This is a genomic window from Micromonospora acroterricola, from assembly GCF_003172955.1.
GTDB lineage: Bacteria > Actinomycetota > Actinomycetes > Mycobacteriales > Micromonosporaceae > Micromonospora > Micromonospora acroterricola.
Genome location: NZ_QGKR01000208.1, coordinates 1 through 55,506, shown reverse-complemented (window position 1 = coordinate 55,506; position 55,506 = coordinate 1). Strand labels below are relative to the sequence as shown.

At 72.6% G+C, this 55,506-nt stretch carries 58 protein-coding genes and 1 pseudogene; 42 read left to right on the top strand and 17 right to left on the bottom strand.

Annotated features, from left to right (window positions below; genetic code table 11):
* Positions 1-87: 87 nt before the first annotated feature.
* From DKT68_RS17295 to DKT68_RS17270, 6 genes are all read left to right on the top strand, one after another.
* A complete protein-coding gene (locus DKT68_RS17295; RefSeq protein ID WP_109818443.1) occupies positions 88-3,144 on the top strand; it encodes an Rne/Rng family ribonuclease in 3,057 nt (1,018 codons plus the stop codon).
* Between the two features lie 116 nt (positions 3,145-3,260).
* On the top strand, positions 3,261-3,767 hold the full coding sequence (locus DKT68_RS17290; protein ID WP_109818442.1) for a hypothetical protein: 507 nt from the start codon (positions 3,261-3,263) through the stop codon (positions 3,765-3,767).
* Positions 3,768-3,933: 166 nt separating this feature from the next.
* Entirely contained in the window at positions 3,934-4,248 is a 315-nt protein-coding gene (rplU, locus tag DKT68_RS17285) for a 50S ribosomal protein L21 (protein ID WP_074313742.1), read from the top strand.
* Positions 4,249-4,259: 11 nt separating this feature from the next.
* Positions 4,260-4,514: a 50S ribosomal protein L27 gene (gene rpmA / locus DKT68_RS17280; RefSeq protein WP_109818441.1), complete on the top strand. Its 255-nt coding sequence runs from the start codon at positions 4,260-4,262 to the stop codon at positions 4,512-4,514.
* A gap of 92 nt (positions 4,515-4,606) precedes the next feature.
* Positions 4,607-6,079, top strand: coding sequence for a GTPase ObgE (obgE, locus tag DKT68_RS17275; RefSeq protein ID WP_109818440.1), 1,473 nt, complete (start codon positions 4,607-4,609; stop codon positions 6,077-6,079).
* 70 nt (positions 6,080-6,149) lie between these two features.
* On the top strand, positions 6,150-6,599 hold the full coding sequence (locus tag DKT68_RS17270; protein WP_109818451.1) for a GNAT family N-acetyltransferase: 450 nt from the start codon (positions 6,150-6,152) through the stop codon (positions 6,597-6,599).
* A gap of 27 nt (positions 6,600-6,626) precedes the next feature.
* Here the strand turns inward: DKT68_RS17270 and DKT68_RS17265 are convergent, their stop codons facing one another.
* Positions 6,627-7,286, bottom strand: a complete 660-nt coding sequence (locus tag DKT68_RS17265) for a DUF6766 family protein (protein ID WP_109818439.1) — start codon at positions 7,284-7,286, stop codon at positions 6,627-6,629.
* Positions 7,287-7,362: 76 nt separating this feature from the next.
* Complete coding sequence (locus DKT68_RS17260; protein ID WP_109818438.1) at positions 7,363-7,854, bottom strand: DUF4383 domain-containing protein; 492 nt, start codon at positions 7,852-7,854, stop codon at positions 7,363-7,365.
* A gap of 230 nt (positions 7,855-8,084) precedes the next feature.
* Here DKT68_RS17260 and DKT68_RS17255 point away from each other — a divergent pair, with 230 nt between their 5' ends.
* Genes DKT68_RS17255 through DKT68_RS17245 form a run of 3 tightly spaced genes read left to right on the top strand, consistent with a single transcriptional unit; the run spans position 8,085 to position 9,998 of the window.
* Positions 8,085-8,852: a hypothetical protein gene (locus DKT68_RS17255; protein WP_109818437.1), complete on the top strand. Its 768-nt coding sequence runs from the start codon at positions 8,085-8,087 to the stop codon at positions 8,850-8,852.
* A 31-nt stretch (positions 8,853-8,883) separates the two neighbouring features.
* A complete protein-coding gene (locus DKT68_RS17250; protein ID WP_109818436.1) occupies positions 8,884-9,351 on the top strand; it encodes a phage holin family protein in 468 nt (155 codons plus the stop codon).
* On the top strand, positions 9,348-9,998 hold the full coding sequence (locus tag DKT68_RS17245; RefSeq protein ID WP_109818435.1) for a DUF3618 domain-containing protein: 651 nt from the start codon (positions 9,348-9,350) through the stop codon (positions 9,996-9,998). The genes DKT68_RS17250 and DKT68_RS17245 overlap by 4 nt, the downstream gene beginning before the upstream one ends.
* Before the next feature lie 88 nt (positions 9,999-10,086).
* Here the strand turns inward: DKT68_RS17245 and DKT68_RS17240 are convergent, their stop codons facing one another.
* The gene (locus DKT68_RS17240) at positions 10,087-11,181 is read right to left on the bottom strand and encodes a glycosyltransferase (RefSeq protein ID WP_236646936.1); all 1,095 of its coding nucleotides are present in this window, start codon (positions 11,179-11,181) and stop codon (positions 10,087-10,089) included.
* Between the two features lie 227 nt (positions 11,182-11,408).
* On the opposite strand from DKT68_RS17240, the gene DKT68_RS17235 reads away from it, so the two are divergent.
* Positions 11,409-12,047 carry an SRPBCC family protein gene (locus DKT68_RS17235; protein WP_109818434.1) on the top strand — a complete coding sequence of 213 codons (639 nt, stop codon included), beginning with the start codon at positions 11,409-11,411 and terminating at the stop codon, positions 12,045-12,047.
* Complete coding sequence (locus DKT68_RS17230; RefSeq protein WP_109818433.1) at positions 12,044-13,213, top strand: zinc-dependent alcohol dehydrogenase; 1,170 nt, start codon at positions 12,044-12,046, stop codon at positions 13,211-13,213. Before DKT68_RS17235 ends, DKT68_RS17230 begins: the two co-directional genes overlap by 4 nt.
* An 82-nt stretch (positions 13,214-13,295) precedes the next feature.
* Here DKT68_RS17230 and DKT68_RS17225 read toward each other — a convergent pair whose 3' ends face one another.
* On the bottom strand, positions 13,296-14,543 hold the full coding sequence (locus DKT68_RS17225) for a cytochrome P450 (protein WP_109818432.1): 1,248 nt from the start codon (positions 14,541-14,543) through the stop codon (positions 13,296-13,298).
* A gap of 240 nt (positions 14,544-14,783) precedes the next feature.
* Between DKT68_RS17225 and DKT68_RS17220 the strand changes: the two genes are divergently transcribed.
* Positions 14,784-15,185: a hypothetical protein gene (locus tag DKT68_RS17220; protein WP_109818449.1), complete on the top strand. Its 402-nt coding sequence runs from the start codon at positions 14,784-14,786 to the stop codon at positions 15,183-15,185.
* Between the two features lie 87 nt (positions 15,186-15,272).
* Here DKT68_RS17220 and DKT68_RS17215 read toward each other — a convergent pair whose 3' ends face one another.
* Positions 15,273-15,491 carry a DUF397 domain-containing protein gene (locus tag DKT68_RS17215; RefSeq protein WP_030491749.1) on the bottom strand — a complete coding sequence of 73 codons (219 nt, stop codon included), beginning with the start codon at positions 15,489-15,491 and terminating at the stop codon, positions 15,273-15,275.
* 69 nt (positions 15,492-15,560) lie between these two features.
* Here DKT68_RS17215 and pepN point away from each other — a divergent pair, with 69 nt between their 5' ends.
* The gene (gene pepN, locus DKT68_RS17210) at positions 15,561-18,077 is read left to right on the top strand and encodes an aminopeptidase N (RefSeq protein WP_109818431.1); all 2,517 of its coding nucleotides are present in this window, start codon (positions 15,561-15,563) and stop codon (positions 18,075-18,077) included.
* 47 nt (positions 18,078-18,124) lie between these two features.
* Here pepN and DKT68_RS17205 read toward each other — a convergent pair whose 3' ends face one another.
* A complete protein-coding gene (locus tag DKT68_RS17205; RefSeq protein ID WP_109818430.1) occupies positions 18,125-19,339 on the bottom strand; it encodes an FAD-dependent monooxygenase in 1,215 nt (404 codons plus the stop codon).
* Between the two features lie 157 nt (positions 19,340-19,496).
* On the bottom strand, positions 19,497-20,159 hold the full coding sequence (locus tag DKT68_RS17200; protein ID WP_109818429.1) for a PadR family transcriptional regulator: 663 nt from the start codon (positions 20,157-20,159) through the stop codon (positions 19,497-19,499).
* A gap of 198 nt (positions 20,160-20,357) precedes the next feature.
* Here DKT68_RS17200 and nadD point away from each other — a divergent pair, with 198 nt between their 5' ends.
* From nadD to DKT68_RS17175, 5 genes are all read left to right on the top strand, one after another.
* Positions 20,358-20,954: a nicotinate-nucleotide adenylyltransferase gene (nadD, locus tag DKT68_RS17195; RefSeq protein WP_109818448.1), complete on the top strand. Its 597-nt coding sequence runs from the start codon at positions 20,358-20,360 to the stop codon at positions 20,952-20,954.
* A gap of 110 nt (positions 20,955-21,064) precedes the next feature.
* Positions 21,065-21,472 carry a ribosome silencing factor gene (rsfS, locus tag DKT68_RS17190; RefSeq protein ID WP_109818428.1) on the top strand — a complete coding sequence of 136 codons (408 nt, stop codon included), beginning with the start codon at positions 21,065-21,067 and terminating at the stop codon, positions 21,470-21,472.
* Positions 21,469-22,098 carry a histidine phosphatase family protein gene (locus DKT68_RS17185; protein WP_109818427.1) on the top strand — a complete coding sequence of 210 codons (630 nt, stop codon included), beginning with the start codon at positions 21,469-21,471 and terminating at the stop codon, positions 22,096-22,098. The genes rsfS and DKT68_RS17185 overlap by 4 nt, the downstream gene beginning before the upstream one ends.
* 86 nt (positions 22,099-22,184) lie before the next feature.
* A complete protein-coding gene (locus DKT68_RS17180) occupies positions 22,185-23,039 on the top strand; it encodes a DegV family protein (RefSeq protein WP_109818447.1) in 855 nt (284 codons plus the stop codon).
* A gap of 3 nt (positions 23,040-23,042) precedes the next feature.
* Complete coding sequence (locus DKT68_RS17175; RefSeq protein ID WP_109818426.1) at positions 23,043-23,816, top strand: SDR family NAD(P)-dependent oxidoreductase; 774 nt, start codon at positions 23,043-23,045, stop codon at positions 23,814-23,816.
* Positions 23,817-23,857: 41 nt separating this feature from the next.
* On the opposite strand, the gene DKT68_RS17170 is transcribed toward DKT68_RS17175, so the two are convergent.
* Both DKT68_RS17170 and DKT68_RS17165 read right to left on the bottom strand, forming a co-directional pair.
* Positions 23,858-24,103, bottom strand: a complete 246-nt coding sequence (locus tag DKT68_RS17170) for a flavin reductase (RefSeq protein ID WP_109818425.1) — start codon at positions 24,101-24,103, stop codon at positions 23,858-23,860.
* Positions 24,100-24,384 (bottom strand): hypothetical protein, encoded by a 285-nt coding sequence (locus DKT68_RS17165; RefSeq protein WP_109818424.1) that lies wholly within the window; start codon positions 24,382-24,384, stop codon positions 24,100-24,102. Before DKT68_RS17165 ends, DKT68_RS17170 begins: the two co-directional genes overlap by 4 nt.
* A 372-nt stretch (positions 24,385-24,756) precedes the next feature.
* Here DKT68_RS17165 and DKT68_RS17160 point away from each other — a divergent pair, with 372 nt between their 5' ends.
* Together DKT68_RS17160 and DKT68_RS17155 are read left to right on the top strand one after the other, a co-directional pair.
* Positions 24,757-25,506, top strand: a complete 750-nt coding sequence (locus tag DKT68_RS17160; RefSeq protein ID WP_109818446.1) for a DUF5753 domain-containing protein — start codon at positions 24,757-24,759, stop codon at positions 25,504-25,506.
* The gene (locus DKT68_RS17155; protein WP_109818445.1) at positions 25,503-25,697 is read left to right on the top strand and encodes a DUF397 domain-containing protein; all 195 of its coding nucleotides are present in this window, start codon (positions 25,503-25,505) and stop codon (positions 25,695-25,697) included. The genes DKT68_RS17160 and DKT68_RS17155 overlap by 4 nt, the downstream gene beginning before the upstream one ends.
* A 197-nt stretch (positions 25,698-25,894) precedes the next feature.
* Here DKT68_RS17155 and DKT68_RS17150 read toward each other — a convergent pair whose 3' ends face one another.
* Positions 25,895-27,025, bottom strand: coding sequence for an erythromycin esterase family protein (locus DKT68_RS17150; RefSeq protein ID WP_109818423.1), 1,131 nt, complete (start codon positions 27,023-27,025; stop codon positions 25,895-25,897).
* 245 nt (positions 27,026-27,270) lie between these two features.
* Between DKT68_RS17150 and DKT68_RS17145 the strand changes: the two genes are divergently transcribed.
* The 4 genes from DKT68_RS17145 to DKT68_RS17130 all read left to right on the top strand — a co-directional run bounded on the left by DKT68_RS17145 (position 27,271) and on the right by DKT68_RS17130 (position 32,069).
* A complete protein-coding gene (locus DKT68_RS17145; RefSeq protein ID WP_109818422.1) occupies positions 27,271-28,092 on the top strand; it encodes a ComEA family DNA-binding protein in 822 nt (273 codons plus the stop codon).
* The gene (locus DKT68_RS17140; protein WP_109818421.1) at positions 28,089-30,488 is read left to right on the top strand and encodes a ComEC/Rec2 family competence protein; all 2,400 of its coding nucleotides are present in this window, start codon (positions 28,089-28,091) and stop codon (positions 30,486-30,488) included. The genes DKT68_RS17145 and DKT68_RS17140 overlap by 4 nt, the downstream gene beginning before the upstream one ends.
* Positions 30,489-30,669: 181 nt before the next feature.
* Complete coding sequence (gene holA, locus DKT68_RS17135; protein WP_109818420.1) at positions 30,670-31,650, top strand: DNA polymerase III subunit delta; 981 nt, start codon at positions 30,670-30,672, stop codon at positions 31,648-31,650.
* Positions 31,647-32,069, top strand: coding sequence for a hypothetical protein (locus DKT68_RS17130; RefSeq protein ID WP_109818419.1), 423 nt, complete (start codon positions 31,647-31,649; stop codon positions 32,067-32,069). Before holA ends, DKT68_RS17130 begins: the two co-directional genes overlap by 4 nt.
* A 100-nt stretch (positions 32,070-32,169) precedes the next feature.
* Here the strand turns inward: DKT68_RS17130 and rpsT are convergent, their stop codons facing one another.
* Positions 32,170-32,436, bottom strand: a complete 267-nt coding sequence (gene rpsT, locus DKT68_RS17125) for a 30S ribosomal protein S20 (RefSeq protein WP_109818418.1) — start codon at positions 32,434-32,436, stop codon at positions 32,170-32,172.
* A 182-nt stretch (positions 32,437-32,618) separates the two neighbouring features.
* Positions 32,619-33,785 carry a phosphotransferase family protein gene (locus DKT68_RS17120; RefSeq protein ID WP_407940754.1) on the bottom strand — a complete coding sequence of 389 codons (1,167 nt, stop codon included), beginning with the start codon at positions 33,783-33,785 and terminating at the stop codon, positions 32,619-32,621.
* Between DKT68_RS17120 and DKT68_RS17115 the strand changes: the two genes are divergently transcribed.
* The 8 genes from DKT68_RS17115 to DKT68_RS17080 all read left to right on the top strand — a co-directional run bounded on the left by DKT68_RS17115 (position 33,667) and on the right by DKT68_RS17080 (position 41,513).
* On the top strand, positions 33,667-34,203 hold the full coding sequence (locus tag DKT68_RS17115) for a DUF4240 domain-containing protein (protein ID WP_109818416.1): 537 nt from the start codon (positions 33,667-33,669) through the stop codon (positions 34,201-34,203). The two genes, DKT68_RS17120 and DKT68_RS17115, sit on opposite strands and share 119 nt — an antisense overlap.
* Before the next feature lie 150 nt (positions 34,204-34,353).
* Positions 34,354-36,231 (top strand): translation elongation factor 4, encoded by a 1,878-nt coding sequence (gene lepA / locus DKT68_RS17110; RefSeq protein ID WP_109818415.1) that lies wholly within the window; start codon positions 34,354-34,356, stop codon positions 36,229-36,231.
* Between the two features lie 373 nt (positions 36,232-36,604).
* Positions 36,605-36,889 carry a GlsB/YeaQ/YmgE family stress response membrane protein gene (locus tag DKT68_RS17105; RefSeq protein WP_109818414.1) on the top strand — a complete coding sequence of 95 codons (285 nt, stop codon included), beginning with the start codon at positions 36,605-36,607 and terminating at the stop codon, positions 36,887-36,889.
* Between the two features lie 305 nt (positions 36,890-37,194).
* On the top strand, positions 37,195-37,479 hold the full coding sequence (locus tag DKT68_RS17100) for a GlsB/YeaQ/YmgE family stress response membrane protein (protein ID WP_109818413.1): 285 nt from the start codon (positions 37,195-37,197) through the stop codon (positions 37,477-37,479).
* Positions 37,480-37,712: 233 nt separating this feature from the next.
* Complete coding sequence (locus DKT68_RS17095; RefSeq protein ID WP_109818412.1) at positions 37,713-38,999, top strand: sugar ABC transporter substrate-binding protein; 1,287 nt, start codon at positions 37,713-37,715, stop codon at positions 38,997-38,999.
* On the top strand, positions 38,996-39,982 hold the full coding sequence (locus DKT68_RS17090) for a carbohydrate ABC transporter permease (protein WP_109818411.1): 987 nt from the start codon (positions 38,996-38,998) through the stop codon (positions 39,980-39,982). Before DKT68_RS17095 ends, DKT68_RS17090 begins: the two co-directional genes overlap by 4 nt.
* On the top strand, positions 39,979-40,809 hold the full coding sequence (locus DKT68_RS17085; protein ID WP_109818410.1) for a carbohydrate ABC transporter permease: 831 nt from the start codon (positions 39,979-39,981) through the stop codon (positions 40,807-40,809). The genes DKT68_RS17090 and DKT68_RS17085 overlap by 4 nt, the downstream gene beginning before the upstream one ends.
* Positions 40,810-40,871: 62 nt before the next feature.
* Entirely contained in the window at positions 40,872-41,513 is a 642-nt protein-coding gene (locus DKT68_RS17080; RefSeq protein ID WP_236646934.1) for an MOSC domain-containing protein, read from the top strand.
* A gap of 139 nt (positions 41,514-41,652) precedes the next feature.
* Here DKT68_RS17080 and DKT68_RS17075 read toward each other — a convergent pair whose 3' ends face one another.
* Positions 41,653-42,555: a phytanoyl-CoA dioxygenase family protein gene (locus tag DKT68_RS17075; RefSeq protein ID WP_109818408.1), complete on the bottom strand. Its 903-nt coding sequence runs from the start codon at positions 42,553-42,555 to the stop codon at positions 41,653-41,655.
* Positions 42,556-42,778: 223 nt separating this feature from the next.
* Positions 42,779-43,639, bottom strand: coding sequence for a hypothetical protein (locus DKT68_RS17070; RefSeq protein WP_109818407.1), 861 nt, complete (start codon positions 43,637-43,639; stop codon positions 42,779-42,781).
* Between the two features lie 407 nt (positions 43,640-44,046).
* Between DKT68_RS17070 and DKT68_RS17065 the strand changes: the two genes are divergently transcribed.
* Positions 44,047-44,811, top strand: coding sequence for an SDR family NAD(P)-dependent oxidoreductase (locus DKT68_RS17065; RefSeq protein ID WP_109818406.1), 765 nt, complete (start codon positions 44,047-44,049; stop codon positions 44,809-44,811).
* Between the two features lie 37 nt (positions 44,812-44,848).
* Here DKT68_RS17065 and DKT68_RS17060 read toward each other — a convergent pair whose 3' ends face one another.
* Entirely contained in the window at positions 44,849-45,637 is a 789-nt protein-coding gene (locus tag DKT68_RS17060; RefSeq protein WP_109818444.1) for an enoyl-CoA hydratase-related protein, read from the bottom strand.
* 19 nt (positions 45,638-45,656) lie between these two features.
* Here DKT68_RS17060 and hemW point away from each other — a divergent pair.
* Positions 45,657-46,610, top strand: a pseudogene (hemW, locus tag DKT68_RS17055) (radical SAM family heme chaperone HemW); the annotation flags it as partial.
* Positions 46,611-46,740: 130 nt separating this feature from the next.
* Here the strand turns inward: hemW and DKT68_RS17050 are convergent.
* On the bottom strand, positions 46,741-47,394 hold the full coding sequence (locus DKT68_RS17050; protein WP_109818405.1) for a DUF4870 domain-containing protein: 654 nt from the start codon (positions 47,392-47,394) through the stop codon (positions 46,741-46,743).
* A 197-nt stretch (positions 47,395-47,591) separates the two neighbouring features.
* Between DKT68_RS17050 and hrcA the strand changes: the two genes are divergently transcribed.
* The 3 genes from hrcA to DKT68_RS17035 all read left to right on the top strand — a co-directional run bounded on the left by hrcA (position 47,592) and on the right by DKT68_RS17035 (position 50,591).
* Positions 47,592-48,614, top strand: coding sequence for a heat-inducible transcriptional repressor HrcA (hrcA, locus tag DKT68_RS17045; protein ID WP_109818404.1), 1,023 nt, complete (start codon positions 47,592-47,594; stop codon positions 48,612-48,614).
* 73 nt (positions 48,615-48,687) lie between these two features.
* Entirely contained in the window at positions 48,688-49,833 is a 1,146-nt protein-coding gene (gene dnaJ, locus DKT68_RS17040; RefSeq protein ID WP_199723260.1) for a molecular chaperone DnaJ, read from the top strand.
* A gap of 23 nt (positions 49,834-49,856) precedes the next feature.
* A complete protein-coding gene (locus DKT68_RS17035) occupies positions 49,857-50,591 on the top strand; it encodes a 16S rRNA (uracil(1498)-N(3))-methyltransferase (RefSeq protein ID WP_109818402.1) in 735 nt (244 codons plus the stop codon).
* Between the two features lie 122 nt (positions 50,592-50,713).
* On the opposite strand, the gene DKT68_RS17030 is transcribed toward DKT68_RS17035, so the two are convergent.
* A complete protein-coding gene (locus DKT68_RS17030; protein ID WP_109818401.1) occupies positions 50,714-51,475 on the bottom strand; it encodes an SDR family NAD(P)-dependent oxidoreductase in 762 nt (253 codons plus the stop codon).
* A gap of 93 nt (positions 51,476-51,568) precedes the next feature.
* Here DKT68_RS17030 and DKT68_RS17025 point away from each other — a divergent pair, with 93 nt between their 5' ends.
* The 5 genes from DKT68_RS17025 to DKT68_RS17005 all read left to right on the top strand — a co-directional run.
* On the top strand, positions 51,569-51,928 hold the full coding sequence (locus DKT68_RS17025; RefSeq protein ID WP_109818400.1) for a histidine triad nucleotide-binding protein: 360 nt from the start codon (positions 51,569-51,571) through the stop codon (positions 51,926-51,928).
* Complete coding sequence (locus tag DKT68_RS17020; protein WP_109818399.1) at positions 51,925-53,322, top strand: serine hydrolase domain-containing protein; 1,398 nt, start codon at positions 51,925-51,927, stop codon at positions 53,320-53,322. Before DKT68_RS17025 ends, DKT68_RS17020 begins: the two co-directional genes overlap by 4 nt.
* Before the next feature lie 131 nt (positions 53,323-53,453).
* On the top strand, positions 53,454-54,509 hold the full coding sequence (locus tag DKT68_RS17015) for a PhoH family protein (protein WP_109818398.1): 1,056 nt from the start codon (positions 53,454-53,456) through the stop codon (positions 54,507-54,509).
* A gap of 15 nt (positions 54,510-54,524) precedes the next feature.
* Positions 54,525-54,998: an rRNA maturation RNase YbeY gene (gene ybeY, locus DKT68_RS17010; protein WP_109818397.1), complete on the top strand. Its 474-nt coding sequence runs from the start codon at positions 54,525-54,527 to the stop codon at positions 54,996-54,998.
* Positions 54,974-55,506 (top strand): CNNM domain-containing protein (locus DKT68_RS17005; protein WP_407940755.1); only part of this gene is annotated, 533 nt, incomplete at its 3' end. The genes ybeY and DKT68_RS17005, both read left to right, overlap by 25 nt.

Here is a 55,506-nt window from a genome sequence, read left to right as displayed (position 1 = left end):
CACGCGCGCCCGGCGGAAACACTTTTGCGGCGACCCTGCGTGGCAGCGCTCACCCGCGCCCGGGGCAGCCAGAACTGGAGAACGTCCATGCTCGAGAACGAGCCCGAGGGCGGCGAACGGACCGGTTCACAGCCGGCCGGCGACACCGCTGACCAGAGCACCACCGCCGACGGCGCCGCCGTCGCGGGTCCCCACGCTGCCGGGTCCGCCCCGCTGGAACCGGCCGGTGCGGAGAGCAGCGAACCCCCTTTGCCAGCGCGGCGTACCCGGGCGACCCGACGTCGGGCCGCCCCGGCCACCGCGGCGGAGCAGACCGACGCGCCGGTCGAGGCGTCCACCGGCGGGGCCGGCACCGGCGAGTCGCCGCAGGCCGAGGTCTTCGCGCCGATCTCCGGCGACCTGGACACCCCACCGAAGACCACCCGGCGCCGCCGCAAGGCCACTCCCGTGGAGAAGCCCGCCGAGGAGCCGCTGGTCGCGGCCTCCGCCGAGGAGACCTCTCCCGAGGTGGTTCCCCCGGTCAAGGTGACCCGGACCAGGCGCAAGAAGGCCACCCCGGCCGCCGTCGAGGAGCCGCCGGCCGTCGAGGAGCCCACCGCCGTGGAGGAGCCGGCCGCCGAGACGCCGGCGGAGTCCGACCTGCGCGAGGCGGAGGCCGAGCTCAACGAGGCGGAAACCGCCCCGAGCGAGACCGCCGACGAGACGTCCCGGACCGGTGGCGCACAGGACCGCTCCGGCGATGTTCCGCTGGGCGTGGCCGTGGCCGCGGTGACGAACGAGCCGATCGAGCCCGTCGAGGTCATCGAGCCGGAGCAGCCGCGGACCCGCCGCCGGCGCGCGGCGCTCTCCGCGCCCACCGTGCTGTTCATGGCGCCGCAGCCGGACGCCGTGCCGGTGACCCGGCCGGCGGAGCCCGCTCCGGTCGCCGAGGAGCCGGCCGTGGAGGAGGCCGCCGAGCCCTCCCGCCGGCGGCGGCGCGGTCGCCGCGACGCCGAGCCGGCGGAGCCGGTCGAGGCGATCGAGGCCGAGGAGGAGCCGACCGACGAGGCCGACGAGGCCGCCGAGGCGGATGAGGACGACGAGGACAGCGCCGCCGCGCGGCGCCGCCGCCGGCGTGGTCGCCGCGGCCGGGGCCGGGGCAAGGGCGGTGCCGACGACGCCGAGGACGATGAGTCCGAGGAGGCGGCGCAGGCCGAGGAGGAAGAGACCGCCGAGGCCGAGGGCGACGAGGACGAGGAGTCCGAGGCTGGGGACGGGCTGACCCGTCGCCGCCGGCGTCGTCGCCGTCGGGGCGCCGGCGACACGGAGGGTGCCGCCGACGACGGCGTGCCGACCGTGGTCAAGATCCGCGAGCCGCGCCGGACCGTCGACGAGGTGCAGGGCGTGTCCGGCTCGACCCGGCTGGAGGCCAAGCGCCAGCGCCGCCGGGACGGCCGGGAGCAGCGGCGTACCCGCCCGCCGATCCTGAGCGAGTCGGAGTTCCTGGCCCGCCGGGAGGCGGTCGACCGGGTGATGGCGGTCCGCCAGCGCGGTGACCGCACCCAGATCGCCGTCCTGGAGGACGGCGTGCTGGTCGAGCACTACGTCACCCGCAACTCCTCCGGCACCATGGCCGGCAACGTGTACCTCGGCAAGGTGCAGAACGTGCTGCCCAGCATGGAGGCGGCGTTCGTGGACGTCGGCCGGGGCCGCAACGCGGTGCTGTACGCCGGCGAGGTCAACTGGGACACCTCCGGCCTGGAGGGGCGTGCCCGCTCGATCGAGCAGGCGCTGCGCTCCGGGGACTCGGTGCTGGTCCAGGTCACCAAGGACCCGATCGGGCACAAGGGCGCCCGGCTGACCAGCCACGTCGCGCTCTCCGGCCGGCACCTGGTCTACGTGCCCAACGGCAACGCCTCCGGGATCAGCCGGAAGCTGCCGGACACCGAGCGCAAGCGGCTCCGCGACGTGCTGAAGAAGCTGGTGCCGGACGGCGCGGGCGTGATCGTCCGGACGGCCGCCGAGGGCGCCAGCGAGGACGAGCTGGCCCGTGACGTCAAGCGGCTCCAGTCCCAGTGGGAGGACATCCAGGCCAAGGCGGCCGAGGGTGGCGCCCCGGTGCTGCTCTACGAGGAGCCCGACCTGGTCATCCGGGTCGTCCGGGACCTCTTCAACGAGGACTTCCGCGAGCTGGTGATCGAGGGCGAGCAGTCGTACGACATCGTCGAGTCGTACCTGTCGCACGTCTCCCCGGACCTGGTCGACCGGGTGCGCCGGCACGTCGGCACGAGTGACGTCTTCGCCGAGTACCGGATCGACGAGCAGATCATCAAGGGCCTGGACCGGAAGGTCTTCCTGCCCTCCGGCGGCTCGCTGGTGATCGACCGCACCGAGGCCATGACGGTCGTCGACGTCAACACCGGCAAGTACACCGGCTCCGGGGGCAACCTGGAGGAGACGGTCACCCGCAACAACCTGGAAGCGGCGGAGGAGATCGTCCGCCAGCTCCGGCTGCGGGACATCGGCGGCATCGTGGTGATCGACTTCATCGACATGGTGCTGGAGTCCAACCGTGAGCTGGTACTGCGCCGGCTCACCGAGTGCCTGGGCCGCGACCGCACCAAGCACCAGGTCACCGAGATCACCTCGCTCGGTCTGGTGCAGATGACCCGTAAGCGGATCGGCGCGGGCCTGCTGGAGGCGTTCAGCGAGACCTGCGAGTGCTGCAAGGGTCGGGGCGTCATCATGCACACCGAGCCGGTGCCGGAGAAGCCGCGCGCCAACGGGGCGGGGGAGAAGGTCAAGGCGGTCGCCTCGTCGGTCGCCGCCGCCCCGGCCGCCGAGCAGGGCACCGCGTCCTCCCGCCGCCGGGCGCGCAAGAGCGCGTCGGCGGAGAAGGCGGTGGTCGAGGTCGTCGACACCGACACCAGCGCCGAACCGGACGCCGACTACGTGGACACCATGGGGTACGACCTGTCCCGCTACGAGTCGGAGAGCGCCGCCGCTCCGGCGGTCTCCGACAGCCAGCAGGGCGAGTCGGCCCGGCTGGCCGCGGCCGACGACCCGGACGCGCTCGCCGACGGCGACGCCGACGAGGAGAGCGCCGAGGGCACCGGCCGTCGCCGCTCCCGCCGGGGCGGCGCCCGTCGACGGACCCGCCCCTGACGCTCTGACCGGCGCGGTGTTTGACGAGGTCCCTTTCCCGGCAATGTGACGGGGGAGGGGCCTCGCTGGTCCGGCCAACCCGGTCCATGATCGGCCACCCTGGTCAGGAGAAGAAGATGCGCCGTCTGCTCGCCGTCGCCGTGCTGGTCACCGTGCTCTCCGCCGGCTGCTCCACCGACCGGCCCGCTGACGAGGGGCCGGCCGGAGCGACCACCGGGGGCGCCGGCCCGACGGCCGGCACCGGGGGCGCCCCGGTCGGGTCGACCGGCACACCGGGTGGTGGGACGGCGGGCGGCGACACCTCGCAGGTCTGTGCCGCCGCGCAGGAGGCCGGGGCCACCGCCGTCCAGACGTACGTGGCGGAGCTGGGCCGGATGGTCGCGGCGGTCGGCGCGGGAGACAGCGTGACGGCCGAGGCGGCCCGCCAGCGGGCCGAGGCCGCGTTGACCGGCTGGCGGACGGCGCTGCGGGAGCAGTCGTCCCGGGCCACCGATCCGCAGCTCAAGACGCTGCTCACCGACATCGGCACGGAGGTCGCCGGGCTCGGCGCCGACGTCGAGTCGATCGACGAGACCGAGCTCGACCGGCTCCAGCAGCGCCTCGACCAGCTCTGCCCGCGCTGACCAGGGCGGGCCGGTTTGGGGTCCGGGCCAGCAATGGCGTACTCTTGCCTGCGGCGCACCTTTGGTGTGCCGAGTTCCCGTGTGCCCGCGCCGCCGTGCACTGCTACCCGGCGAGCCGCCGCGGGGACGACCGCCAGCAGCCTCAACGACAGGGAGTCCGCCTCCGATGTACGCGATCGTCAAGACCGGCGGCAAGCAGTACAAGGTCGCCGAGGGCGACGTGATCGAGGTCGAGAAGCTCACCGGTGCTCCCGGTGACGCGGTGAAGCTCACCGCGGTGCTCCTCGTCGACGGTGACGACCTGGTGACCGACGCGGCGAAGCTTGCCGAGGTCGCGGTGTCCGGCGAGATTGCCGCGCACACCAAGGGCCCGAAGATCAAGATCCACAAGTTCAAGAACAAGACCGGCTACCACAAGCGCCAGGGTCACCGCCAGCCGCTGACCCAGGTCAAGGTGACCGGCATCTCCAGCGGGAAGTAGGTCGTCCTCCAATGGCTCACAAAAAGGGTGCGTCCAGCTCGCGTAACGGTCGTGACTCCGCGGCCCAGCGACTCGGCGTGAAGCGCTTCGGTGGTCAGGTCGTCAGCGCCGGTGAGATCCTCATCCGGCAGCGTGGCACCAAGTTCCACCCCGGTGACCTGGTCGGCCGTGGCGGCGACGACACGCTGTTCGCGCTGTCCGCCGGTTCGGTTCTGTTCGGCACCAAGCGCGGTCGCAAGACCGTCAGCATCGTTCCGCAGCAGTAGCTCTCAGGCTTTGCGGGCCGCGGACCTCCGGGTCCCGGCCCGCTTCGCTTTTTCGCAGTGCGGGGTCCGACCTCGCTGGAAGGATTGACGCCGTGGCGACGTTCGTTGACCGGGTCGTTCTGCACCTGCAGGCCGGCGATGGCGGGCACGGTTGTGCCTCGATCCACCGCGAGAAGTTCAAGCCCTTCGGCGGGCCCGACGGCGGCAACGGCGGGCACGGCGGCAGCGTGTCCCTGGTGGTCGACCCGCAGGTGACCACGCTGCTCGACTTCCACTTCCGCCCGCACGTCAAGGCCGACAACGGCAAGGGTGGCGCGGGGTCGAACCGGGACGGGGCCAACGGCCAGGACCTGGTGCTCAAGGTGCCCAACGGCACCGTGGTGCAGACCCTCGACGGCACTGTGCTGGCCGACATGGTCGGCGCCGGCACCACCTACGAGGTGGCGCGCGGCGGGCGGGGCGGGCGCGGCAACGCCTCGCTGGCCAACGCGAAGCGCAAGGCGCCCGGCTTCGCCGAGCTGGGCGAGCCCGGCGACCAGCTGGACGTGGTGCTGGAGTTCAAGAGCGTCGCCGACGTGGGCCTGGTGGGCTTCCCGTCGGCCGGCAAGTCGTCGCTGATCTCGGTGATCTCCGCCGCCAAGCCGAAGATCGCCGACTACCCGTTCACCACCCTGGTGCCCAACCTCGGCGTGGTCCGGGTGGACAACCACACGTTCACCGTCGCCGACGTGCCGGGCCTGATCCCCGGCGCGGCCACCGGCAAGGGGCTGGGCCTGGAGTTCCTGCGGCACATCGAGCGGTGCGCGGTGCTGGTGCACGTCATCGACTCGGCGACCCTGGAGCCCGGCCGCGATCCGGTCGCCGACATCGAGACCATCGAGGCCGAGCTGAACCAGTACGGCGGGCTGGCCGACCGGCCGCGGCTCGTGGCCGTGAACAAGGTCGACGTGCCGGACGGTCGCGACCTCGCCGAGATCGTGCGCCCCGACCTCGAGGAGCGCGGCTACCGGGTGTTCGAGGTCTCGGCGGCCACTCGGGAGGGGCTCAAGGAGCTCACCTACGCGATGGCGGAGCTGGTCGACGCGGCGCGCAAGGCAGCGCCGCCGGCCGAGCCGACCCGGATCGTGATCCGGCCGATGGCCGTGGACGACGCCGGCTTCACCATCACGGCCGAGACGGACGGCTCGTTCACCGTCCGGGGCGTCCGGCCGGAGCGGTGGGTCAAGCAGACCAACTTCGACAACGACGAGGCGGTCGGCTACCTGGCCGACCGGCTGGCCCGGCTCGGGGTGGAGGACAAGCTGGCCAAGGCCGGCGCGCAGCCCGGTGACCTGGTCCGGATCGGTGAGCGCGAGTTCGACTGGCAGCCGACGCTCTACGCCGGTGTGGAGTACACGCCCGGCAACCGGGGCACCGACGTCCGGCTGGAGGAGAAGTCGAACCGGGCGTCCGCGGCGGAGCGGCTCGCCGCCCGCAAGGCCCGCCGGGTGCGCTCGGCCGACGAGGTGGGCGCGGACGCGTCCGACGACATCGACGACATCGACGACGAGGACGACGCCGAATAGCCCGGTGCGCTCCGTGATCGGGTTGATTGCCGGAAACCTCCGCGAAATCCACGCCGCCTAGCGTGGGGTGATGCTGATCGAGTCCCGGCCCGCCATCGATCCGGAGATCGCCGCCCTGGTCACCGCGCAGCAGCGTGAGCTGCGCGAGGCCGATGGTGGGTTGGATGGGCAGGTCTTCGTCCCTCATGACGACGTTCGCTACCTGGCGGTGGTGGTGAACGGCCGGGCGGTCGCCTGCGGCGGGCTCCAGTCGATCGACGCCGCCACCGGCGAAATCAAGCGGATGTACGTCCGGCCGGCGTACCGGGGACGGGGCGTCGCCCGTCAACTGCTCGCCGCGCTCGAGGAGCTGGCGTTCCGGCAGGGGCACTCGATGGTGTGCCTGGAGACCGGCACCTACCTGCCGGCCGCGATCGGGCTGTACACCTCGTGCGGCTACGACCGGATCCCGGTCTACGGCGAGTACGTCGACAACCCGTACAGCGTCTGTTTCGCCAAGCGGCTCCCGGTCGCGGCCTGACGGCCGGGCGCGCCGTGGCGCCGGCGCTCAGGCGCCGGTCTCGGCGTGCGCGACGGTGACCGGCTTCGACTCCGGTGAGGCGTGCTGGCGCAGGACGATGCTCAGCACGACCAGCACGCCGACCGCCAGGAACTCGCTCTGCCAGTTCTGCATGGACTGGAACCAGAAGTCGCTGGTGCCGAGGAAGTCCCACACCCCGATCGGGGGCGCCCCACTCTGCAACGCCTGCTCCTGGTTGTACGCGGCGGTGCCGCCGAGCAGATGGCCGACGAACGAGCCGGCAAAGATCAGCAGCAACGCGATGGAGAGGCTGTTGCGGTAGATCACCAGCGGAAGCCCGCCGGCTCGCGCCGGCCAGGGGGACTGCGGGGTGGCCCGGCGCGCGTCGTCCTCTGGACGGTCGGTCTGGTCCAGCGGCTTCGACTCGGCCGAACCCTTCTGCACCAGGTAGGCGGTGAGCAGCACGTACCCGCCCATCTGGAGGAACTCCGACTCCCAGTTCTCGAAGACCGCCTCGGCGAAGTGCCCGCTGGTCAGGTAGGCCGGCCAGCTCAGCGGCGCCGCGCCGAACTCGGCCAGCTCCTCGTTGTGCGTCTGCCAGCCGAAGACGCTCTGCAACACCAGGAAGACCAGGAACGCGCCGAGCATGGCGGCGGTGAGCGCGTTGTCGCGGAGCCAACGGGGCATGACGTACCTCCTTCGCGAATCACCCAGTACCCCCGCCGGGGTGACCGCCAAACCGCCAGACCGCCGTAGGGCCAGGTCAGGGTCGGTCGAGGGGGGTGTCGAGGCGCCCGCCGGTGCCCACCCGGTTCGAGAGCAGCAGCCCGAGCGCGAGCATCCCGAACCCGAGCGCGAGGTGCAGCCAGTTGTCGGCGTTGTTCAGCGGGAGGATGTTCGCCCCGTGGTTCTCGCCGATGGCTTCGACGGCCAGGCCGTACAGCCAGAGCGCGAGGTAGAGCGCGCCGCCGCCGGCCAGGAACAGCCGCGCGCCGGCGATGCTGCGGGCCAGCACCAGGCCGACCAGCCCGAACAGCAGGTGCACCGCGTTGTGCAGGATCGACACCTGGAACAGCCCGAGCAGCCTGGCCTCCGAGTGGTGCCCGGCGAAGGCCAGCTTTCCGTAGTCGGTGGTGATGCCGGGGATGTAGCCGAGGATGCCGATCAGCAGGAACGTCCCGGCCACGGCCAACGCGGCCAGCTGGACCCCGGGTCGGGAACCGGAGGCTCGGCCACCTCGCGCGCCTCGTGCCATCGCTGCCCCCTCCGTGGATCTGTCAGCCCCGCGAACCTCACTGTCCGCAGCGGCGACGTGACGCAGCCCGACGATCCTCCATTTTGAAGTCGATCCGCCGGCCGCGCAGAGAAATGCGCGAAGAGGTATGGAAGCCGGAACTGAGGGTAGGGATTTGTTCGGCGGCCGCGGTATCGCTGCCCCAAACCCCCCAGCACAACCGCGACGACTTTCCGAGCGGAAGGGAAATCATGACTTACGATCTGTCACCCACGTCTTCCACGTACGGGCAGGAGTCCAACGGCGGCGGCGTCCGCGAGCAGGCCCGCCAGGTCGGGTCGGAGGCCGCGCACGCCGGCGGCGCCGTCGCCCAGACGGCCAAGGAACAGGGCACCGAGGTCGGCCGTGAGGCGGCCCGCCAGGCCCGCAACCTCTACGGCGAGGCGCGCAGCCAGCTCACCCACCAGACCGGCGAGCAGCAGCGCCGGGCCGCCGGTGGGCTGCGCTCGCTGGCCGACGAGATGCGCTCGATGGCCGAGCAGGGTGGCCAGTCCGGCCCGGTGAGCGAGCTGGCCCGACAGGCCGCCGACCGGGTGCACGGCGTGGCCGGGTGGATCGAGGAGCGCGAGCCCGGCGACCTGATCACCGAGGTCCGCGACTACGCGCGGCGCAACCCCGGCACCTTCCTGGTCGGCGCGGCGGTGCTCGGCGTTCTGGCTGGTCGCCTGACCCGCAGCATCTCCTCCGCCGGCAACGACTCCGGCAACGGCTCCGCGGGCTACCGCGGCGACGGGGCGTACGACCCGGAGCAGACCGCGGTGATCCCGACGCCGCCGGCGCCCCGCGCCGTGCCGGACGCCGTGCCCCCGGCCGGCTACCTCGACCCGACCCCGGGCACCTACACCGAGCCGGCGTCCGGCGGTTACGCCGAGCCGTCCGGCACCGGCCAGCCCCTTCCGCCGGTGAACCAGACCGACCCGCTGCCCGGTGTCCCGTCCAGCGGCACCACCCGCCCGTGAGTCGCCGAGTCATCCGAAGGGAGGCGGCGGCATGACCATGCCGACGCAGGGGCCCGGACCGGGCCCCGGTTACCAACCCGACGGGGGTGCCCCGCACACCGCCGCGGAGGTGAAGGGCAGCTCGCTGGGTGAGCTGATGCGCCAGGTCACCGGTGACCTGTCGACGCTGATGCGCCAGGAGGTGGAGCTCGCGAAGGCCGAGATCCGCCAGGAGGGCAAGAAGGCCGGCAAGGCCGCTGGGCTCTTCGGCGGCGCCGGATTCGGCGGCTACATGGTGGCGCTCTTCCTCTCGCTGGCCCTCTGGGCCGGGCTGTCCAACGTGATGGACGCCGGCTGGGCCGGGCTGATTGTGGCCATCATCTGGGCCGCGATCGCGGCGGTCCTCTACTCCATGGCCAAGAAGAACGCCGAGCGCGTACGCGGCCTCAAGCAGACCAACGACAGCGTGCAGCGGATCCCCGACGCGCTCAAGCCCCACCCGGAGGGAGTCACCCGATGAGCACTGATCCCGACCAGATCCGCCGGGAGATCGAAGCCACCCGCAACAGCCTCAGCTCCGATGTGGACGCGCTGGCGTACAAGGTCAGCCCCAGCCGCATCGTCGACGACCGCAAGCAGCGGGCCCGCTCCGCGCTGCAGAATGTGAGGGACAAGGTCATGGGAACCGCGTCTGACCTCGGCCACGGCACCGGCCACGCCGCCCACTCGGTGGGCGACCGCGCCTCGTCGGCGGCCTCCAGCGTCAGCGACGCCGCGCACTCGGCGGCTTCGACCGTCAGCGACGCGGCCCACAGCGCGCCGCGGGTAGTGCGGCAGAAGTCCGAGGGCAACCCGCTGGCCGCCGGCCTGATCGCGTTCGGTGTCGGCTGGCTGGCCTCCTCGCTGATCCCGGCCTCCCGCCGGGAGCAGGAGGCCGCGACCCAGATCAAGGAGCGGGTCAGCGAGCACAGCGGCGTGGTGAAGGAGAAGCTGGGCGAGGTGGCCAGCGAGCTCAAGGAGGAGCTGCGCGAGCCGGCCCAGCAGGCCACCCAGGCGGTGAAGTCCACCGCCCAGGACGCCGTGGACGCGGTCAAGGACGACACGAAGTCGGCCACCCAGGACGTCAAGGACCAGGCCCAGCAGTCCCGCCAGCAGGTCAGTCCCTGACCGGACCACATCCGACAGCCCGCGGCCACCCCGGTGCCCGCGGGCTGTCGCGTGTCCGGCCGGGCCGGACGGACGTGGGACGGCGTGGTCAGCGGGTGGCGCGGAGGCGGCGCCGGAGGGTGCGCTCCGAGTGGGCGGCGCGGCGGACGCGGCCGCCGGCGTAGCGGACGCCGCCGAACACGAGCCGCTGACCGACCGCGAGCCAGCCGCACGTGCCGCGTTCCAGCAGCCAGAGTGGCGCAGCGAGCGCCGTGCTCCGCGGAAAGACCGCGTCGCCGCCGGCCCGACGGCGACCCAGTTCGGCCAGCGCGACGGTGCCAGCCGCCGCGCCGAGCAGCAGCCCGGGCCGGCGGGCCGCGACCGCCGCCGCCAGCGCGGGCAGGACCGCGAGTGAGGTCAGCAGGCGGGCCGGCTGGGCCAGGTCGTCGTACGCCTGGCGGACCCGTTGGCCGCGGAAGTGCGCGGCGTCCGGCGGCAGCCGGCGGACGAACAGCCAGGGCGGCGCCGCCTCGGTGGCGCCGTACGCGCGCACGGTGCGGATCAGCTCCAGGTTCTCGAAGAGCACGTCCGGGTCGTACCCGCCCATGTCGAGGAAGGTGCTGCGGCGCACCGCCAGGGTGCCGGGGTAGTCGGCTCCGAGCGCCCGGTTGAGCAGTGTCCGGCCGGTGTCCCACCAGGCGTGCCAGGGCAGCGGGTCGAAGTAGTTCTGGGGGCGTACCAGGTCGACCCGCCCGAGCAGCCGGTGCACCGCGCGCAGCGCGGCCTCGTCGTACCGGACGTCGTCGTCGGCGATCACCACGTGCTCGTGCCCTGCCGCGCGGACGCCCGTGAGCACCCCGGTCACCTTGCCGTTGACCCCGCGCAGGGTGGGGTCGGGCCGCAGATGCCGGCGGACGAGCCCCCGCCACGCCGCGGCGTGCCGGGCGAACAGCTCGGGTGGGGAACCGTCGACCACGGTCACCTCGACCCTGCCGCCGAGCCAGCGCAGGTAGCCGGTCAGCTCCGCGAGGCCGGCGTCGTCGGACCAGCGCAGCGGCAGCACGTACGCCATCGGCAGGTGGGGTGGCCGGCTGCCGCCGCGGCCGGCGTTCCACCGCTCCCCGGTCGGCACGCCGTCGCCGTCGGCGGGCCCGCCGCGGTGCGGGTCGCCGGGTCCGTCGACGGCGCGGGCCGGGGCGCTCACGCCGCCACCGAGCGGCGGTGCACCGGCGGGCGGTCGTGGCGGCTGAGGCGGTGCCGGCTGGTGTCGAAGGGCAACGGTGCCTCCCGGACGTGCGTGGCGGGGTGGTCGCTCGCAGCATCTGCCCGCATTCCAGCCGATCAAACCGGCGTGTCGTTTCGACGGGTTGGGCGCGGGTAGCGCTGCCGGTACGGGCGGTTCCATCCGGATGCCCGGGCGGAGGAGACGAGATGACCAACAACGGAACGAGGTGGGCGCTGCTCGGCGTCACCACGGTGACCGCGGTCGGTGTCGGTCGGGCGGTGGCGCGTCGCCGGCACCGGCGTCAGCCCGAGCGGCAGGACGGCTGGTACGTGGTGCGCCGGGGGGTGACCGTGGACCGGCCCCGGGACGCGGTGATCGGCTTCTGGACCGACCGGGAGCGGCTGGACCGGGCGGTGGCCGGGTGGGCCACCCTGGAGCAGGTCGACGATCGGTCGTGGCGGTGCGTGGCCCGCGACCCGGCCGGCGGCGGCACCGAGTGGCGGGCGGAGATCACCGTCGACGGGCCGGGCACACTGCGCTGGCGGGTCGAGGACGGGCCGGTGCCGCAGGAGGGGCGGATCGAGCTGGTCGACGCCCCGCAGGGCCGGGGCACCGAGATCCGCGCCGAGCTGCGCTACCGCTCCGGGCCGCTGCGCCGGGTGTTCGGCCTGGTCAAGGGCGACGATCCGGACCTGGGCCTGCGGGACACGCTGCGCCGGGTGAAGTCGCTGATCGAGTGCGGCCAGGTGATCGACACCCGCCGCGACCCGTCCGGCCGGAGCCCGGGCCAGGAGAAGGCGACCGACAAGGTCCGGGAGAAGCTCATGACGGGAGGACGGGCGTGAGGGCGCTCTGCTGGGAAGGCGTCGGCAAGCTGGCGGTCCGGGACGTGCCGGAGCCCGCGATCCGCGCCGAGGGGGACATCATCGTCCGGGTCCGGGCCAGCAGTGTCTGCGGTTCCGACCTGCACCTGATCAACGGGTACCTGCCGGCGATGCGGGAGGGTGACATCCTCGGCCACGAGTTCACGGGCGAGGTGGTGGAGACCGGGTCCGGCGTACGGCGGCACCAGGTCGGCGACCGGGTGGTGGTCGGGTCGGTGGTGGCGTGCGGTGGCTGCTGGTACTGCCGGACCGAGCAGTACTCGCTCTGCGACAACTCCAACCCGCAGCCGGTCTTCACGGAGAAACTGTGGGGGCACTCGCCGGCCGGCATCCTGGGCTACTCGCACGCCGCGGGCGGCTACGCGGGCTCGCACGCCGAGTACATCCGGGTGCCGTTCGGCGACGTCGGGGCGTTCCCGGTGCCCGACGGGGTGCCGGACGACTCGGTGGTCTTCGCCTCCGACGCGATGCCCACCGGTTGGATGGCCGCGGACTTCTGCGGGTTGACCGGGGGTGAGGTGGTCGCGGTCTGGGGCGCCGGCGGGGTGGGCCAGATGGCTGCCCGCTCAGCGCAACTCCTCGGCGCCGAGCGGGTCATCATGATCGACCGCTTCCCGGACCGGCTGGCTACGGCGGCCGAGCGGGTGGGCGTCGAGACGATCAACTACGCGGAGACCGACGTGCTGGAGGCGCTGCGCGAGATGACCGCCGGCCGAGGGCCGGACGCCTGCATCGAGGCCGTCGGCATGGAGTCGCACGACGTCGGGCCGACCTACGCGTACGACCGGGTGAAGCAGTCGGCGCGGTTGCAGACCGACCGGCCCACCTCGGTACGCCAGGCGATCATGGCGTGTCGCAAGGGCGGGACGGTGAGCATCGTCGGTGTGTACGCCGGCCTGGTCGACAAGTTCCCGCTGGGCGCGGCGATGAACAAGGCCCTGGTGCTCCGCATGGGGCAGATGCACGCGCAGCGCTACATCCCCATGCTGCTCGACCGGATCGCGTCCGGCGAGATCGACCCGGGCTACCTGGCCACCCACCCGCTTCCCCTGGAGGAGGGGGCGCGCGGCTACGAGCTGTTCGAGAAGAAGCAGGACGGCTGCCTCCGCAGCGTCCTGCATCCCTGAGCCCGACCACCCCGCCGATCGTGCACGGACTGCCGGGTCGCTCTCGTCCGGGCAGACCGTGCACGATCGCGAGGGGTGGGGTTCAGGTGGTCCGGCGGATGTTGGTGAGGGTCAGGCCGGCGCGAGGCAGGGCGGGCATCCTGTGCAGGTCCAGAGCCAGGTTCTGCGGGGGCACCTCGTAGCGCATGGTGCGGGTCAGGTTGGTGACCGCCCGCTTCATCAGCTCAATGGTGATCCACTCGCCGGCGCAGCGGTGCCCGGTCGCGTGGTCGCCACCGCCCTGCGGCACCAGCTCGAACGGGTCGACGCGGCGGCCCGCGAACCGTTCGGGGCGGAACAGCTCCGGCTCGGGCCAGAGCGCGGGGTGATGGTTGGTGCCGTACAGGTCGAGCAGCACCCGCCGCCCTCTCGGAAAGTGGTGGCCCTCCCAGTCGAAGGAGTGCCGGACCCGGGCTGTGGCGGCCGGGAAGAACGGGTAGTAGCGGCGTACCTCCTGGACGAACTGCTCGGTCGCCTCGTCGTCCTCGCGCACCCGCTCCCGCCAGGCCGGATGGTCGTGCAGGGCGAGCGCGGCGAAGACCATGTACCGGTCCACGGCGACCACCGGGCGCAGCACGTTGAGCAGTTCCACCGCGGCGATCCGCCGGGGGAGCAGCGTCCCGCGCGCGGTGCGGTGCTCGGCGATCACCTTCAGCGCGCTGCCGGTCGGCGCGGGGAGGGTGCCGATCCGGGTCCGCTCGATGATGTCGGCGATCCAGTGCTCGGCGCGGCGGCGGGCGAGCAGCCCTCGCCAGTGCCGCGGGCCGACCATCGCCGGGGCTTCGATCATGGCGTGCAGCTGGACGGCACGGCGGTCGATCTGTGACGCCGCCAGCGGCACTCCGGCCCAGGAGCACACCACCCGCGTCAGCACCCGACCCAGCGCGTCGTAGAGCGCCACCGGGCCGGCGCCTTCCCAGGCGGGAACCTGGGCCTGCCACTCGTCGTCGAAGAGCTGGCCGAGTTGCCGGATGGCGGCCGGCGTCATGATCGACATGAACATCGCCTTGCGGTCCCGGTGCTCCGGACCGTCCAGCCCCTGCACGCCACCCCGGCCGGTCAGCGTCCGCTGCACCCGCAACGGCATCGCCTCGCGTCGCTGGAAGCGCTCGGTGTCGTAGAACAGCGCCGCCGCCGGCCGGCCGCGCAGGCAGATGGTCGGGGCCAGCAGGATCCGGGTCTGGAAGATGTCGCTGCCGTACCGGTCGCAGCGCTCACCGATGAACCGGTAGCCGGCGCGGAGGAACGCGAGGGTGCTGTCCGGGCTGCGGTCGGCCGGCATGGTCGCCATCGGATCTCCTCACGCGCGGGTGCCGGCCGGTCAGCTCCGGCTGAGCTCCGTCTACCCACGTCCGCGCTCCTGAATCCGGCGACCGCCGCCCGTTCGCGGCGGCCACCGGATCGGCGTCTGCTGGCCCCTCCCACCGGAGCGGAAACCTGGTTGGCTGATCGATGGGTGGCCGGCCGCGACGCCGGGGAGAGCGGGGTGGCCGGCGGGGTCGGCCACCACCACGGATCACGGGGAGGGTGGATGCGGGACAACAGGTCGCCGCACTGGCGCCAGCGGCGGGTGCTCGGGGCGCTCAGCATCGGCCGGGCCGGCGGGAGCGTGATCCGTCCGCCCGGCAGGCCCACCCGTCCGCACCGGTTCTTCACCGTGCACCTGGGCTTCACCGCGCCCGGCACGGCCGACGCCCGCGAGCTGGCGGTGGCGTACGCGGAGGCGCTGAGCCTGCTCCGCCCGGAGCTGGCGCTCGGCGCGGCGGCCCTGTCGCCGGCGGACGCCTGGCACCGGGCCGAGCGGCTGTTCTGCGGGGCGGTCGGCCCGGACGGGGAGCGCTGCGTCGACGTGGCCGACCATCCCGGCTTCCACCACGCCCCGGGCCCCGGCGGCCTCGGCTGGGGCGACGGCGACGGCCCCGGCGATGCGTGACGGCTGGTCGGCCGCCACCATGGCCGTGCCGGTGTCCCCGGGCGGGGGCACCGGCACGGCGACCAGCGGTGCGGCGGGACCCCGCCGTCAGTCCAGGTCGAACTCGCCGTCCTGCGCGCCGGCGACGAACGCGTCCCACTCGGCCTGGGTGAAGACCAGCACCGGCCCCTCCGGCTCGGCGGAGTTGCGCATCCCGATGAGGTCGTCGACGAAGGCGACCTCGACGGCGCTGTCGGAGGTGTCACCCTCGGCCCGCTGCCAGACCGCCCGGGAGAGGTCGAAGTCGCCCTTGGGGTGCTGCGCCATGGTTCTTTCCTCCAGTGCCGAGGGTCCTGTGGTGACCGCGTGCCGATCCCCATCGGGCAGGATAAGCGGATGCCGAGCCTGACCCGTGTAGAGGCGACCGCGCGTGGCGCGGCGATTACTGTCGAGTCTTATCAGGTGGACCTCGACCTGACCGGTGGCGGCGAGCGGTTCCGCTCCCGCGTCGAGATCCGGTTCCGGGCGACCCCCGGCACCGCCACCTTCGCCGAGGTCAGGCCCGCGAAGCTGCTGGCGGTACGCCTCAACGACCGCGACGTCGACCCCGGCGCGTTGACCGACAACCGGCTGCCCCTGAGCGACCTGGACGCGGACAACAGCCTGGTCGTCGAGGCCGAGATGGCGTACTCCAACACCGGGGAGGGGATGCACCGCTTCGTCGACCCGGCCGACGGTGAGACCTACCTCTACGCGGGGTCCTTTCTCGACAACGCGCAGCGCATCTTCGCGGCCTTCGACCAGCCCGACCTCAAGGCGCCGTTCACCCTCGCGGTCACCGCTCCGCCGCAGTGGACGGTCGCCGGCAACGCCGAGGTGGCCGCCAACCCGGCCCCCGGGCGCTGGGAGTTCGCCCCGACCGCGCCACTGGCCACCTACTTCTTCTCGCTGATCGCCGGGCCATACCACGTGCGGCGGGCCGAGCACGACGGCGTGCCGCTGGGCCTCTACTGCCGCCGGTCGCTCGCCGAGCACCTGGACGCCGACGCGGAGGAGCTCTTCACCGTCACCCGGCAGTGCCTGGACCGCTTCCACCAGCTCTTCACCGAGCGTTACCCGTTCGGCAAGTACGACCAGGCGTTCGTGCCGGAGTTCAACGCCGGCGCCATGGAAAACCCGGGCATCGTCACCTTCCGCGACGACTACGTGTTCCGGTCGGCGGTCACCGACACGGAGCGGGAGCAGCGGGCCACCACCATCGCCCACGAGATGGCACACATGTGGTTCGGCGACCTGGTCACGATGCGCTGGTGGGACGACCTGTGGCTGAACGAGTCCTTCGCGGAGTACCTGGGCACCCGGGTCACCGCCGAGGCGACCCGCTTCGAGCAGGCGTGGACCACCTTCGCCATGCGCCGCAAGGCCTGGGGGTACGCCGCCGACCAGCGGCCCTCCACCCACCCGGTCGCCCCGGAGGAGGTGGCCGACGCCGACGAGGGCCTGCTCAACTTCGACGGGATCTCGTACGCCAAGGGCGCCAGCGTGCTGCGGCAGCTGGTCGCGTGGCTCGGTGACGAGGCGTTCCTCGCCGGCCTGAACGCGCACTTCGCCGCGCACCGCTTCGGCAACGCCACCCTCGCCGACCTGCTGGTCAGCCTCTCCACCGCCAGCGGGCGGGACCTGTCGGGTTGGGCCGATGTGTGGTTGCGCCGGCCGCAGGTCAACACGCTGCGCGCCGAGGTCGCCGTCGACGCCGACGGCCGCTACACCGAGGTGGCCGTGGTGCAGACCGCGCCCGAGTCGCACCCGGTGCTGCGCCCGCACCGGATCGGCGTGGGCCGCTACGCGGCGGACGGCACGGTGGAGCGCGACGAGGTGGACCTCGATCCGGCCACGGACGGCGGGCGGACGGTGCTCGGCGGGTTGACCGGCGCCCCGGCGGCCCGGCTGCTGCTGCCGAACGACGGCGATCTCACCTTCGCCAAGGTGCGCCTCGACCCGGCGTCGGCGGACGCCGTGCCGCTGGTGCTGCCGGGGTTGGCCGACCCGCTGGCGCGGGCGGTGCTCTGGAGCGAGGCGCTGGACGCGGCGACCGACGGCGAGCGGCCGGTAACCGGCCTGGTCGACCTGATGGTCGCCGCGTTGCCGGCCGAGACCGAAGTGATCATCGCGGAGGACGTGCTCACCCTCAGCCGTTCGCTGGTCGACCGCTACCTCGACCCGCTGACCCGGTCCGCCGCGCTGGCCCGGGTCGCCGGGGCGTGCCGGCAGTTGCTCGACGGCGCACCGGCGGGGGAGTCGTTGCAGCTCGCCGCCGCTCGGGGCTGGATCGCCGCGACCACGGACGCCGACCTGCTCACCGGCTGGCTCGCCGGCCGCGACGTGCCGGCCGGCCTGAAGGTCGACGCCGAGCTGCGCTGGGCGGTGCTGCGCCGGCTGGTGGTGCTGGGCGCGGCCGGCGAGGCGGAGATCGCCGCCGAGGTGGCCGCCGACCCCAGCGCCACCGGCGCCGAGCGGGCCGCCCGTTGCCGCGCCGCCCTGCCCGATCCCGCGGCGAAGCAGGCGGCGTGGGACATCATCGTGCGGGACACCGAGCTGTCCAACCGGCTGTTGGAGGCGACCGCCGAGGGCTTCTGGCAGCCCGAGCAGGCCGAGCTGACGGCCGCGTACGTCGAGCGGTACCTCGCGGACATGCCGGCCGCCGCGCGTCGGCGTACCGCCTGGACCGCCGACCGGGTGGCCGCCCTGGCCTTCCCCCGCTACGCCGTGGCGCAGCCGACCCGGGAGGCGGCCGCGGCGCTGCTGGCCCGCGACGACCTGACCCCCGGCCTGCGTCGGGTGGTCACCGACGCCGACGACGACCTGCGCCGGGCGCTCGTCGCCCGGACCGCGGTGGCCGCCGCGGCGGCCTGAGACCGGTCGGGCGCGGGGTGGCTGGTGGGCCACCCCGCGCCCTGGGCTCAGCGCAGCGCCGGCTCCGTCGTGACCGGGGCGTCCCAGTCGATGACGTAGCGCTGCTCGTCGGCGACCGTCTTCTCCGGGTCCATCGCGGTGCGCACCAGCAGCGGCATCAGCAGCGGCATCAGCGTCCGGGCGACCGGCCCCGGCGCCTTGGCCTGGTTGATCCGTGCCGCTCGGGCGGCGACCTTCTCGACCCTGGCGCGGCGCAGCCGCTCGAACGCGGTGAACGCCGACGCCACGTCCGGCAGGTCGCGCAGGCAGCGGGCGAGCTGCACCGCGCTCTCGATCGCCAGCGACGCGCCCTGACCGGAGCTGTTCGACGGTGCGTGCGCCGCATCGCCGACGAGCACCATCCGCCCACGGTGCCAGTGCGGCACCGGCGGCATGATCTGCAGCGCGCCGACCACCTGGAGCTCGTCGGCGCGGCTGGTCGCCATCAGCTCCCGGCCCGGATCGTCGTCGCCGTAGCTGGTGCGCAACGTGGCCAGCCACTGCGCCGCCGGCACCGCGCGGGCCTCGACCAGGCTGAGCGGCCGCTGGTGCGGCAGGTTGGCCCCCCAGCGGGTGCCGCCGCCCGGCTCCGGCCAGTAGAGGTAGTAGCCGCGTCGCCCGAACGCGAAGGTCATCGTGCCCGGCTCGACGTCTACCTCGTGCCGGGCCACCGCCTCGAAGCCGAGCAGCCCGGTGAACCGGGGGCCGGGCGCGGCCGGGTCGATGAGACCGCGAACCGTGGAGCGGATGCCGTCGGCGCCGACCAGGATGTCGGCGGTGGCGGTGCTGCCGTCCTCGAAGCGGGCGGTCACGCCGGTCTCCGTCTGTTCGGCGGCGACGAGGCGCCTGCCGTACGCGAACCGCACGCCCTCGGCGACCGCCCGGTCGTGTAGCACCCGGTGCAGCTCGGCGCGGTGCACCACCCGCAGCGGCGGCACCCCGGCCAGCGTGGGCAGCTCGATGCGGCGGCGGCCGACGGCCATCATGGTGCGCTCGATCGGGGTGGCGATCGCGGTCACCGCCTCGTCCGCGCCCACCGTGTGCAGGGCCGCCACGCCGTTGGGCGCGAGCGCGAGGGTGCCGCCGATGCCGCCGACCCCGCTCGCGGTGGCGGGGTACGCCTCGTGGACGGTGGCGGTGATGCCGGCGCGGTGCAGCGCGAGCGCCGTCACCGGGCCGGCGATGCCGCCACCGATGACGATCGCGGTTCGTACCGTGGTCATGCTCTCTCCCTGGGTTCGTCGGTGCGTGCGCGTACGAACCGACCTGGGAGGGACCCCGGCTATCCTCTGGTTGCCGCTTCGGGCCGGGTGCCTTTCAGGTGTCGGTTCGAGGTAAGGGCTCCGGCGGGGTGTTGGCGCACCTCGCCGGAGCCGTCCATCAGTCGGGGGTGTCGAGGTCGGGGCCTCTGGTCCTCTCGGCCAGCTCCGTGAGCTCCGCGGGCATCTCGCCGGTCTCGTGGAAGGCCCGCCAGGTGTCCAGCCCCGGGTAGCTGCCCGAGGTCAGCTCGGCGAGCAGGGCACGCAGCCAGGCTGCCTCCGCGCCCCGCATCGCCAGGTCGTACTCCGCCTCCACCAGGAACAGCCGCGGGATCTCCCGCAGGTGCGCGTCGAGCACGGCGCGGTCCTGGCGGACGGCGTCGTCCAGCAGGTCGAGCCGCTGCCGCAGCAGGTCGGTGGCCTCGTCGGGATGCAGCGCGGCGAGGACGGACAGGCCGGCGCGGAAACGGGGATGCTCCGGCATCGGGGTGGAGACCAGCTCGCGGGCCCAGTCGACCAGCTCCGCACGCCCTGTCCCGGTGATCCGGTAGACGGTGCGTTCCGGGCGCCGGCCGTCGCGGACGCTCTCCACCGCCTCGATCATGTGGTGTTTGTCCATGTTGCGGATCACGGTGTAGAAGGACCCCCACTTGAACTCCATGTCCTGGTCCTTGCCCCAGGCACGCAGTGCGGTGGCGATCTCGTACGGGTGCATCGGTCGCTGGACCAGGGCGGACAGCACGGCCAGCGCCAGCAGGTTGCCGACCTTGCGCCGCTTCGGCACGACGCCCTCCGTTCTCGCAGGCGATTACTCGTAGACGAGTATATGCGCGAGAGTCGTCGCACCGCGACCCCCTCGGACGCGCCGCACGCCCCGCGCGCGTCGGCCGCGACACCCCTGGTGATCGACCCGGGACGGTCGCAGGTGGGCCCGTCGCCGGGCCGGGGCGGGCCGCCGAAGCGCCCGGCCTACGATCACGGGGTGGAGGAAGATATCCGGCGGATCGGGATCATGGGTGGCACCTTCGACCCGATCCACCACGGGCACCTCGTCGCGGCCAGCGAGGTGGCCGACCGGTTCGGCCTGGACGAGGTCGTCTTCGTTCCCACCGGGCAGCCGTGGCAGAAGGCCGACGAACCGGTCAGCCCGGCCGAGGACCGGTACCTCATGACGGTCATCGCGACCGCCTCCAACCCCCGGTTCCAGGTCAGCCGGGTGGACATCGACCGGAGTGGGCCGACGTACACGGTCGACACGCTGCGCGACCTCCACGCCGAGTACGGCCCCAAGGTGCAGCTGTTCTTCATCACCGGCGCGGACGCCCTGCAACGCATCCTGTCGTGGAAGGACCTGGACGAGATCTTCGAGCTGGCCCACTTCATCGGGGTGACCCGGCCCGGTTTCCCGCTGACCGACGATCACCTCCCGGCGGACACGGTCAGCCTGATCCAGGTGCCGGCGATGGCCATCTCGTCGACCGACTGCCGAGCCCGGGTGGCTCGGGGTGAGCCGGTCTGGTACCTGGTGCCCGACGGTGTGGTGCAGTACATCGCCAAGCGGCGGCTGTATCAGCGCTGAACGCGCCCGGTTCGGCACCATTCATGCGGCTAATCGACCAGAACTGACAAGTCGGGACGACGCCGGGTATGAGACGCTTGGAGGATCGCACGGTTGATCGAAGGAGAACGGTGACAGTTTCCGAACGCGCTCACGAGCTGGCGATCGCCGCCGCCCAGGCCGCCGCCGACAAGAAGGCGCAGGACATCACCATCATCGACGTCGGCGACCAGCTCGCCATCACCGACGCGTTCCTGCTCGCCGCCGCCCCCAACGAGCGTCAGGTGCTGGCCATCGTCGACGCCATCGAGGAGCGCCTGCTGGAGCTGCCGGAGAAGGCGAAGCCGGTGCGGCGCGAGGGTGAGCGTGGCGGCCGCTGGGTGCTGCTCGACTACGTCGACATCGTGGTGCACGTCCAGCACACCGAGGAGCGCGAGTTCTACGGGCTCGACCGGCTCTGGAAGGACTGCCCGACGATCCCGTTCGTCGACCGCGACCTGGTCGAGGCCGACGCCAGCGGGTCCGCCGCAGCCGAATGACCCGGCTGATCGTCTGGCGGCACGGCAACACCGACTGGAACGCCGCCAACCGGGTCCAGGGCCAGACCGACGTACCCCTCAACGAGCTGGGTCGTGACCAGGCCCGCGCCGCCGCCCCGCTGCTCGCGTCGCTGCGTCCCGACGCCATCGTGTCCAGCGACCTGAGCCGCGCCGCGGAGACCGCCGCCGCGCTCGCCGCGTTGACCGGGCTGCCGGTCCGCAGCGACGCGCGGCTGCGCGAGCGGCACTTCGGCCGGTGGCAGGGCCTGTACCTCAGCGAGGTGGCCGAGCGCTTCCCCGACGAGTACGCCCGCTGGCGGGCCGGCGACCCGTCCCCGGGCGCGGATCTGGAGCCTCTGCACGACCTGGGTCAGCGGGTCGCGGCCGCGCTCCAGGAGGCGGCCGACGCGGCGCCCGGTGGCACCGTCGTGATCGCCACCCACGGTGGCGGCTCCCGGCAGGGTGTGGGTCACCTGCTCGGCTGGGGCCCGGGCGTGCTGCGCACCATCGGCTCACTGGCCAACTGCCACTGGACCGAGCTGCGGCACGACGACGTCCGGGGCTGGCAGCTCCGGGGGCACAACGTTGGCCTGGTCACCGCCCCCGCCGTCGTCGACGCCGTCTGAGCGCCGTCCCGTCCCGGCCGATCCCCGCCGCCCCGCGTGCCTTCGGGCCTCGGCGTTCGGCGCCTCGATCGGCTAGCGTGCCGGTCATGCCCGTCGCGGTCGTCATCGACTCCACCGCCTACCTTCCGCCCGAGCTGGTGCAGGCGCACCGGCTGACCGTCGTCCCGTTGACCGTCGTGCTCAACGGCGCGGAGGGACTGGAGGGGGTGGAGACCCACCCGGCCGACGCCACCCTGGCCCTGAGTGGCCGGCGGGTCACGGCAAGCACCTCCCGTCCGGCGCCCGAGCAGTTCGCCCAGACGTACCGCCGGCTGCTCGACGCCGGCGCCGACGGCGTCGTCTCGGTGCACCTCTCCGCCGGCCTGTCCGGCACGGTCGAGGCGGCCCAACTGGCCGCCGCCGACCTCGACGGCCGGGTCGAGGTGGTGGACAGCCGCTCGGCCGGCATGGGGCTCGGCTTCCCGGCCATCGCGGCCGCCACCGCCGCCGCGGCCGGCGCAGACCTGACCGGGGTACGCGACGCGGCGCTCGCCGCCGTCGCCCGGACCACCGTCTGGTTCTACGTCGACACGCTGGAGTTCCTCCGCCGGGGCGGCCGGATCAACGCGGCCGAGGCGCTGCTCGGCACCGCCCTGTCGGTCAAGCCGATCATGCACATGCCGGACGGGGCCATCGTGCTGCGGGAGAAGGTACGCACCGCCAGCCGTGGGGTGGCCCGGCTGGTCGACCTGGCCGTCGAGGCGGCCGGGACCGACGAGGTGGACCTCGGGGTGCACCACCTGGCCGCGCCGCAGCGGGCCGAGGCGCTGCTCGCCGCGCTGACCGAGCGGCTGGGTGACCGGCTGCACGACACGTACGTCTCCGAGGCGGGCGCCGTCGTCGCCGCGCACGCCGGCCCGGGGCTGGCCTGCGTGGTCGTTCACCGACGACCGGAGGGCTGAGCCGTGCCCAGGTCGTACGTGGTGACCGGAGGCGGCCGTGGTGTGGGCCGGGCCGTGGCGGAACGGCTGGCGGCGACGGGTGCGACCGTCGTCGTCATGGAGCGTGACGCCGACGCGCTGGGCTGGCTGGCCGGGCACCCGGCCGCCGACCGACTGGTCGCGGTGGTCGGCGACGCCGGCGACGAGCGGGTGGCCGAGCGCGCCGCCGAGCTGGCGGAGCGGGCCGCGCCGTTGAACGGCTGGGTGAACAACGCGGCGGTCTTCCGGGACGCGGCGCTGCACTCGACGTCGGCCGACGCGGTGGTGGACCTCATCGGACAGAACCTGCGCCCGGCCGTGGTCGGCGCTGCCGTGGCGGTCCGCCGGTTCCTGGCCGCCGGCACGGGAGGGGCAATCGTGAACGTCTCGTCGCACCAGGCCCACCGGCCGGTGTCGGGGGCCCTGCCGTACTCGACGGCGAAGGCCGCCGTGGAGGGCCTGACCCGGGCGCTGGCCGTCGAGTACGGGCGGCACGGCATCCGGGCCAACGCGGTCGCGCTCGGCTCGATCGCCACCGAGCGGCACGCCGACTTCCTGGCCGCGCAGGAGCCCACCCAGGCCGAGTGGATCGACGCCGAGCTGACCCGGCTGCACCCGGTGGGCCGGATCGGGCGGGCCGACGAGGTGGCGGAGGCCGTCCTGTACCTGCTGTCACCGGCGGCGAGCTTCATCAACGGGGTGACGTTGCCGGTGGACGGGGGACGAGCCGTGCTCGGTCTCGACCCGGAGGCCCGCTGACCTCGTGACCTCGGGCGGCTCACGCGCGGGCCGCTTCTCCGTCAGCGGGCACGAGCCCAGTCGACGAAGCGGTCCGTCAGGTTGGCGGGCGGGTTGCTCGGGTTCAGCGCGGTGAGGTCGCGGGCGGCTTCCTCCTGGAGGGACGCCAGGCGGGCCAGCAGGGCCGGGCGGTCACCGCGGTACTCGCCGAGGAGACGCAGCTTCGCCGCCGAGCAGGGCCAGGCGATCCCGCAGGTTCGGCAGCGCCACGACGGCGTGATCACGGGGTGTTCCGAGCGGCCGGTCATCCGCCCACCCGCACTGGGGTCCGGCCGACCGGGCGGCGGCGTCCCGGGACCACCGCAGGGGTGACCACCAACTGCGCACCCTCGGGCATGAAGTACAGGGACCGCCGGGCCAGCGCCAGGCCATCACGCCCGAGCTGGTAGGCGTCGATCCAGAGCCAGCCGTCGTACGTGGCCCGGTCCAGCACCCGAATGACCCGGACCGTGATGGGCCGGAAGAACTGCGGGCTTGCCGCGCGGCTCAGGAGCAGGACGTCACCGGATCGGACTTTGGGCGCCGTCACCGCGCCCTCCAGCGCTGATCGGGGACGCGGTTCCCGACCCGGCCCGGGCCACGGAACGGCGGGACGAACGGCCCGATGGGACCCGGTACGACCGGGCGGGCAGGCGGCGACGCCGGTGGTGGCGACGGTGGCGGGTTCGCGGGCTTCGGCTGCGGCTTGTCGTTCGGCATGGTTTCCCCTGAATGCTGCTGGTGGGAGGGGCCGCCCCGGTGAGTGCTCGCCCATGGGGCGGCCCCGCTACGAACGCGTCCGCCGGGTTCGGGTCCCTGCCGGCCACGCCGTCTACGAAGCACCTTGCCAAGGGTTGCGGACCGAACACACTGCGTAGCAATATCTCCTGTGGACGTGCAGAACGTTCCGGGGAGGATTCGGATGAACCACGCGGTCATTGAAGCGATGTCTGCATCGGGCGAAACGGCGGACAGCCTCGCAGGTCAGATAGGCGTGGACCCCAAGACGGCAGCCAAGTGGGCGAACCCAGGACGTATTCCGCAGACTCGCCATCGGTCGAAGGTCGCAGCGATCCTCGGCCGTGAAGAGGCGGACCTTTGGCCCGACCTGTTCAAGCGACGAGAACCAGCATGGTTCCGGCCGTGGACCGACATCGAGCGCGAGGCCGTCGCGTTGCGGTGGTACGAGTCCGCCGTGTTACCCGGCCTCCTTCAGACCGAGGCGTACGCGCGAGCAGTGCTGAGCAGCGGGCACTGGGCCGGCGACGACATTCAAGGGCACGTGGAGACCCGTCTTCGCCGTCAGGCTGCCGTGTTCAATCGGCCTCGTCCGCCGCTCACCGTCTTCGTCATCGACGAAGCCGCACTACGCCGGGGACAACCCGACATCATGATCGAACAGATCGATCACCTGATATCGCTCGCCGAGCGGCCAGCCATCATGGTTCACGTAGTCCCGCTGACGGCTGGATTCCATCCCGGGCAAGCAGGACCGTTCGTCATCGCCAGCACACCAGCAGGTGAGGATGTCGGCTATCTCGACGACCAGGCATCGGGGCGCATCAGTAATGACGTTGCTCCGTTGTGGGCGGTGTGGGATACCGTGAGGTCGGTAGCGCTACCGCGAAACCTGACCATCGATCTGATGAGAGCGCGAGCATGGATGACCTGACCAGCGCCCGCTGGCGCACCAGCACCCGCAGCAGCTCGAACGGTGGGGCGTGCGTCGAGGTCGCCGACAACCTTCCCGGTGTCGTCCTCGTCCGTGACACAAAGGACCGTGACGGCGGAACGTTGACCTTCGGGCCCACGGCCTGGCAGAGCTTCGTGAACCTCGCCAAGGAGATCGGCACCGTAAGCTGACCCGACGCAGGCAGAAGCCCCGGTCACCCGTGATGGGTGCCGGGGCTTGTCTGTCGCGCGGCGAGTAACCGGTCCGGCGAGGCGCTGACGACTCGGACGGCGGTTCAGTCCGACTCGTCGCGGGCGCGCCTGTAGCGCTCGTAGATCATGCGCGAGCCGAACGTCCTCGTCTGCCTCCTGGGCTCTGAGGGCAGCCCTCAGCCGGTGATGTGCATGATCGCGTCGGCTCCGTCGACGGTCGCCTGGTCGAGCGGGAAATAGCCCTGCTGCGGGGTGGTGTCCGTGCGCGTGCGAGCTGGGGACACCTCGGTGGCCGGGATCAGGCCCCAGTCGGTGATGCGGCGTTGCAGGGAACCTTCGAAGGTGTCCGGCTCGGGCTCGCCCAGCTTGAGAACCTGGCTGCGCCCGAGGCTGCCCGCGATGAAGGAGTAGCTCTCGATCCGCAGGGAATCGAGGATGGCCCCGGCGCCGAACCAATCGGCGCTCATGTCGCCCAGGCTCCAGGCGCTTCCGTTTCGTTGCAGGTGAGTGTTGTGGGCGGAGAGCATCGTCGGACCGCGCCCCGCCTCGGCGCTGCGGATGTCGAGCAGATTGCGCGCCATCAACGTGTCCCGCGTGGTCAGCAGGAGGCGGATCCGATCGCTCTGAGCGAGGGGCTGCGCCGCCTGCCAGTGGTAGTGGAGCAGCCCGAGGCCGGCATCGAGGTGCGCCCTGGCCCGTAGCCACTCGGCGCGGGAGGTCCGCGCGATCAGCTCCGGTGCGCGGGCGTACAACCTCGTGAGCAGATCCTCGCCGATCCTTCGCAGCCGCTCGGCTTCGGGCGTGCCGCCCATGGACATGGCGAAGTCGAGGATCGCCTCGGTGCGGCTCCAGCGGTGGTCGTCCCCGGCGATGCCGGCGATGTCGAGGTTCTCGACGTGGAGATAGTCGCGTGCGTACTCGAAATAGCTTCTCGGGCTGGGTGCGCTGGTGTTCTCGGTCGGGGCGTCGAAGCCGTGGAAGGTCAAGCGGTCCTGCGCTGGCCGGTTCTGGTTGTACTCCCGCATCCAGGCGACGAGCCGCCGGTTGGCGTCCAGGGTGCCGAAGTCGTGGGAGAAGCCTTCGCTCAGCACCGAGGCGAGGTTTCCGGTGCCGTGCAGAACGTGGTCGTTGACCGCGAACGCGGCGACGCGATCGGTCTCGAGGGCGATCGAACGGAAGCCGAGCTCGACCAGTTGGGCGAAGAGTTTGTTGCGGACCGCGCCGAAAGCGGGCTCCTGGTGGGTCGGCTCGCCCAGGGCGAGAAGATCACATGGCTCGGGTACGAACTCTCGAATGTCCTGGCTCATGTGGTTAAAACGTAGCATTGAAACCTCGGTTGAGGCTTTTCGCCACGAGAAGTGCCTGACCTCGCGATAAAGCCTCAACTCGTGGGTGCACCCGACGCGCATCCCGGCATCGGGTTCTACCCGGATGACCCGCCGACCCCTAGCACGACACCGCATGATCAGGCGGTTGTCCACAGTGGCGCCGCTTGTCCACAGGACGGCCACAGCGCGCCACGTCGCCGCGTCCGCCGCCATAGCGTCGCGTCGTGTCGCACGACGAGGAGACAGAGGTACGCCAGCGCCTGCGCCGGTTGGCCTACCCGCCGGCTGGGGGACAGCCGCCCACGGGGATGCCACTTTCGGGCGTACCTCCGGTGGGCGTGCTGTCACCCCTGGTCGAGGTGCCGCCGCTCGCGGAGCCGGAGGCCGGCATATCTCCGGCTCGGGACGGCCTTGCCGCTCCGGCGGGGTCGCGGCTGCCCCGGGCGTTCGACCCCGGGCGGCGAGGGGTGCGGGCGTTGGCAGTCGTCGCCGCCGTGGTGGTGCTTGCCGCCGCCGGGTGGGCCTGGCGGTCCAGGCCACAGCAGGAGCCGGTCGCGCCGCTGGTCAGCGAGGCCGCTCCGGCCACCTCGGCTGGCGACCCCCGCGTGTCCGGCTCGGGTGAGCTGGTGGTGGCGGTCGCCGGCAAGGTCCGCCGCCCCGGGTTGGTGCGGTTGCCGGCGGGCGCCCGGCTCGCCGACGCGGTGCAGGCGGCCGGCGGCGCGCTGCCCGGTGTCGACGTGGCGTTGCTCAACCCCGCCCGCAAGGTCACCGACGGGGAGCTGATCGTGGTCGGGGTGACGCCACCGCCGCCACCCGCCGGCGCCGTCGGGCCGGCGGCGGGCGGGGCGGCACCCGGGCCGCTGAATCTCAACACCGCCACGCTGGCGCAGCTCGACGCGCTGCCCGGGGTCGGGCCGGTGCTCGCGCAGCGCATCCTCACCCATCGGGACCAGCACGGCGGGTTCAGGTCGGTCGGTGACCTGCGCCAGGTCGACGGGATCGGCGACGCACGCTACGAGCAGCTCAAGGACCTGGTGACGGTGTGAGCGGACACCTGCCCGCCGGCGAACCATCGCCCCCGGACGACCGCTCGCCGCCGGACCTGCGGCTGGCCGGCCTCGCCGTGGCCGCCTGGCTGACAGCGCTGGCCGGCCTGCACGCCGGCACCCGCCCGCTCCTGCTGGTGGCCGCGACGACGACCTGCCTGACGGCGTTGAGCGCCCTGCACCTTCTCGGTCGCCTCGGCCGCCCCCGGGCCGCCGTCCGCCGCTACGGCTGGATCGCCGTGGCGGTCGGCCTCGGCGTGGTCTGCGGCGGGGCGGCCACCGTGGCCCGGCTCGCCGTCCGAGACGCGCCGCCGATCCGCGCCCTGGCCGAGCAGCGCGCACCGGTCAGCGCCGACCTGGTCGTGCGGGACGACCCGCGCCCGATCCGGTCCGCCGGCCGTCCGGGCATGCTGCTGGTGTCGACCGAGCTGGTCCGGCTGACCGGCCCGGACGGCCGGCGGGTTCGAGCGTCGGTGCGGCTGCTGATCCTCGCCACCGACCCGGCCTGGCGGGAGCTGCTGCCCGGGCAGCGTCTCACCGCCGAGGGCCGGCTCGGGGTCCCGCGCGGCGGGGACCTCACCGCCGCGGTGCTCAGCACCACCGGCCCGCCCGCGCGGCAGGGTGCGCCGTCCTGGGCGCAGCGTGCCGCCGGGACGCTGCGTGCCGGCCTGCAACGGGCCTGTGCACCACTTCCCGACGATCCCGGCGGGCTGCTGCCCGGGCTGGTGGTGGGCGACACCAGCCGGCTGCCAGCCAGCGTCGAGGAGGACTTCCAGGCGACCGGCATGACGCACCTGAATGCCGTGTCCGGCAGCAATGTGGCAATTGTCGTGGGCGCGGTGCTGTTGCTGGCCCGGTGGGCGCGGGCCGGCCCGTGGCTGGCGGCCGGGCTCTGCGGGGTGGCGTTGGTGGGCTTCGTCATCCTGGTCCGTCCGTCGCCGAGCGTCGTACGCGCCGCCACCATGGGGGCGATCGGGCTCGCGGCGCTCGCCGCCGGGCGCCCCCGGGCCGCGCTGCCCGCGTTGGCCGCGGCCGTCGCCGTGCTGGTGCTGGTCGACCCGGAGCTGGCCGGCGATGCCGGGTTCGCGCTCTCCGTGCTGGCCACCGGTGGCCTGCTGCTGCTCGCGCCCCGCTGGCGCGACGGGCTGCGTCGGCGGGGTGTCCCGGCAGGGCTGGCCGAGGCGCTGGCCGTGCCGGCGGCCGCGCAGCTGGCCTGCGGGCCGGTTGTCGCCGGCCTCTCCGGCACGGTCAGCCTGGTCGCGGTGCCGGCCAACCTGCTGGCGGTGCCGGCCATCGCGCCGGCGACCGTGCTGGGTGTCGTGGCGGCCGTGCTGTCTCCGCTCTGGCCGGCGGGCGCCGAGTTCGCCGCGTGGTTGGCGAGCTGGCCCGCCTGGTGGCTGGTCGTGATCGCCCGGCAGGGCGCCCGACTGCCGGTCGGCACGCTCCCGTGGCCGGGCGGGGTGTTCGGGGCCCTGTTGCTGACCGGGCTGACCGTGGCGCTGCTGGTCGCGGTGCGCCGGCCGCTGGTGCGCCGGCTGGTGGCGGTGGTCGGCGTCGCCGCGCTGCTGGGCGCCCTCCCGGTCCGGCTGGTGGCCGCTGGTTGGCCGCCGCCCCGCTGGGCGGTGGTGGCCTGCGCGGTGGGCCAGGGCGACGCGCTGGTGCTGCCGGTTGGCCCGGGGCGGGAGGTGGTGGTCGACGCCGGGCCGGAGTCGGCGGCCGTCGACGGCTGCCTGCGCCGACTCGGCGTACGGGAGGTGTCGCTGCTCGTCGTCAGCCACTTCCACGCCGACCACGTGGGCGGGGTGGCCGGGGTGTTCCGGGGGCGCCGGGTGGCCGCCGTGCTGACGCCGCCCTCGACGGATCCGGCGAGCGGCCGGGAGATGGTCCGTGCCGCCGCGACCGCCGGGCGGGCCGCGATGCTGACCACGGTGGCCGGTGCCCGCCTTCCGGTCGGCGGCGTCGACCTGCTCGTGCTCGGCCCGCCGTACCCGCTGACCGGCACCCGGTCCGACCCCAACAACAACTCGCTGGTGCTGCTCGCCACGGTGGCCGGAGTGCGGATCCTGCTGCCCGGCGACGCGGAGACCGAGGAGCAGCACGCGGTGCTGGCGCGGGCTGCGCCCGGCCAGTTGCGCGCGCACGTGTTGAAGGTCGCCCACCACGGCTCGGCGTACCAGGATCCGGGGTTTCTCGACGCGGTACGGCCGGCCGTCGCGCTGGTGCCGGTGGGCACCGGCAACACGTACGGGCACCCGAACCTGGGGCTGCTCGGCCGGCTGAGCAGGGACGGCGCCCGGGTGCTGCGGACCGACACCGACGGCGACCTGGCAGCGATCCGGGCGGGGACGGGCCTGGCGGTGGTCCACCGGGGCGTGCCACCGGGCCGACAGCCCTGAGCCGACCGGCGAGCCCCGCCGGGCGCCCTTCGGTGGAAATTGCGCCCGCCACGGACGAATTGGTGGTCGTCTTATGAATTAGATGACGAACTGAGATAAATGTCTGGATTTGCACTGAGTGCGGGCTCCAGAGTCCAAGCGGCGAATGACCAGGCACGCTCTCACCGTGGGCCGTGCGAATATGGGCGACGTGACCCCCGCCAGCCTCGCCCCCATTCTGCTCGTCCTCGGTGACGAGGAACTGCTCGCCACGCGCGCGGTGACCGAGGCAGTCGCGAAGGTCCGCAGCGTCGACCCCCAGGTGGACGTCCGGGAGTACCAGGCCGCCGCGCTCACCGTCGGCGAGATCGCCGAGATGCTCAGCCCGTCGCTGTTCGGCGGGCGGCGGCTGCTCATCCTGCGCTCCGGCCAGGACGCCCGCAAGGACCTGGTCGCCGCGCTGCTGGCGTACGCGAAGAACCCCGACCCGGAGGTCCAGCTGCTGGTGCTGCACCTCGGCGGCGCCAAGGGCAAGGCGTTCGCCGACGGGCTGCGGGCGGCGGGCGCGACGGTGGTCCCGGCGGCGAAGCTCAAGGGGCACCGTGACCGCGTGTCCTTCGTCCGCGACGAGATCCGTCGAGCCGGCGGCAAGTGCACCGACGACGCCGCCGAGGCGCTGATCGCGGCGGTCGGCAACGACCTGCGCGAGCTGGCCGCCGCCTGCTCCCAACTGATCGCCGACACCGACGGGCGGATCGGCGCCGACACAGTCGCCCGCTACTACCGGGGTCGGGTCGAGGTGAGCGGCTTCACGGTGGCGGACGCCACGATGGTCGGCGACGTGCCGGCCGCGCTGGAGGCGCTGCGCTGGGCCCTGCACGTCGGCGTCGACCCCGTGCCCATCGCCGACGCCCTCGCCGACGGGGTACGCACGGTGGCCCGGGTGGCGTCCGCCGGGCGGGGCAACCCGTACCAGCTCGCCAGCAGCCTGGGGATGCCCGCCTGGAAGATCGAGCGGGCGCAGCGGCAGGGGCGCGGCTGGACGCCGGAGGGGCTGGTCCGGGCCATGCAGGTCGCCGCCGAGTGCAACGCGGCCGTCAAGGGTGGCTCGGACGATCGGGCGTACGCCCTGGAACGCGCCGTCTTCTCGGTCGCGGCGGCCCGGCAGGGCAGCACCCGGTGACGGGGCCGAACCGTACGGCGTGGGCCACCCTCCCCGCCGACGAGGAGCGTTACCGGCCGCTCTACGCCCGGCTTCTCGGCCTGCGGTTCGTCAACCCGGGCGGCGTGCTCTGCTTCCTCTTCTTCGAGGGCACGGTCGCGCTGGCCGTGCTGCTCGCCCTCGCCGAGCTGGTCACCTGGTGGGCGGTGCTGGTGCTGCCCGCCGTGGTGGCGGCGATGGTGAAGCTCAACGACATGGTCGCCGCGATCGTGGTCCGTTCCGCCGCGCTCGTGCCCGAGCAGGAACGGGACCGCTTCCGCCGGCAGATGGAGCCGGTGGTCGGCCGGGCCCGGGTCGAGTGGATCTCGCACAGCGTCACCGGTGTGGTCATCAACGCCGATCCCGCGCGGCCCACCAACCGCTCGGACCGGTTGGACTGACCTGGGTCGACGCCGACCCAGCCGCCAGCGACGGCGGCTGGACATGCGGAAGCCCCGGACCGGAGTCCGGGGCTTTCCGAATCAGTCTGACGGCGAGTCGTCAGGCGGAGAGAGCCACCACGCGCTTGGCGATCGCCGACTTGCGGTTCGCGGCCTGGTTGGAGTGGATCACGCCCTTGCTGACGGCCTTGTCCAGCTTGCGCGAGGCGTCCTGCATCAGCGCGGTGGCCTTCTCGACGTCACCGGCCTCGGCAGCCTCGTTGAACTTCCGGACGGCGGTCTTCAGCGACGACTTGACCGACTTGTTGCGCAGCCGGGCCTTCTCGTTCTGCCGGTTGCGCTTGATCTGGGACTTGATGTTCGCCACGCGACAGCCTCGTCTTGATAGCTCGGGTTGGTCAGCTTGTGCGCGGATGACGAACATGCGTCATCGCTACGCGAAGAGCCAGGTTACCAGGTCGCCCGGGACGAGCCAAAACGGCCCAGCCACCGCGCGGCCGTACGCGTCGATCATCCGGCCCGTCGACGACCACGTTACGCCCCGGGCGGTCACCGCCAGCCCTGGCGGTTGGTGAGCCAGTCGAGCGCCTGCTCGCCGCTCCACCGCTGGTGCGCGGGCAGGTGGGGCGAGGCCGTCACCGGGGCCGTGGTGGCGCCGGTGAGGAAATAGCCGGCCAGCGCGGCCAGGGTGGCGTCCAGCGCGTCCGGCGGCGCGCCCGCGGTCACCGGGTGTGTGGCGAAGAGCCGGTCCGCGTCCAGGCCGCCGGCGTACGCGGTGAGCAGCAGGCCCGCCAGGTCGAACCAGGCCGGCCCGTGGCAGACCCAGGTCCAGTCGCAGAACCACGCCCGGCCGTCCCCGTCGATGAGCACGTTGTCCACCCGCAGGTCGCCATGGGTGAGGTCGGCCACCCCGGCGGCGTACCGGGGAAGGCGGGACTCCAGCGCCACCAGTTCCGGCAACCGGCCCCGCACCGGCTCGGGCAGCGCCGGCGCCGGCTCCCGGCCCGCGGCGACCTCCTCCCACCAGAGAATGTCCGACCGGGCCAGATCGGCCAGGTGCGGCAGGCCGAGCGCGGTCAGCCCGGCCGGCGGGTCGGCCAGCGCGGCGGCGACCTCCGCGTACCCGGCGAGCGTCGCGTCCAACTCCGCCTCCCCCCACGGGAGTCGCGGGGTGTGACCGTCGACGGCGTCGGTGCAGAGCACGAACCAGCCGGCCTCGTACAGCGTCCACCGGGGGCGGGGCGCCGGCAGGCCGGCCGGCAGCCGGTCGAGGATCGCGGCCTCCCGGGCGTACGCATCGACGAGGTGCGGTTGCTCGGCGGCGGGTGCGGCCTTGACGAAGGCCCGGTCGCCGTCGGCGGTGGAGAGCACGGCGGCGAAGCCCCGGGTGAAGCCCGCGCCGGCGACCCGGGCGGTGACCACCGGCGCGCCGAGCCGGTCGGCGATCGCGTCCCGCAGCGCCGCCGGCAGCGCCGGCCACGACGGGCGCAGCGCGCTGGCGTGGTAGGGCACGGGAGGCAGCGGCGTCGGGGACACCCCACCATGCTGCCCTGGGGGTACGTGCCGGCGCGCGGTGACACTGCCAGACTGCCAAGCCATGAGGACCGAGGACTTCTGGCAGCTGATCGACCAGGCCCGGGCCGGCGGTGGGGGAGAGCCGGGGCTGGTGGCCGCACGCGCCGTCGCGCTGTTGGCCGAGCGCGACCCGGAGGACATCGTCGGGTACGCCCGGCACCAGACGCGGGTGCTGGCCGCCTCGCACAAGGCGGACCTGTGGGGGGCGGCGTACCTGATCAACGGCGGTGCGTCGGCGGACGGCTTCGAGCACTTCCGGGGTTGGCTGATGACCCAGGGCCGGGCGGTCTTCGCCCGCGCGGTCGCCGAACCGGACTCGCTGGCGGAGCTGCCCCAGGTGCGGGCCGCCTCGCTCAGCGGGGAGGAGTTCTCCGCCGAGCAGATGCTGGCGGTGCCCTGGGACGCGTACCGCAGGGCCACCGCGTCGGAGCTGCCGGCGGAGCGGGAGCCGGTGCGCGCGCCGGACCTCAACGACTTCTGGGACTTCGACGACGAGGAGGAGGCCCGCCGGCGGCTGCCCCGGCTGGCCGCGCTCTTCGTGGAGCCGCCGATGGAGTGAGGCCGTGCCGGGTGCGCGCCCCGCGCCGGCGCGGTGCCTGCCGGGTGGGGAGGATCGCCCGCGCAGCGGACGCGCGCCGGCGGCGTGGGATCATAGAAGGGGTCGGCGTCACGCCGGCCCGCTCACGTCAGCCGATCAGAACGGACCGCTGTGCCACCGACGCCCGATTCCGCCCGGAACGCTCCCGGTGCCACCGACCCGGCAGGCATCCGGAACTTCGGCATCATCGCCCACATCGACCACGGGAAGTCCACCCTGGCCGACCGGATGCTGCAGCTCACCGGCGTGGTCGACCCCCGGCAGATGCGCGCGCAGTACCTGGACCGGATGGACATCGAGCGCGAGCGCGGCATCACGATCAAGAGCCAGGCCGTCCGGATGCCGTGGACGATCCGCGAGGGTGAGCGGGCCGGCGAGCACGCGGTGCTCAACATGATCGACACCCCGGGGCACGTCGACTTCACCTACGAGGTGTCCCGGTCGCTGGCCGCGTGCGAGGGGGCCGTGCTGCTGGTCGACGCCGCGCAGGGCATCGAGGCGCAGACACTGGCCAACCTCTACCTGGCGCTGGAGAACGACCTCCGCATCATCCCGGTGCTCAACAAGATCGACCTGCCGGCCGCCCAGCCGGAGAAGTACGCCGAGGAGCTGGCCCACCTGATCGGCGGCGACCCCGCCGACTGCATCCGGGTCTCCGGCAAGACCGGCGAGGGCGTCCCGCACCTGCTCGACGAGATCGTCCGGCAGTTCATCCCGCCGGTCGGCGACGCCGAGGCGCCCGCCCGGGCGATGATCTTCGACTCGGTGTACGACGTCTACCGCGGCGTGGTCACCTACGTCCGCGTCATCGACGGCCGGATCAGCGCCCGGGACCGGATCAAGATGATGTCCACCGGGGCGGTGCACGAGCTGCTGGAGATCGGCGTCATCTCCCCGGAGATGGTGAAGGCCGAGGCGCTCGGCGTCGGCGAGGTGGGTTACCTCATCACCGGTGTGAAGGACGTCCGGCAGTCCCGGGTCGGTGACACGGTCACCATCAACACCCGGCCGGCGAAAGAGGCGCTGGGTGGCTACAAGGACCCGAAGCCGATGGTCTACTCGGGCCTCTACCCGATCGACGGGTCCGACTACCCCAACCTGCGCGAGGCGCTGGACAAGCTCAAGCTCAACGACGCCGCGCTGGACTACGAGCCGGAGACCTCCGGCGCGCTCGGCTTCGGCTTCCGCTGCGGCTTCCTCGGCCTCCTCCACCTGGAGATCATCCGGGAGCGGCTGGAGCGCGAGTACAACCTCGACCTGATCTCCACCGCGCCGAACGTGGTGTACCGGGCGATCACGGACGACGGCGAGGAAATCGTCGTCACCAACCCCAGCGAGTACCCGACCGGCAAGATCGCGGAGGTGTACGAGCCGGTGGTCCGGGCCACCGTGCTGACGCCCAACGACTACGTGGGCGCGGTGATGGAGCTCTGCCAGGGTCGGCGGGGCAGCCTGCTCGGCATGGACTACCTCTCCGCCGACCGGGTCGAACTGCGGTACACGCTGCCCCTCGCGGAGATCATCTACGACTTCTTCGACCAGTTGAAGAGCCGCACCAAGGGTTACGCCTCGCTCGACTACGAGCCCACCGACGAGCAGGCATCGGACCTGGTGAAGGTGGACATCCTGCTGCACGGCGAGCCGGTGGACGCGTTCAGCGCCATCGTGCACAAGGACAAGGCGTACAACTACGGCGTCAGCATCGCCGCCAAGCTGCGCACCCTGATCCCGCGCCAGCAGTTCGAGGTGCCGATCCAGGCGGCCATCGGCAGCCGGGTCATCGCTCGGGAGACGATCCGGGCGATCCGCAAGGACGTCCTCGCCAAGTGCTACGGCGGTGACATCAGCCGTAAGCGCAAGCTGCTGGAGAAGCAGAAGGAAGGCAAGAAGCGGATGAAGATGGTCGGGCGGGTCGAGGTGCCGCAGGAGGCCTTCATCGCCGCCCTCTCCTCCGACTCCGGCGACGGCAAGCCCGCCGGCAAGAAGTGACGCCGACGCCGGTGCGCCGGCGCTGATTGACGAACACGGCCGGTGCCCTCGGCCGGGCGGTCGCGACGACCGATCGCCCGGCGGGGCGCCGGCCGTCGCCGTGTCCCGGTCGGCAGTTCCCGTGCTCCGGACGACGGTGACCGTCGCTGGCGGAGAAATTTTTCGGGCTCGTCGAGATGGCGGCGGATCCTGACGACAGAGCCCGCGACCTGTGTGGACGCCCTCCCGCGCCAATCGACGCACCCCGTGCGGCATTGACGCCTGCCGCTGCGGCTCGACATGAGTCGGTTTGGATTTTCGGCGGCTCGGGAACTTAGCGGTCACGACAGGAAACACACATCGTGTGTCAGACATTCTTTGAAGGAGGGCGATCGTGGAGCTCACCGTGTGGGGCATCATCACTGCGCTTGTTGTTGGTCTCATCGTCGGCGCGCTGGGCCGCCTGGTCGTCCCGGGCCGGCAGAACATGCCGATGTGGCTGCACATGCTGATCGGTGTCGGCGCGGCCCTGCTGGGCACGGTGCTGGCGCGGGCCGTCGGCATCGCGACCGAGACCAACGGTATCGACTGGGGCGAGCTGCTGGTGCAGGTCGTCGTCGCGGCGATCGCGGTCGCGCTGGTGGCCGGCGTGGGTCGCCGCCGCAGCGTCACCCGGTAACACCCGCACCACCGCACCACTTCTGATTTGGGCGCCCGACCAGCTGGTCGGGCGCCCATCGGCGTTCATCCCGGGTGTGGCGGTCGCGTGCCGCCCGATGCCGCCCGACGCCAGTCGCGGCCACTCGCGGCGCGCCTCGACGCCTCGGCGGCGGGCCGTGCGGGGCGGTGGAACGTGTCCCGGTCGGCACAGTAGTGATCGTCTGGTCGGCAAAGTCGGTTTGGATTTTCGGCGGGTCGGGAACTTAGCGGTCACGACAGGAAACACACATTCGTGTGTCGGACATTCTGTGAAGGAGGGCGACCGTGGAGCTCACCGTGTGGGGCATCATCACTGCGATCGTTGTCGGTCTCATCGTCGGGGCGCTGGGCCGCCTGGTCGTCCCGGGCCGGCAGAACATGCCGATCTGGCTGCACCTGCTGATCGGTGTCGGCGCGGCCCTGCTGGGCACCGTGCTGGCGCGGGCGATCGGCATCGCGACCGAGACCAACGGTATCGACTGGGGCGAGCTGCTGGTGCAGGTCGTCGTCGCGGCGATCGCGGTCGCGCTGGTGGCCGGCGTGGGTCGCCGCCGCAGCGTCACCCGATAACAACCCGGCATCAACTGGCACCATCGCACGACACGAAAGAGCGCCCGGCCAACAGCCGGGCGCTCTTTCGTGCGGGAGTGCCCGACTTCGGCCCGGTGCCACCGCACCCTTTCGTCGATCCCCTGCGGTACGGTCGCCACGCTCCGACGGTCCGCCCACTGTCGTAAAGGAATTCTTCGTACTAGGGTGCGGCGGAGAAGGTTAGTTCCAGGCGGCGCGAGGGGAGAAGTGGCGTGAACAGGTGGAAGCGGCTGGCCCCGGTCACCGCCGTGGTGGCCTCGGCCGCGATGGTGCTGACCGGCTGCGGGGGCTCCGGCGACGACGCGGCCGACGACAGCAAGCTCACGGTCTGGATGATGGGCGAGGGTGGCGACGCCCAGAACACCTTCCTCGACGGGGTGGAGACCGAGTTCCGGCAGAAGCACCCCGACACCGACGTGGTGGTGCAGTACATCCCCTGGCTCGAGGCGCCCAAGAAGTTCCAGGCGGCGCTCGCCGGCGGTGAGGGTCCGGACATCACCGAGCTGGGCAACACCGAGACCCAGGGCTGGGCGGCCCAGGAGGCGCTCGCCGACGTGAGTGGCCGGATGGGCGGCTGGGCCGACGGCAAGGACCTGCTGCCCGACCTGGTGCGCAACGCGCAGCTCGACGGCAAGCAGTACGGCGTGCCCTGGTACGCCGGCGTCCGGGCGATCTACTACCGCACGGACTGGTTCGCGGAGGCGGGCGTGCAGCCGCCGAAGACCTGGGACGAGCTGGTCACCGCGGCCAAGACCGTCCAGGCGAAGAAGCCGGGCACCTACGGCATCGCCCTGCCGGGCAACTCCGAGCTGCCCTTCTACTCCTTCCTCTGGGGCGCCGGCGCTGAGATCGCCACCAACCAGGGCGGGGCCTGGAAGTCCGGCTACTCCACCCCCGAGGCGCAGCGCGCGGTCAAGTTCTGGACCGACCTGGTGACCGTCCACAAGGTGGCGCCGCCGGCCGCGGCCGGCTGGAACGAGATCGACGCCCGCACCCAGTTCGCCACCGGCAAGGCCGCGATGGCGTTCGCCGGCAGCTGGCAGCAGGGCGCCATGAAGAAGGACAACCCCGAGATCGAGAAGGTCTGGGGTACGTTCCCGATCCCCGGCCCGGACGGCAAGGCGGCGCCCGGTTTCGCCGGTGGCTCGGACGTGGCGATCTGGAAGGACAGCGAGCGCCAGGACCTGGCCTGGGACTACCTGACCGTGCTGCTGAAGAAGCAGAACGCGCAGAGCTTCGCGAGCAGCCTCGGCTTCTTCCCGGTCTACCAGGACCTGATCGCCGGTGGCACGTACGCCAACGACAAGGTCATGGCGTCGTTCGCCACCACCATGCAGAACACCAAGCTCACGCCGCTCACTCCGAAGTGGGTGGAGGTCAGCCGGACCAAGACGGTGACCCAGGCGATGAACAGCTCGGTCATGAAGGGTCAGAAGACGGTCGAGAAGGCCACCGCCGACGCGGCCGCCGAAATGGAAGGCATTTTGAACAGCAAGTGAGCTTACTGACGAACGCGCCGGAGGCGGCCGCCGCGCGGGAGACCCCCGCGCGGCGGCGTCGCCGGGTCGACCGCCTGCCCTACCTGCTTCTCCTGCCCGCACTGGTGATCATCGGGGTGCTGCTGCTCTGGCCGCTCGGCCAGGTGGTGGTGATGTCCTTCTACCGGTTGAACAGCGTCCGGCAACTACGCGGTGACCGGGAGTGGCCGTGGGTGGGGCTGGGCAACTACGCCGACATCCTCTCCGACCCGTTCTTCCTGACCGTGCTGCGCAACACGGTCCTGTTCGCCGCCGCCAACGTGCTGCTCACGATGGTCCTCGGCACCCTGGTCGGGCTGCTGCTCAACCGGCTCGGCCGCAAGATGGCCACCTTCGTGGCGAGCTGCGTGATGCTCGCCTGGGCCACCCCGGCGCTCACCGGCACGATCGTCTGGAAATGGATCTTCGACGACACGAGCGGGCTGGTCACCTGGCTGTTCAACGCGCTGCCGGACGGCCTCTCCAACAGCCTGTTCGGCCGCAGTGACTGGACGGGCTACGGCTGGTTCAACTCGCCCCTGCTCTTCTTCGCCATCCTCACCCTGGTGGTGGTCTGGCACTCGTTCCCGTTCATCGCGGTGAGCGTGCTCGCCGGCCTGAAGAGCGTGCCGAGCGAACTGCACGAGGCGGCCCGGGTGGACGGCGCCGGCCCCTGGCGGGTGTTCTGGAGGATCACCTTCCCGCTGCTGCGCCCGGTCTTCGGGATCCTGATCGTGCTCTCCACCATCTGGGACTTCAAGGTCTTCACCCAGCAGTTCGTGCTGGCCGGCGGCACCCAGGACCGGCCGACGTTCATGCTCTCCATCTACTCCTACGCGGAGGCCTTCTCGCCGCCGCCGAAGTACGGCCTCGGTTCGGCCATCGCGGTGATCCTCACGCTGATCCTGCTCGTGGTCACCGGCTTCTACGTACGGATGGTGCTCAGGCAGGAGGACGAGTCGTGAAGAAGGTCGCCCTCAACGGCGCCGGGTTGCTGGTCGCGCTCTTCGCGGCGTTCCCCGTCTACTGGATGATCTCCACCTCGCTGAAGCCCAGCAGGGAGATCTTCTCGTCCACGCCGCAGCCGGTGCCGACCCATCCGACGCTGGAGCACTACCGGGAGATCCTGACCGGCAACCTGATCCCCGGCGTGAGCTTCGTCGACTTCTTCCTCAACAGCGCGCTGGTCGCGGTCTCGACGGTGGTGCTCAGCGGACTGGTCGCGCTGCTCGCCGCCACGGCGGTCGCCCGGTTCCGGTTCAAGTTGCGGACCAGCTTCCTGATCATGCTGTTGGTGGTGCAGATGATCCCGCTGGAGGCGCTGGTCATCCCGCTGTTCCTGATGATCCAGCGGCTCGGGCTCTACAACACCCTGCCCAGCCTCATCCTCACGTACCTCGGCTTCTCACTGCCGTTCGCGGTCTGGATGCTGCGTGGCTTCGTCGCGGCCGTGCCCAAGGAGCTGGAGGAGGCGGCGGCCATCGACGGAGCCAGCCGCGCCCAGATCTTCCGCCGGATCCTCTTCCCGCTGGTCGCGCCCGGCCTGGTGGCCACCAGCATCTTCTCCTTCATCACCGCGTGGAACGAGCTGATCTTCGCGCTGACGTTCATCAACGACCAGAGTCGCTACACCCTGCCGGTGGCGATGACCTTCTTCTTTGGTCGGGACGACACCAACTGGGGGCCGGTGATGGCGGCCTCCACCCTGTTCACGCTGCCGGTCATCATCTTCTTCCTGTTGGTGCAGCGGCGGATGGTCTCCGGCCTGGTCGCCGGCGCCGTCAAGGGCTGACCCCGGCAGCCGGCCGCTGCCGTGGGCTGGCCCGGCGCTGCCCCGCCACTAGGCTGGCCGTCATGACGGGCAGGGTGGCAGCGGTGAACCTCGGCGTGGTGACCGAGGCGGAGTGGGCCGGCGACGCGAGCGGTCGCAGCGGCATCGACAAGCGACCGGTCGACGGGCCGGTGTCGCTGCTCGCTGAGGGCGTGGCGGGCGACTTCATCGGGGAGCGGGCCCACCACGGCGGCCCGGACAAGGCCGTCTACGCGTACGCCGAGGAGGACGCCGCCTGGTGGTCCGCGGAGATCGGCCGGGCCATCCGCTCCGGCGGCTTCGGTGAGAACCTGACCACCTACGCGGTCGACGTGACCGGCGCGGTCATCGGCGAGCAGTGGGAGATCGGGACGGCGCTGCTCCAGGTGACCATGCCGCGTACGCCGTGCACGACGTTCGCCGGCTTCTGGGGGATGCCCGACCTGATCCGGCGCTTCACCGTGCGTGCCACCCCGGGGGCGTACCTGCGGGTGCTGCGCGAGGGGGAGGTGGGCGCCGGTGACCCCGTCGAGGTGGTGGAGCGGCCCACGCACGGGGTGACCATCGGCGAGGTGTTCCGGGCGACGAGCCTGGAGCCGGAGCTGCTGCCCCGGCTGCTCGACGCGGAGGACCTGCCGGAGCCGATCCGGGAGAAGGCCCGCCGCCGCCTCACCCGTCCGCTCTAACCGCAGAGTCGTCCCACGGGTTGATCATGAAGTTGTTGCCAGCCGCACGGCGTGTCGCGGACAATAACTTCATGATCAACCGTTGTGCAGAAGGGCCCCTCGCTGTCGCCTCGTGCGCAGCGAGGGGCCCTTCCTCAGGTCAGCGGAGCCAGGGGATGTTGCGGTCCAGCAGGCCGCGCTCCTTGAGCTCCTTGCGCAGCGGGATCTCGTCGTCGACGTACCCGTCCCAGTTGATGCCCCAGTAGTTCGCGGTGTGGGTGCCCTCACCGATCAGCTGGCGTTGCACGGGCGTGCGGTTGCGGTACCACTCGCCGTCCAGGTCCGGGTGCAGCTCGTCGAGCGGCCGGATCCACCGGTAGGTGTAGCCGACGAAGAGCATCTTGCGGGTGATGGTCGACAGGTTCGTCGACCGGGAGTGCCACTGCCGGCGGTCGAAGATGAAGGCGTCACCCGGGTTGGCGGTGATCTCCACCGTGCCCTCCGGGTCGGGGTTGTGCACGCTGAGGTCCTTCGGCCGGGGCAGCGAGTTCCACAGGTGGCTGCCCGGGATGACCTTGGTGGCGCCGCGACCGGTCTCGGAGAGGTCGGAGAGCACGTACGCGACCTTGAGCGAGAACATCGGCCGGGGCAGGTTCGGGTCCATCGTCTCCGGGTCGGAGTTCTGGCGGTACCCGTCCTGGTGCCAACCCCAGTACGGCTTCTCCGGCTCCAGGGCCGGGGGAGTGACGTCCAGGTGGTTGTGGTGGGTGTAGATGTTCCAGCCGGCCAGTCCCCACATGTACGGGAAGGCGATCGGGTGGGTCAGCAGCTCGCCGAAGAGCTCGTCGCGCTCCAGGAAGCCCAGCAGGTGCAGGGTGCCGTCCTTCTTGGTGTTGCCCTTGGCCTGTTCCTCCGCGTAGACGCGGTCGACCGCCGCCTCCAGCGCCGCCCGGTGATCCTCGGTCAGGACGTTGCGCAGCAGGAGGAAGCCCTGCTCGTGGAACTCCTTGCGGTCAGTGTCGCTGATCGGTTCGTAGCCGGTCCGGTCGCCGTAATCGAACACCGCGTCGTACCCCTCCCCATGAGGTGAAAGCCTTTTCTGGCACAGGCCGCCGATCGTAACGTGCCACCTCGGCGTTGGGGAGGGCCGGCGGCCTGGCTTGTGGACAGCCGGACCGCGCGCAGCGGAGCCACTACGGAGCGTCAGGTTTTCATCATCAATGGGGAATTACGGTGCCGGTTGTCCGATTGTGCGGTGACTGCCGGTTAAGAGATCGCTGTCGCGGTCATCCCTCGGCGAACACCTCGGCCACCACCTGACCGGCGGGACCCCGCTCGCCGCTCACCTGGCCCCAGGTGCCATCCCGGGCGGTCCACTCGAGATCGCCGAAGCGAACCCACTTCACCCCGTGGTCCTGCGCGTGCGAGACCAGCCAGTGGGCGTACCGCCAGCCGTCGCGCTGGTCGCCCGCGGTCACGGCCAGCCCGGTCTGGTCGGCCGGGTCGGTGCCCGGCAACCCCCAGTCGAGCACCAGGTTGCGGGTCAACTGCGCGGCCGCCGCCGCTCCGCGCATCACCGGGGTACGCCCCACCGTGCAGGCGACCGCGCCGGTGGCGTCACCGAGCAGTGCCCGGCTGAGCACCTCGGAGTCGTCGGCCCACTTCTGGTACGCCTCGGGGAACGCCGAGCGCTGCACGCGCTGGGCGGCGTCGGTGACCCGCATCGACTCCCAGCCGCGGACCTTCTTCAGTGCGGCGTAGAACCGGTTCGCGGCGTAGCGCGGGTCGCGGATCTGCGTCGGGGTGCCCCAGCCCTGGCTCGGGCGCTGCTGGAACAGGCCGACCGAGTCGCGGTCGCCGTCGGCGAGGTTGCGCAGCCCGGACTCCTGGTACGCGGTGGCCAGCGCGACCACCACGGCCCGCTCGGGCATCCCGCGCTGGGCGCCGATCGCCGCGATGGTCGCCGCGTTGGCCATCTGGTCAGCGTCCAGCGCGACCCGGCCGTCGGCCTGGACGGTGCAGGTCCGCGCCGACAGCGGCAGCCGCAGTTGGTCTCCGACCTGCCGTACGACGAGCCAGACTGCGATCACTGCGACGAGGACGAGAACGAGTCCACCCGCCACGGTTGCCCGAGTTCGCACCCACACCCCCACATCGACAGTCCGACAAGCGTACGTCCCGCGGCGACCGATCCGGGCCGTCCGACCGGTTTCCACCTGGCTGGCGCTGCCGCACCGACCGACGTTCCCGCTCCGACCGCGGTCTCACCTGCCGTATTTCCCTTCCATCCTCCCTAATCCCGCAATAATCGGGCATCGCGGGCGTGGAGGGCGGCTGGCGCGCGTCCTGGCGGCTCAGGTCGGATGCGGCGTGACCTGCCCGCCCGGCCTGTCGCGAGCGTCACCGTGCCGACGGGGGCCAGAAGTGGTTGACCGGTCAAGGAGTTCGTACGGTTGACATATCAATTGGACCGGGCAGCTCGTTCATACCCGGCGGTGCCACCCGACCCGGCCCGGCAACGGCCGGACAGGTCACGGAGCAAGGAGGAGTTCCCATGGGAACGATGGACGGAAAGGTCGTGCTCATCACCGGCACCGGAGGAGGCCTGGGCCGCGTCGCCGCGCTGGCCTTCGCGCGGGAGGGCGCACGGGTCGTCGGGGCCGACATCCAGATCGACGGCAACAACGAGACGGTCGAACTCGTCCGGAACGCCGGCGGTGAGATGACGGGCATCGCCCCGGTCGATCTCACCGACCCGGAACAGGTGCGCACGCTCGTCGAGGACGCCGTGGCGGCCTACGGCGGGCTCGACGTGGTCTACAACAACGCGGCCGCGCTCCGCTTCGGTCCGATGCCCGACTTTTCCGTCGAGGACTGGCGGTTCACCATCACCGGCGAACTCGACATCCCCTTCTTCGTGTCGAAGTTCGCCTGGCCGCACCTGGTCCAGCGCGGCGGCGGCGTCATCATCAGCGCCGCCTCCATGGCCGGAATGATCGGTGGCCACGTCCCCCCGATGGTCGGGCACGCCGCCGCGAACGCCGGCATCATCGGCATGACCCGGCAACTCGCGCTCGAAGGCGCGCCCCACGGGATCCGCGCCGTGGCGATCAGTCCCGGGCCCATCGTGAGCCCGGCCAGTGAACGCGACCTCGGCGACAACCAGGCGGCCCGGGACGCGATCACCGGCAAGACGCTCGTCAAGCGCTTCGCCCAACCCGAGGAGGTCGCCGAACTGGTGGTCTTCCTCGCGTCCGACCGGGCGTCGTACATCACCGGCGCGAACTACCCGGTCGACGGCGGCGCGACCGCGTGGTGACCGGACGCGGGGCCAACAGCAACGCCTACCCGGACGCTCAGACGTCGAGAGCGGGCACCCAACGCGCCGGTCGTTTCTCCCGGAACGCGGTGACCCCCTCGCGGCCCTCGTCGGAGAGGAAGTAGCCGGTCGAGAGAGCGGACAGCCGGGCCAGCTCAGCGCGCAGCTCGGCGGTGCCCGGTCGGCGCAGCAGTTCCTTCGCGCCGGCCAGCGCGCCGGGCGCGCCGCGCACCAGCGAGTCGCAGTACCGGCTCACCGCCGCGTCCAGCCCGTCCGCCGGGACAGCGGCGGTGACCAGGCCGATCTCGGCGGCCCGACGGCCGTCGAAGGTGTCCCCGGTCAGGTACAGCTCGGCGGCGGCGCGCGGGTGCAGCCGGGGCAGGACCGTCGCCGAGATCACCGCCGGGATCACCCCGATCCGCACCTCGGTGAAGGCGAACGTCGCCTCGTCGGCGCAGACGGCCAGGTCGGCGGCGGCGATCAGGCCCAACCCACCGGCCCGCGCCGGACCGGCGACCCGGGCCAGCACCGGCTTCGGGCACTCCCAGAGCGCGGCGAGCACGTCGCCCAGCATCCCGGCGGGCACCGTCCCGCTGGCGTACGCCGCGGCGGTCTCCTTCAGGTCCGCCCCCGAGCAGAAGACCGGGCCGGTGTGGTCGAGCACGATCACCCGGACGGCGTCGTCGGCCACCGCGTCGGCCAGCCCGGCCAGCAGCTGGGTCATCAGGCCGGTGGAGAGCGCGTTGCGGTTGTGCGGGCTGTCCAGGGTGAGGGTGGTCACCCCACGGGCCGTGGAGACCCGCACGAGCACGTCGGGAGAGGTCATGCCGGGCACACTAGTGGCCATGCCCGGCGTCCTTCCAGATGGTGAGACCGTCCCCGTCGACGGATCGCTGCCCGCCACCGCCACCACGGCGGTCGGCGCGCGCGGCTTCGGCGTGTACGTCCACGTGCCCTTCTGTGCCAGCCGCTGCGGCTACTGCGACTTCAACACCTACACGGCGTCCGAGTTGGGTGGCGGCGCCAGCCGGGAGGGGTACGCCGACAGCGTGTTGGCCGAGCTGAAGCTCGCCGCCCGGGTGCTCGGCGACAGCCCACCACCGCGGGTCGACACGGTCTTCGTCGGCGGTGGCACGCCCACCCTGCTCCCCGCCGACGACCTGGCCCGCATCCTCGACGGCATCGACCGCACCTGGGGGCTGGCCGCCGACGCGGAGGTGACCACCGAGGCCAACCCGGAGTCGGTCACCCCGGAGTCGCTGAAGCTCCTGCGGGCCGCCGGCTACACCCGCATCTCCCTCGGCATGCAGTCCGCCTCCCCGGGGGTGCTGGCGATCCTGGACCGCAGGCACAGCGCCGGTCGGGCCACCGCCGCCGCCCTGGAGGCGCGCGACGCCGGGTTCGAGCACGTCAACCTGGACCTGATCTACGGCACCCCGGGGGAGCGGGCCGAGGACTTCGCCGCCTCGCTCGACCAGGTGGTCGCCGCCGGGGTGGACCACGTCAGCGCGTACGCCCTGATCGTGGAGGACGGCACCCGGCTGGCCGCCCGGATGCGGCGCGGCGAGCTGCCGTACCCCAGCGACGACGTCGCCGCGGACCGTTACTTGGCCGCGGAGGCCGCCCTCGACGCGGCCGGCCTCTCCTGGTACGAGGTCTCCAACTGGGCCCGCACCGACGAGGCCCGGTGTCGGCACAACCTGCTCTACTGGACCGGCGCGGACTGGTGGGGGCTCGGCCCCGGGGCGCACAGCCACGTCGGCGGGGTGCGCTGGTGGAACGTCAAGCACCCGTCGGCGAGCAACCGGCCGCGCGGGGTGAGCACCGCGCGGCCGGTTGCTCGCCGACGGCGTGGTCCGCGACCTGCTGCCCTGAGCCGGCACGCCGGAGGTCGTGCGCCGGGCCGGCCGGGGGAGCGGCCGACCCGGGTCACTTGATGAAGCTCGCCGACATCGGGTAGCGGTAGGGGCTGCCCTCGTTGGCCTTCATTCCCGCGATGATCCCGAACAGGATCTGGATCACCACGACGGCGATGCTGGGCAGGAAGAACAGGCACCAGCTCACGAAGAGCAGCACGAACGCGATGATCGACCAGAGGATCTGGAAGTTCAGCGCGGCCAGGGCGTGCGCCCGGACGGTCGGCGACTGCTGCCCGCGGGCCAGGTAGGCGATGAGCGGGGCCACGAAGCCCAGCGGGCCGAAGCTGATCAGCGCGCCGACGGCGCCGCCGAAGTGCGCGACGAGCGCCCAGGTCTTGTCCTCGTTGTTGGCGTAGCCGCCGCCGGGGCCCGCGTAGGCGCCGCCGGTCGGATAGCCGCCAGGGGGATAGCCGCCGGGGGGCGGGTAGTTTCCGGGCGGCGGGTAGCCCCCGGGCGGAGGGTAGCCGCCCGACGGCGGTTGGTCACCGGTGGGCGGCGGATAGCCACCGGCCGGGGGATAGCCGGCCGGGCCGGGCGCCCCGGAGAGTGGTGCGGTGGGTGGCTCGGCCGAGGAGGCCGGGCCGGGAGCCGTCGGCGGGGAGATCGGCTCCGGCGGGTGGTCGCCGGGGTCTCCCGCGCCGGGAGGACGAGGTGGTTCAGTCATGGATGTCACGGTAGGGGCCTGTCGCAACGCCGCACCAGAGCGACACCGTCGGGCGGCCCGGCTGAACGGACAACGACGTCCTTGATCATCGCGCCGGCGGGCCCGCCGACGTAGACTGGCACTCGTTACAGTCGAGTGCCAGTACGGCCCGCCGGCCCACCCTGCCGGAGGCCGATGTGCGACAGGAGGTGCGGAGGATGGGTCTCGACGACCGCAAGCTCGCCGTGCTCCGCGCCATCGTCGAGGACTACGTCTCCACCCAGGAGCCGGTCGGCAGCAAGGCGCTGGTCGAGCGGCACCAGCTCGGTGTCTCCCCGGCCACCGTCCGCAACGACATGGCCGTGCTGGAGGAGGAGGGCTACATCCGGCAGCCGCACACCAGTGCTGGCCGGGTGCCCACCGACCGCGGCTACCGGCTCTTCGTCGACCGGCTGTCCCGGGTCAAGCCGCTCAGCCCGGCCGAGCGCCGGGCCATCGAGCGCTTCCTGGTCGGCGCGGTCGACCTCGACGACGTGGTGCATCGCACCGTGCGGCTGCTCGCGCAACTGACCCGGCAGGTGGCCGTGGTGCAGTACCCGAGCCTGGCCCGCTCCTCGGTGCGGCACCTGGAGCTGGTGCCGATCTCCACCACCCGACTGATGCTCGTCATGATCGCCGACACCGGGCGGGTGGAGCAGCGCCTCGTGGAGCTGCCCGGGCCGGTGTCCGCCGACGACGTCACCGACGTGCGCCGGCTGGTCAACGAGAAGCTCGCCGGCGCGCGGCTGTCCGACACGCCGCCGCTGGTGCAGGCGCTGGTCGAGGAGGCGCCGCCCGAGCTGCGCCCGGCGATGACCACGCTCTCCACCGTGCTGCTGGAGACGCTCGTCGAGCGGCACGAGGAACGCATCGCGCTGGCCGGCACCGCCAACCTCACCCGGGGCGGCCTGCTCGACTTCCAGGGCTCGCTGCGGCCGATCCTCGAGGCGCTGGAGGAGGAGGTCGTGCTCCTCAAGCTCATCGGCGAGACCGAGCCGAGCACGACCCGGGTGCTGATCGGCGACGAGAACGAGTTCGACAACCTGCGCGCCGCCTCGGTGGTCAGCACGGGGTACGGCCCGGGCGCCACCATCGTGGGCGGCCTGGGGGTGCTGGGGCCCACCCGGATGGACTACCCCGGCACCATCGCCACGGTGCGCGCCGTGGCACGCTACGTGGGCGAGCTGCTGGCCCAGAACTGACCAGTCAGGGCCGACGGCCGGCTGCGGCCGCCGACCGGCGCAACGCGAGACGAACATGAGGACACGGAACGCAGTGGCCAGGGACTACTACGGCATCCTCGGTGTGAGCCGGGAAGCCTCCGACGACGAGATCAAGCGCGCCTACCGCAAGCTGGCGCGCCAGTTCCACCCGGACGTCAATCCGGACCCGGAGGCTCAGGAGAAGTTCAAGGACATCAACGCCGCGTACGAGGTGCTCTCGGACGACCGGAAGCGGCAGATCGTCGACCTGGGCGGCGACCCGCTCGCCCCCGGTGGCGGCGGCGCCGGTGGGCCGGGTGGTCCGGGCGGGGCCGGCCCGTTCGTCGGGTTCCAGGACATCATGGACGCGTTCTTCGGCGGCGCGGCGGGCGGCGCCCGCGGCCCCCGTCCGCGTACCCGGCCGGGCGCCGACGCGATCCTGCGGCTCGAGCTGGACCTGCACGAGACCGCGTTCGGCGTCGAGGCGCCGATCACGGTCGACACGGCGGTGCTCTGCACCACCTGCTCCGGCGCCGGCACGGCCGCCGGCACCCACCTCGCCACCTGCGAGGCGTGCGGCGGTCGGGGCGAGGTGCAGTCGGTGCAGCGCACCTTCCTCGGCCAGGTGGTCTCCGCCCGGCCGTGCACCGTCTGCCAGGGCTACGGCACCACCATCCCGCACCCCTGCCCCACCTGCGCCGGCGACGGCCGGGTGCGCACCCGTCGCTCGCTGACCGTCAAGATCCCGGCCGGCGTCGAGGACGGCATGCGGATCCGGTTGGCCCAGCAGGGAGAGGTCGGCCCCGGTGGCGGCACCGCCGGCGACCTCTACGTGGAGATCCACGAGCGGCCGCACGACGTGTACTCCCGCAAGGGCGACGATTTGCACTGCCGCGTGACCGTGCCGATGACGGCGGCGGCGCTCGGCACCCGGCTGACCATCAAGACGCTGGACAGCGAGGAGACCGTCGACGTCAAGGCCGGCACCCAGCCCGCCAGCACGCTGCGGCTGCGCGCCCGTGGTGTGCCGCACCTGCGCGGCACCGGCCGGGGCGACCTCTACGTGCACCTGGACGTCCGGACACCGACCAAGCTCGACCCGGACCAGGAGCGGATGCTGCGCGACTTCGCCAAGACCCGGGGCGAGGAGGTCGCCGAGCTGACCAAGCAGGGCGGCTTCTTCTCCCGGATGCGCGACGCGTTCAACGGCCACGCCTGACCGCCGCGGCTAGCCTGATCGTCGTGTCCGCGCCGCTGTTCCTGGTCGAGTCGCTGCCCACCGCCGACGCGCTGACCCTCGACGGTCCCGAGGGGCACCACGCCGCCACCGTGCAGCGGCTGCGCGTCGGCGAGGAGCTGCTGCTCGCCGACGGCCGGGGCGGCACCGCCGCCGCCGTGGTCACCGCCGTCGGCCGGGGCAGCCTGGACCTCACCATCACCTCCCGGGGGTACGCGGACGCGCCCGTACCCCGGCTTGTGATCGTGCAGGGCATCGCCAAGGGCGATCGGGGTGAGCTGGCGGTGCAGGCGATGACCGAGGTCGGCGTCGACGAGATCGTGCCCTGGGGGGCGGCCCGCTCGGTGGCCCAGTGGCGCGGTGACCGGGGCGTACGGGCCCGGGAGAAGTGGGTGTCCACCGCGCGGGAGGCGGCCAAGCAGGCCCGCCGGCCCTGGCTGCCGGTCGTGGCCGGCGCGCCGGACGAGTCGACCGCCACGGTGGCCCGCCGGATCGCCGGCGCCGCCGCCGGGTTCGTCCTGCACGAGGAGGCCGAGGAGCGGCTCACCACCGCCGAGCTGCCGTCCGCCGGCGAGATCGTCCTGGTGGTCGGCCCGGAGGGCGGCATCGCCCCGGCCGAGCTGACCGCGTTCCGCGAGGCCGGCGGCCGACCGGTCCGGCTCGGCCCGGCGGTGCTGCGCACCTCCACCGCCGGGGTGGCAGCGCTCAGCGTGCTCGCCACCCGGCTCGGCCGCTGGTAGTCCGGCCTCGGAGCCTCTCCCGCCTCCGAGGGCCACGCCCGCCCCCGACGACCCTGTCCGCGCGATGAACAGGCCGGGCGACTCGACAACCGGCGGGTCCGGCTCGATCGTCGGCGCGGCGGTCAGCTGCGCAGGTAGGAGGCGCCGTTGAGGTCGACGATGGTGCCGGACGCCCACTCGGCCTGCGGCGAGGCCAACCAGTGCACCGCGGCGGCGATCTCCTCCGGCCGGGCCACCCGGTCGAACGGGCTCTGCGCCCGGATCGCCGCGCCCTGCTCCCCGCGCAGGTGCTCGGTGACCATGTCGGTCGCCACGTATCCCGGCGCGACGGTGGCGACCCCGATGCCGTACGGCGCGAGCGCCACGGCGAGGGACTGGCCCAGCGCGTTCAGCCCCGCCTTGCTGGCGCCGTACGCGGGCTGCGCCGGCTCGCCCCGGAACGCGCCCCGGGACGAGACGTTGATGATCCGGCCGCCCCGCTCCCGCATGTGCTGCGCGGCGCACCAGGTGACGTTGCCGGCGCCGGTCAGGTTGGTCTCCAGCACCTGCCGCCAGCGCTGCTGCCACTGCTCGTAGGAGGCGCCGAAGATCGGGTGCGGGTCGTCCCGGTCGCCGTACACCCCGGCGTTGTTGACCAGCACGTCCAGCCCGCCGAGCAGCTCGGCGGCCCGGTCGACCATGGCCCGCACCGCCTCCGGGTCGGTGAGGTCGGCGCGGACCACCACGTGCCCGGCGCCGGGCAGCTGCGCGCGCAGTTCCTCGGCCGCGTCGGCGGAGTCGCGGTGGTGGATCGCCACCCGGTCGCCACTGGCCGCGAACGCCGTCGCCACCGCTCGCCCGATCCCGCGCGAGGCCCCGGTCACCAGTACCGCCCGATCCGTCATGCACGGCATCCTGCCGTAGCCGGCACGACCGTCCGGAAGGGCCCCTTCCCGTGCCGCGGGCGTCAACGAGGTGCCCTTCCTTACACTGCCCCGATGGGATCCGACTGCCTGTTCTGCCGCATCGTCGCCGGGGAGATCCCGGCCACCGTGGTCCGGGAGACCGCCACCACGCTCGCCTTCCGCGACATCGGCCCGAAGGCGCCGGTGCACGTCCTGGTCATTCCGAAGGAGCACTACGCCGACATCGCCACGCTCGCCGAGGGCGACCCGGCGCTGACCGCGGACGTGCTGGCGACGGCCGCCGCGGTGGCCGAGGACGAGGGGCTGCTCGGCGACGGGTTCCGGCTGATGTTCAACACCGGCGCGTACGGCGGGCAGGAGGTGTTCCACGTGCACGCGCACCTGCTCGGTGGCGCGCCGCTCGGCCCGATGCTCGCCCGGGACCTGGCGTGAGCGCAGGGCCGGCGCCGGACAGCCGGGTGGACGAGCGCCTGGGCCGGCTGGTCCGGCGGGTGCAGGCCGACGCCCGGGTGCCGGCCGTGTCGGCGGCGCTGCACCGGGCCGACCGACCGCTCTGGAGCTGCACCGTCGGTGGCACGGGCACCGACAGCCCGCTGGGGGCGGGCACCCGGTTCCGGATCGGCTCGGTCACCAAGACCTTCACCGCGGTGCTCACCCTCCAGTGCCGCGACGACGGGCTGCTGGACCTGGACGACCCGGTGGGCCGGCACCTGGACCTGCCGGCGCACGGTGAGCTGACCGTCCGCTGGCTGCTGTCGCACACCGGTGGCCTGCAACGGGAGCCGTTCGGCGACGTCTGGGACAGCCTGCGCGCGCCGGACGCCGACCAACTGGTGGCCGAGCTGGACCGGGCCGAGCGGGTGCTGCCGCCGGCCCGCCGTTTCCACTACTCCAACCTCGGTGTGGCCGTGCTCGGCCAGCTCGTCGCCCGGCTGCGCGGCGGCACCTGGGCGGAGGTGCTCACCGAGCGGGTGCTGGCGCCGCTGGGGCTGACCGACACCGCCGTGACCCCCGGCGCGGCGGCGGCCACCGGGTTCCTCGTCGACGCGTACTCCGACGAGGCGCATCCGGAGCCGCCGACCGATTTCGGCGCGGTCGGCCCCGCCGCCCAGCTCTGGAGCACCGCGACCGACATGGCGCGCTGGGCGGCGTTCCTCGCCGACCCGGCGGCGCTGGACCCGGCCGGCGCGGTGCTCGCCCCCGCCACTCTCGACGAGATGCGCTGGCCGCTGACCACCACCGACGAGACGCTCTGGGGCGCGGGCTTCGGGCTCGGGCTGATCCTGGTCCCGCAGGGGGAGCGGGTGGTGCACGTGGGGCACGACGGGGCCATGCCCGGTTTCCTGGCCGCCGTGTACGGCCGGCGCGGCGGGGACGGCACGGCGGGCGCGATGGGCGCCGCGGTGCTCGGCTCGTCCGGCACGGCGGCGGAGCTGTTCGACCTGCCGCACCGGCTGCTGGCCACGGCGGTCGAGCACGATCCGGCCGAGATCGAGCCGTGGCGGCCCGGGACGCCCGCGCCGACGGCCCTGCGGGGTCTGCTCGGCCGCTGGTGGGGCGAGGGCTTCGAGTACGTCTTCTCCTGGCACGACGGCACGCTGCGGGCGCGGGGTGCGGGTGACCCGGCGGGCCGCCCGCCAGCGATCTTCGCTCCGCTGCCGGACCGGCCGGACGTGTTCCGCACGGTCTCCGGCCGGGAGGCCGGCGAGCTGCTGAGGCTGACCCGGGACGAGTCGGGCGCGGTGGTCCGGATGCACTGGGCGACGTACCGGTTCACCCGCCACCAGGAGAGCTTCGACCGGTACGACTTCCGGGCCGGGAGTTGATCGCGGCCAGCGGAAATGGGCGCGATGCGGGCCGCGTTGAACGGATACGATGGGTGTAACGTCCGCACGCCGTGCCAGCAGGGCCGGCGCCGAGATCGAGAGCAGGTGCGCAGGGCCCTTCGGCCCAACTTATGACCGGCACCCCACCTCCCGGCCCGCCCCGGGTGCAGACCAGGATCACCGTGCCCGACCCGAAGATCATGGTCAACCTACTCGGCGCAGGCGACGAGATTCTCCGACTCGTCGAACGCTCGGTCACCAGTGACGTGCACGTCCGTGGCAACGAGATCACCATCACCGGTGCTCCCGCGGACAACGCCCTCGCCGAGCGGGTTTTCACCGAGCTGCTCGAACTGATCGAGAAAGGCGAGACCCTGACCACAGACGCGGTGCGGCGTACCGTCGGCATGCTCGAGCAGGGCAGTGCCGAACGGCCCGCCGAGGTCCTGACACTCAACATCCTCTCCCGGCGCGGGCGCACCATCCGCCCCAAGACTCTCGGGCAGAAGCGGTACGTCGACGCCATCGACTCGCACACCATCGTCTTCGGCATCGGCCCGGCCGGCACGGGCAAGACCTACCTGGCCATGGCCAAGGCCGTCCAGGCGTTGCAGGCCAAGCAGGTCAACCGGATCATCCTGACCCGGCCTGCCGTGGAGGCGGGTGAGCGCCTGGGCTTCCTGCCCGGCACGCTCAACGAGAAGATCGACCCGTACCTGCGGCCGCTCTACGACGCGCTGCACGACATGCTCGACCCCGAGTCGATCCCGAAGCTGATGGCCGCGGGCACGATCGAGGTCGCCCCTCTGGCGTACATGCGCGGCCGGACGCTCAACGACGCGTTCATCATCCTCGACGAGGCGCAGAACACGACGCCCGAGCAGATGAAGATGTTCCTCACCCGGCTCGGCTTCAACTCCAAGATCGTCGTCACCGGTGACGTCACCCAGGTGGACCTTCCCGGCGGGACGACCAGCGGTCTGCGGGTCGTCCGGGACATCCTGGAGAACGTCGAGGACGTGCACTTCGCCGCGTTGTCCAGCTCCGACGTGGTCCGCCACCAGCTGGTCGGGCAGATCGTCGACGCGTACGCCCGCTGGGACGAGCGGGAGAACCAGCAGGCGCAGGGCGTCCACGCCGTGCCCGGGCGACCCGCCCAGGGCGGCCGGACCTCCCGGCGCCGCTAAAGCAGAGGAAAGCAGTTGTCCATCGAGATCGCCAACGAGTCCGGTGTCGACGTCGACACCGACGCCGTGCTCGCCGTCGCCCGGCACGCCCTCGACGAGATGGGGGTCAACCCCCTCGCCGAGCTGTCCGTGCTGCTGGTCGACATCGACTACATGACCGAGCTGAACCACCGCTGGATGGGTGGCGAGGGCCCGACCGACGTGCTCGCCTTCCCCATGGACGAGGGCAGCGTCGACCACGGCCCGGGCGAGAGCGCACCGGCCGGTGGCGAGCCGGCCCTGCTCGGTGACATCGTGCTCTGCCCGGAGGTCGCGGCCAAGCAGGCGGCGACCGCCGGGCACGCCCCGGCCGACGAGCTGCACCTGCTCACCGTGCACGGGGTCCTGCACCTGCTCGGCTACGACCACGCCGAGCCGGAGGAGGAGCGGGAGATGTTCGCGCTCCAGGCCCGACTGCTGGCGAGCTGGCGGTCGACCCGCAACCAGTGATGTCCACTCCGCTCCTGGCGGCCGGCCCCACGGCCGGCCTGCCCGACCTGCAACTGATCGTCTTCGCGGCCGGCCTCGTGGTGCTGGCCGGTCTGATCGCGATGACCGAGGCGGCGCTCGCCGCGATCTCCCCGGCCCGGGCCGCCGAGTTGGCCCGTGACGGCGTGCGCGGCGCCCGTACCCTCCAGACCGTCGCTGCCGACGTGGTCCGGCACCTCAACCTGCTCCTGCTGTTGCGGCTGCTCGCCGAGCTGACCGCCACCACACTGGTGGCGCTGGTCGCGGTGGACACCTTCGGCGCCGGCTGGCGGGCCGCGCTGGTCACCGCCGGCGCGATGACCGTGGTCAGCTTCGTGGTGGTCGGCGTCGCCCCGCGCACCATCGGCCGGCAGCACGCGTACGCCGTGGGGCGGGCGGTGGCGCCGCTGGTCCGCTGGCTGGGCCGGGCGCTCAACCCGCTCGCGTCGCTGCTCATCCTGATCGGCAACGCGGTCACGCCGGGGCGGGG

Excerpts from the sequence above, each read along its gene's own strand:
- DKT68_RS17170 (WP_109818425.1), bottom strand. The coding sequence starts at position 24,103 with ATGACCGGCCGCTCGGAACACCCCGTGATCACGCCGTCGTGGCGCTGC.
- DKT68_RS17120 (WP_407940754.1), bottom strand. The coding sequence starts at position 33,785 with ATGTCCTCCGGGTCGCGCTCGGCCAACAGCGCGACGGCGCGTGCGGCC.
- hrcA (WP_109818404.1), top strand. The coding sequence starts at position 47,592 with ATGGGTCTCGACGACCGCAAGCTCGCCGTGCTCCGCGCCATCGTCGAG.
- DKT68_RS17250 (WP_109818436.1), top strand. The coding sequence starts at position 8,884 with ATGACCATGCCGACGCAGGGGCCCGGACCGGGCCCCGGTTACCAACCC.
- DKT68_RS17015 (WP_109818398.1), top strand. The coding sequence starts at position 53,454 with ATGACCGGCACCCCACCTCCCGGCCCGCCCCGGGTGCAGACCAGGATC.
- DKT68_RS17245 (WP_109818435.1), top strand. The coding sequence starts at position 9,348 with ATGAGCACTGATCCCGACCAGATCCGCCGGGAGATCGAAGCCACCCGC.
- DKT68_RS17220 (WP_109818449.1), top strand. The coding sequence starts at position 14,784 with ATGCGGGACAACAGGTCGCCGCACTGGCGCCAGCGGCGGGTGCTCGGG.
- DKT68_RS17205 (WP_109818430.1), bottom strand. The coding sequence starts at position 19,339 with ATGACCACGGTACGAACCGCGATCGTCATCGGTGGCGGCATCGCCGGC.
- DKT68_RS17215 (WP_030491749.1), bottom strand. The coding sequence starts at position 15,491 with ATGGCGCAGCACCCCAAGGGCGACTTCGACCTCTCCCGGGCGGTCTGG.
- DKT68_RS17290 (WP_109818442.1), top strand. The coding sequence starts at position 3,261 with ATGCGCCGTCTGCTCGCCGTCGCCGTGCTGGTCACCGTGCTCTCCGCC.
- DKT68_RS17265 (WP_109818439.1), bottom strand. The coding sequence starts at position 7,286 with ATGCCCCGTTGGCTCCGCGACAACGCGCTCACCGCCGCCATGCTCGGC.
- DKT68_RS17270 (WP_109818451.1), top strand. The coding sequence starts at position 6,150 with ATGCTGATCGAGTCCCGGCCCGCCATCGATCCGGAGATCGCCGCCCTG.
- rplU (WP_074313742.1), top strand. The coding sequence starts at position 3,934 with ATGTACGCGATCGTCAAGACCGGCGGCAAGCAGTACAAGGTCGCCGAG.
- DKT68_RS17225 (WP_109818432.1), bottom strand. The coding sequence starts at position 14,543 with ATGGCGACCATGCCGGCCGACCGCAGCCCGGACAGCACCCTCGCGTTC.
- DKT68_RS17295 (WP_109818443.1), top strand. The coding sequence starts at position 88 with ATGCTCGAGAACGAGCCCGAGGGCGGCGAACGGACCGGTTCACAGCCG.
- DKT68_RS17150 (WP_109818423.1), bottom strand. The coding sequence starts at position 27,025 with ATGAGCCAGGACATTCGAGAGTTCGTACCCGAGCCATGTGATCTTCTC.
- DKT68_RS17060 (WP_109818444.1), bottom strand. The coding sequence starts at position 45,637 with ATGACCTCTCCCGACGTGCTCGTGCGGGTCTCCACGGCCCGTGGGGTG.
- DKT68_RS17255 (WP_109818437.1), top strand. The coding sequence starts at position 8,085 with ATGACTTACGATCTGTCACCCACGTCTTCCACGTACGGGCAGGAGTCC.
- rpmA (WP_109818441.1), top strand. The coding sequence starts at position 4,260 with ATGGCTCACAAAAAGGGTGCGTCCAGCTCGCGTAACGGTCGTGACTCC.
- DKT68_RS17025 (WP_109818400.1), top strand. The coding sequence starts at position 51,569 with ATGGGATCCGACTGCCTGTTCTGCCGCATCGTCGCCGGGGAGATCCCG.
- DKT68_RS17115 (WP_109818416.1), top strand. The coding sequence starts at position 33,667 with ATGAGGACCGAGGACTTCTGGCAGCTGATCGACCAGGCCCGGGCCGGC.
- DKT68_RS17080 (WP_236646934.1), top strand. The coding sequence starts at position 40,872 with ATGACGGGCAGGGTGGCAGCGGTGAACCTCGGCGTGGTGACCGAGGCG.
- DKT68_RS17030 (WP_109818401.1), bottom strand. The coding sequence starts at position 51,475 with ATGACGGATCGGGCGGTACTGGTGACCGGGGCCTCGCGCGGGATCGGG.
- DKT68_RS17260 (WP_109818438.1), bottom strand. The coding sequence starts at position 7,854 with ATGGCACGAGGCGCGCGAGGTGGCCGAGCCTCCGGTTCCCGACCCGGG.
- DKT68_RS17050 (WP_109818405.1), bottom strand. The coding sequence starts at position 47,394 with ATGACTGAACCACCTCGTCCTCCCGGCGCGGGAGACCCCGGCGACCAC.
- DKT68_RS17235 (WP_109818434.1), top strand. The coding sequence starts at position 11,409 with ATGACCAACAACGGAACGAGGTGGGCGCTGCTCGGCGTCACCACGGTG.
- DKT68_RS17180 (WP_109818447.1), top strand. The coding sequence starts at position 22,185 with ATGCCCGTCGCGGTCGTCATCGACTCCACCGCCTACCTTCCGCCCGAG.
- holA (WP_109818420.1), top strand. The coding sequence starts at position 30,670 with ATGGGCGACGTGACCCCCGCCAGCCTCGCCCCCATTCTGCTCGTCCTC.
- DKT68_RS17185 (WP_109818427.1), top strand. The coding sequence starts at position 21,469 with ATGACCCGGCTGATCGTCTGGCGGCACGGCAACACCGACTGGAACGCC.
- DKT68_RS17160 (WP_109818446.1), top strand. The coding sequence starts at position 24,757 with ATGAACCACGCGGTCATTGAAGCGATGTCTGCATCGGGCGAAACGGCG.
- DKT68_RS17065 (WP_109818406.1), top strand. The coding sequence starts at position 44,047 with ATGGGAACGATGGACGGAAAGGTCGTGCTCATCACCGGCACCGGAGGA.
- pepN (WP_109818431.1), top strand. The coding sequence starts at position 15,561 with ATGCCGAGCCTGACCCGTGTAGAGGCGACCGCGCGTGGCGCGGCGATT.